General features: G+C 30.3%; 51 protein-coding genes and 1 pseudogene (1 of these 52 running past the window's edge). 24 read left to right on the forward strand and 28 right to left on the reverse strand.

Translation table 11 applies throughout. The annotated features are described in order from the left end of the window. The 5 genes from L0U77_RS03675 to dnaK form a co-directional block, all read right to left on the reverse strand. The coding region (locus L0U77_RS03675) for a choice-of-anchor Q domain-containing protein (RefSeq protein WP_233900761.1) at positions 1-2,998 on the reverse strand (2,998 nt) is incomplete at its 3' end. 360 nt (positions 2,999-3,358) lie between these two features. Beyond that, positions 3,359-4,096, reverse strand: a complete 738-nt coding sequence (locus L0U77_RS03680) for a LytR/AlgR family response regulator transcription factor (protein ID WP_233897451.1) — start codon at positions 4,094-4,096, stop codon at positions 3,359-3,361. 14 nt (positions 4,097-4,110) lie between these two features. Next, a complete protein-coding gene (locus tag L0U77_RS03685; protein ID WP_233897450.1) occupies positions 4,111-5,166 on the reverse strand; it encodes a sensor histidine kinase in 1,056 nt (351 codons plus the stop codon). 178 nt (positions 5,167-5,344) lie between these two features. Then, entirely contained in the window at positions 5,345-6,583 is a 1,239-nt protein-coding gene (locus L0U77_RS03690; RefSeq protein ID WP_233897449.1) for a sensor histidine kinase, read from the reverse strand. A gap of 240 nt (positions 6,584-6,823) precedes the next feature. After that, positions 6,824-8,713, reverse strand: a complete 1,890-nt coding sequence (dnaK, locus tag L0U77_RS03695; RefSeq protein WP_233900762.1) for a molecular chaperone DnaK — start codon at positions 8,711-8,713, stop codon at positions 6,824-6,826. Positions 8,714-9,148: 435 nt separating this feature from the next. Here dnaK and pyrE point away from each other — a divergent pair, with 435 nt between their 5' ends. Beyond that, entirely contained in the window at positions 9,149-9,799 is a 651-nt protein-coding gene (gene pyrE / locus L0U77_RS03700) for an orotate phosphoribosyltransferase (protein ID WP_193699774.1), read from the forward strand. 18 nt (positions 9,800-9,817) lie between these two features. Further along, positions 9,818-10,207, forward strand: coding sequence for an orotate phosphoribosyltransferase (locus L0U77_RS03705; RefSeq protein WP_101916563.1), 390 nt, complete (start codon positions 9,818-9,820; stop codon positions 10,205-10,207). Positions 10,208-10,212: 5 nt separating this feature from the next. Here the strand turns inward: L0U77_RS03705 and L0U77_RS03710 are convergent, their stop codons facing one another. Beyond that, complete coding sequence (locus L0U77_RS03710; RefSeq protein ID WP_233898716.1) at positions 10,213-10,974, reverse strand: biotin--[acetyl-CoA-carboxylase] ligase; 762 nt, start codon at positions 10,972-10,974, stop codon at positions 10,213-10,215. Between the two features lie 86 nt (positions 10,975-11,060). Here L0U77_RS03710 and rsfS point away from each other — a divergent pair, with 86 nt between their 5' ends. From rsfS to L0U77_RS03760, 10 genes are all read left to right on the forward strand, one after another. After that, positions 11,061-11,429: a ribosome silencing factor gene (rsfS, locus tag L0U77_RS03715; protein ID WP_101916565.1), complete on the forward strand. Its 369-nt coding sequence runs from the start codon at positions 11,061-11,063 to the stop codon at positions 11,427-11,429. Positions 11,430-11,454: 25 nt separating this feature from the next. After that, a complete protein-coding gene (gene ftsH, locus L0U77_RS03720) occupies positions 11,455-13,407 on the forward strand; it encodes an ATP-dependent zinc metalloprotease FtsH (RefSeq protein ID WP_233883466.1) in 1,953 nt (650 codons plus the stop codon). 45 nt (positions 13,408-13,452) lie between these two features. After that, positions 13,453-14,043: a hypothetical protein gene (locus L0U77_RS03725; RefSeq protein ID WP_101916567.1), complete on the forward strand. Its 591-nt coding sequence runs from the start codon at positions 13,453-13,455 to the stop codon at positions 14,041-14,043. 16 nt (positions 14,044-14,059) lie between these two features. Then, positions 14,060-14,863 (forward strand): phosphatidate cytidylyltransferase, encoded by an 804-nt coding sequence (locus L0U77_RS03730; protein ID WP_233897446.1) that lies wholly within the window; start codon positions 14,060-14,062, stop codon positions 14,861-14,863. Positions 14,864-14,880: 17 nt separating this feature from the next. Further along, positions 14,881-15,138, forward strand: a complete 258-nt coding sequence (locus L0U77_RS03735; protein ID WP_101916569.1) for an acyl-CoA-binding protein — start codon at positions 14,881-14,883, stop codon at positions 15,136-15,138. A 5-nt stretch (positions 15,139-15,143) separates the two neighbouring features. Beyond that, positions 15,144-15,785, forward strand: coding sequence for a YceI family protein (locus L0U77_RS03740; RefSeq protein ID WP_233897445.1), 642 nt, complete (start codon positions 15,144-15,146; stop codon positions 15,783-15,785). A 170-nt stretch (positions 15,786-15,955) separates the two neighbouring features. Next, the gene (locus L0U77_RS03745) at positions 15,956-16,639 is read left to right on the forward strand and encodes a TetR/AcrR family transcriptional regulator (protein WP_101916571.1); all 684 of its coding nucleotides are present in this window, start codon (positions 15,956-15,958) and stop codon (positions 16,637-16,639) included. Beyond that, positions 16,629-18,290, forward strand: a complete 1,662-nt coding sequence (locus tag L0U77_RS03750; protein WP_233897444.1) for a peptidase domain-containing ABC transporter — start codon at positions 16,629-16,631, stop codon at positions 18,288-18,290. The genes L0U77_RS03745 and L0U77_RS03750 overlap by 11 nt, the downstream gene beginning before the upstream one ends. 13 nt (positions 18,291-18,303) lie before the next feature. Then, the gene (locus L0U77_RS03755) at positions 18,304-19,659 is read left to right on the forward strand and encodes an HlyD family secretion protein (protein ID WP_233897443.1); all 1,356 of its coding nucleotides are present in this window, start codon (positions 18,304-18,306) and stop codon (positions 19,657-19,659) included. A gap of 56 nt (positions 19,660-19,715) precedes the next feature. Next, positions 19,716-21,074 carry a TolC family protein gene (locus L0U77_RS03760; RefSeq protein WP_233900763.1) on the forward strand — a complete coding sequence of 453 codons (1,359 nt, stop codon included), beginning with the start codon at positions 19,716-19,718 and terminating at the stop codon, positions 21,072-21,074. A gap of 94 nt (positions 21,075-21,168) precedes the next feature. On the opposite strand, the gene L0U77_RS03765 is transcribed toward L0U77_RS03760, so the two are convergent. The 8 genes from L0U77_RS03765 to L0U77_RS03800 form a co-directional block, all read right to left on the reverse strand. Continuing rightward, complete coding sequence (locus L0U77_RS03765; protein WP_101916575.1) at positions 21,169-22,254, reverse strand: amidohydrolase family protein; 1,086 nt, start codon at positions 22,252-22,254, stop codon at positions 21,169-21,171. Between the two features lie 30 nt (positions 22,255-22,284). After that, a complete protein-coding gene (locus L0U77_RS03770) occupies positions 22,285-22,818 on the reverse strand; it encodes a 3-hydroxyanthranilate 3,4-dioxygenase (protein WP_233900764.1) in 534 nt (177 codons plus the stop codon). Between the two features lie 155 nt (positions 22,819-22,973). Next, positions 22,974-23,189 (reverse strand): DUF6500 family protein, encoded by a 216-nt coding sequence (locus L0U77_RS03775; protein ID WP_233897440.1) that lies wholly within the window; start codon positions 23,187-23,189, stop codon positions 22,974-22,976. Between the two features lie 118 nt (positions 23,190-23,307). Next, positions 23,308-24,702, reverse strand: a complete 1,395-nt coding sequence (locus L0U77_RS03780; RefSeq protein ID WP_233897439.1) for an FAD-dependent oxidoreductase — start codon at positions 24,700-24,702, stop codon at positions 23,308-23,310. Between the two features lie 91 nt (positions 24,703-24,793). After that, positions 24,794-26,074, reverse strand: a complete 1,281-nt coding sequence (gene kynU, locus L0U77_RS03785) for a kynureninase (RefSeq protein ID WP_233898722.1) — start codon at positions 26,072-26,074, stop codon at positions 24,794-24,796. 89 nt (positions 26,075-26,163) lie between these two features. Then, positions 26,164-26,799 (reverse strand): PAS domain-containing protein, encoded by a 636-nt coding sequence (locus L0U77_RS03790; protein ID WP_233900765.1) that lies wholly within the window; start codon positions 26,797-26,799, stop codon positions 26,164-26,166. 220 nt (positions 26,800-27,019) lie between these two features. Beyond that, positions 27,020-28,909 (reverse strand): phosphoglycerate dehydrogenase, encoded by a 1,890-nt coding sequence (gene serA / locus L0U77_RS03795; protein ID WP_233900766.1) that lies wholly within the window; start codon positions 28,907-28,909, stop codon positions 27,020-27,022. 106 nt (positions 28,910-29,015) lie between these two features. Further along, positions 29,016-29,840 (reverse strand): hypothetical protein, encoded by an 825-nt coding sequence (locus L0U77_RS03800; RefSeq protein ID WP_233900767.1) that lies wholly within the window; start codon positions 29,838-29,840, stop codon positions 29,016-29,018. A gap of 130 nt (positions 29,841-29,970) precedes the next feature. Between L0U77_RS03800 and gcvP the strand changes: the two genes are divergently transcribed. Further along, the gene (gene gcvP, locus L0U77_RS03805) at positions 29,971-32,826 is read left to right on the forward strand and encodes an aminomethyl-transferring glycine dehydrogenase (protein ID WP_233900768.1); all 2,856 of its coding nucleotides are present in this window, start codon (positions 29,971-29,973) and stop codon (positions 32,824-32,826) included. A 197-nt stretch (positions 32,827-33,023) separates the two neighbouring features. After that, positions 33,024-34,304, forward strand: coding sequence for an esterase-like activity of phytase family protein (locus L0U77_RS03810; protein ID WP_233900769.1), 1,281 nt, complete (start codon positions 33,024-33,026; stop codon positions 34,302-34,304). A gap of 78 nt (positions 34,305-34,382) precedes the next feature. Here the strand turns inward: L0U77_RS03810 and L0U77_RS03815 are convergent, their stop codons facing one another. From L0U77_RS03815 to L0U77_RS03825, 3 genes are all read right to left on the reverse strand, one after another. Continuing rightward, positions 34,383-35,474 (reverse strand): class I SAM-dependent methyltransferase, encoded by a 1,092-nt coding sequence (locus L0U77_RS03815; RefSeq protein WP_233900770.1) that lies wholly within the window; start codon positions 35,472-35,474, stop codon positions 34,383-34,385. 66 nt (positions 35,475-35,540) lie between these two features. Then, a complete protein-coding gene (locus L0U77_RS03820) occupies positions 35,541-37,130 on the reverse strand; it encodes an FMN-binding glutamate synthase family protein (RefSeq protein ID WP_233900771.1) in 1,590 nt (529 codons plus the stop codon). Positions 37,131-37,228: 98 nt separating this feature from the next. Continuing rightward, complete coding sequence (locus tag L0U77_RS03825; protein WP_101915121.1) at positions 37,229-37,480, reverse strand: type B 50S ribosomal protein L31; 252 nt, start codon at positions 37,478-37,480, stop codon at positions 37,229-37,231. Positions 37,481-37,685: 205 nt separating this feature from the next. Between L0U77_RS03825 and L0U77_RS03830 the strand changes: the two genes are divergently transcribed. Further along, positions 37,686-38,726: a glutaminyl-peptide cyclotransferase gene (locus L0U77_RS03830; RefSeq protein WP_101916587.1), complete on the forward strand. Its 1,041-nt coding sequence runs from the start codon at positions 37,686-37,688 to the stop codon at positions 38,724-38,726. A gap of 72 nt (positions 38,727-38,798) precedes the next feature. Further along, positions 38,799-40,307: a hypothetical protein gene (locus L0U77_RS03835; RefSeq protein ID WP_233883492.1), complete on the forward strand. Its 1,509-nt coding sequence runs from the start codon at positions 38,799-38,801 to the stop codon at positions 40,305-40,307. Positions 40,308-40,429: 122 nt separating this feature from the next. Here the strand turns inward: L0U77_RS03835 and gap are convergent, their stop codons facing one another. Together gap and pfkA are read right to left on the reverse strand one after the other, a co-directional pair. Next, on the reverse strand, positions 40,430-41,422 hold the full coding sequence (gene gap, locus L0U77_RS03840) for a type I glyceraldehyde-3-phosphate dehydrogenase (RefSeq protein WP_233897429.1): 993 nt from the start codon (positions 41,420-41,422) through the stop codon (positions 40,430-40,432). A gap of 77 nt (positions 41,423-41,499) precedes the next feature. Beyond that, complete coding sequence (pfkA, locus tag L0U77_RS03845; RefSeq protein ID WP_233900826.1) at positions 41,500-42,483, reverse strand: 6-phosphofructokinase; 984 nt, start codon at positions 42,481-42,483, stop codon at positions 41,500-41,502. A 126-nt stretch (positions 42,484-42,609) separates the two neighbouring features. Here pfkA and L0U77_RS03850 point away from each other — a divergent pair, with 126 nt between their 5' ends. Both L0U77_RS03850 and L0U77_RS03855 read left to right on the forward strand, forming a co-directional pair. Continuing rightward, positions 42,610-44,340, forward strand: coding sequence for a sodium:solute symporter family protein (locus L0U77_RS03850; protein WP_233900772.1), 1,731 nt, complete (start codon positions 42,610-42,612; stop codon positions 44,338-44,340). 29 nt (positions 44,341-44,369) lie between these two features. Continuing rightward, on the forward strand, positions 44,370-45,251 hold the full coding sequence (locus L0U77_RS03855) for a mechanosensitive ion channel family protein (RefSeq protein WP_101916592.1): 882 nt from the start codon (positions 44,370-44,372) through the stop codon (positions 45,249-45,251). A gap of 52 nt (positions 45,252-45,303) precedes the next feature. On the opposite strand, the gene L0U77_RS03860 is transcribed toward L0U77_RS03855, so the two are convergent. Together L0U77_RS03860 and L0U77_RS03865 are read right to left on the reverse strand one after the other, a co-directional pair. After that, on the reverse strand, positions 45,304-46,575 hold the full coding sequence (locus L0U77_RS03860; protein WP_101916593.1) for an MgtC/SapB family protein: 1,272 nt from the start codon (positions 46,573-46,575) through the stop codon (positions 45,304-45,306). A 115-nt stretch (positions 46,576-46,690) separates the two neighbouring features. Then, positions 46,691-48,061 carry a tetratricopeptide repeat protein gene (locus L0U77_RS03865; RefSeq protein WP_233900773.1) on the reverse strand — a complete coding sequence of 457 codons (1,371 nt, stop codon included), beginning with the start codon at positions 48,059-48,061 and terminating at the stop codon, positions 46,691-46,693. Between the two features lie 203 nt (positions 48,062-48,264). Here L0U77_RS03865 and L0U77_RS03870 point away from each other — a divergent pair, with 203 nt between their 5' ends. Continuing rightward, entirely contained in the window at positions 48,265-48,606 is a 342-nt protein-coding gene (locus L0U77_RS03870) for a DUF2853 family protein (protein WP_101916595.1), read from the forward strand. 129 nt (positions 48,607-48,735) lie between these two features. Further along, positions 48,736-50,160 (forward strand): L-serine ammonia-lyase, encoded by a 1,425-nt coding sequence (locus L0U77_RS03875; RefSeq protein ID WP_233897426.1) that lies wholly within the window; start codon positions 48,736-48,738, stop codon positions 50,158-50,160. Positions 50,161-50,217: 57 nt separating this feature from the next. On the opposite strand, the gene L0U77_RS03880 is transcribed toward L0U77_RS03875, so the two are convergent. The 3 genes from L0U77_RS03880 to L0U77_RS03890 all read right to left on the reverse strand — a co-directional run bounded on the left by L0U77_RS03880 (position 50,218) and on the right by L0U77_RS03890 (position 52,763). Beyond that, positions 50,218-50,859, reverse strand: a complete 642-nt coding sequence (locus L0U77_RS03880; RefSeq protein ID WP_233897425.1) for a SanA/YdcF family protein — start codon at positions 50,857-50,859, stop codon at positions 50,218-50,220. Positions 50,860-50,917: 58 nt separating this feature from the next. After that, the gene (yaaA, locus tag L0U77_RS03885) at positions 50,918-51,676 is read right to left on the reverse strand and encodes a peroxide stress protein YaaA (RefSeq protein WP_101916598.1); all 759 of its coding nucleotides are present in this window, start codon (positions 51,674-51,676) and stop codon (positions 50,918-50,920) included. Positions 51,677-51,986: 310 nt separating this feature from the next. Continuing rightward, a complete protein-coding gene (locus L0U77_RS03890) occupies positions 51,987-52,763 on the reverse strand; it encodes an MBL fold metallo-hydrolase (RefSeq protein ID WP_233883499.1) in 777 nt (258 codons plus the stop codon). Between the two features lie 81 nt (positions 52,764-52,844). Between L0U77_RS03890 and L0U77_RS03895 the strand changes: the two genes are divergently transcribed. The 4 genes and pseudogenes from L0U77_RS03895 (at position 52,845) to L0U77_RS03910 (ending at position 56,091) form a co-directional block, all read left to right on the forward strand. Then, on the forward strand, positions 52,845-54,287 hold the full coding sequence (locus tag L0U77_RS03895) for a TonB-dependent receptor (protein ID WP_233861404.1): 1,443 nt from the start codon (positions 52,845-52,847) through the stop codon (positions 54,285-54,287). Between the two features lie 223 nt (positions 54,288-54,510). After that, positions 54,511-55,059, forward strand: a pseudogene (locus L0U77_RS03900) (RNA polymerase sigma factor). A gap of 33 nt (positions 55,060-55,092) precedes the next feature. Next, positions 55,093-55,623 (forward strand): hypothetical protein, encoded by a 531-nt coding sequence (locus tag L0U77_RS03905; protein WP_233883505.1) that lies wholly within the window; start codon positions 55,093-55,095, stop codon positions 55,621-55,623. Between the two features lie 6 nt (positions 55,624-55,629). Further along, positions 55,630-56,091, forward strand: a complete 462-nt coding sequence (locus L0U77_RS03910; RefSeq protein ID WP_101916603.1) for a sensor of ECF-type sigma factor — start codon at positions 55,630-55,632, stop codon at positions 56,089-56,091. 70 nt (positions 56,092-56,161) lie between these two features. On the opposite strand, the gene L0U77_RS03915 is transcribed toward L0U77_RS03910, so the two are convergent. From L0U77_RS03915 to kdsB, 4 genes are all read right to left on the reverse strand, one after another. After that, positions 56,162-56,365 (reverse strand): hypothetical protein, encoded by a 204-nt coding sequence (locus L0U77_RS03915; RefSeq protein ID WP_101916604.1) that lies wholly within the window; start codon positions 56,363-56,365, stop codon positions 56,162-56,164. A gap of 138 nt (positions 56,366-56,503) precedes the next feature. Beyond that, entirely contained in the window at positions 56,504-56,770 is a 267-nt protein-coding gene (locus tag L0U77_RS03920) for a hypothetical protein (RefSeq protein ID WP_101916605.1), read from the reverse strand. A gap of 90 nt (positions 56,771-56,860) precedes the next feature. After that, complete coding sequence (locus L0U77_RS03925; RefSeq protein WP_101916606.1) at positions 56,861-57,547, reverse strand: HAD family hydrolase; 687 nt, start codon at positions 57,545-57,547, stop codon at positions 56,861-56,863. Beyond that, positions 57,540-57,671: the final stretch of a 3-deoxy-manno-octulosonate cytidylyltransferase gene (gene kdsB, locus L0U77_RS03930; protein ID WP_233900774.1), read on the reverse strand. 603 nt of this gene lie beyond the right edge of the window; the window shows 132 of its 735 coding nt (coding positions 604-735); the start codon falls outside the window, past its right edge — the gene reads right to left on this strand; it ends in the stop codon at positions 57,540-57,542. Before kdsB ends, L0U77_RS03925 begins: the two co-directional genes overlap by 8 nt.

The raw sequence follows: 57,671 nt of genomic DNA on the forward strand, positions 1-57,671 counted from the left end.
CAGCATTCGTACTTTTTAAATTTGATGAATTTTCAGATAAAATACTATTTGCTCCACTATTAGCATTAAGATATGCCGTGTATGGATTCGAAATCATTTCAAATGTATTATTTGCGTTTCCTGTTGCGGTATATTGAACATTATCAGTAGTTATTGTTCCTCTAAAATCAACTGTTCCTGCCGTAGTTTTTTTGATGGAATACGCTTTTGCAGTATCAAAACTCCCCCACGATAAGGTATTTTTATAATATGTCCAAGGAGCTGTATTTCCATTTTCATAAATTCCTAATCCTTTATGATTCGGGTTTACCGTTCCGCTTACCAATGAACTATTTGTTACAAAAGATGCAACATCTTGCCCAACAACTGGCGAACCTACTAAGTTCCATTTGTCAGAAACATAACTTTTATAGGTTGCTTTTCCTGTTACAGTATTGATAACTTTCAAACTTCCATAACTATTTACATCTGATTCAATAGTTAAATTATCATTTGTAATAATATTTTCAGCCGTTAAATTTGCCGATGGCGAAATTGTTAAACTTGCTGAATTTTCAATAGTAATATCTTTAGCATTCGCACTATTTGAAATTACAGGATAATTTGTTGCTCCATTAAAAACAAACGCATTTAAAGTATTTGTTGGAACGCCATTGCTCCAGTTACTTGCGGTATTCCAAGAAGTATCTGTTGCTCCTATCCAATTAGTTTGTGGTAATGGTGGTACTGAACCAAATTCATATGCTCCCATATCTACGGTTGTGTTATGTATTCTTTGGTTTCCTACTAAATCGGTGGTTGTACCTGCTGGTATTTTAGCGTTATCACCAGTATCTTTTGCTGGTGAACCTGCTTGTAAAGTAAAATCTGTGGCACTTGTAAATAACGGATTTGCATTACTTACGTTTGTTTTATTTGCAGTAGCTATTACTGAAAAACCGTCTGAATCAATACTGTTAAAAACATTTACTGTGTTCATCGTATAGTTTAACCCAGAAACTGATTTTGAAGTTATACCACCAATAGTCGTATTACCCCAAAAAATACAATTAGACATTTCAACAGATATAGGAGAGCCTGCAGATTCTTCTTTAGTTACCCCTATGGTTGCTCTATTAAAGTTATTTAATCCACTAGAAGTACCTAAATCTGAATTATTTACATAAGTGTTATTTATCAGTTTAATACTTGTTGTATTGTTACCATAAGAAAAAGCAACTCCTCTAAACATACCTGCACTACCTGCTGATCCATTATTTCCAGTTCCTATGTTTTTTGAAATATTCCCTTTAAAAAGAGAATTACTTATGATTGCAGAATATGCATATCTTCCTCTTTTACTGTAAGAAAGAGCTGCGCCTCCTTTTGCTAAATTATTTTCAAAAATACATCTATCTATAATTAATTTATCTCCAGTTCTATATGCTTCATAAAACAAACCAGCACCGTAACCTGCAACATTATTTTTTATAATAGAGTTTTTTAAAATTAACCCTTTTGTATATCCTCCAGCAGGTAACGATATTCCAGTACCAGTACTATTTCCAGATGAGTTTCCACCAGAAATTGTAAAACCATCTATTACGGCATCATATCCATTTATTTTTACAACATTCAATGAGTTATCACTTCTTGTTGTATTACCAAAAGTTATATTAGCATCATCATTAGCCATTAAATCTCCAGATAAAATAGTTTCATTTGTTGTATTTACACCTACTAAATTTCGTTCTGATAATAAACTTTCTGTTCCTTTAAAACCTCCATAAATCGTTACATTTTTTTTACTTATTTCAAAGTTTATTAATTTATCACTAGCATCAGGAATATAAGTACCTTTTGCGACCCAAACTTCATCGGCATCTTTTACCTTCAATAATGCGTCTTGTAAATCTGTATAAGCATTAATCCATGATGAACCATCATTAGCTCCAGTAGCATCAGCCTTCACATAATAACGCCCATCTGTTCTAAATTCTTTTTCTAAAGACCAATTAGAACTTGGAGCATAAACAGAAGTACATTTAGTTCTATAATAAACATTGTAAAAACTAGAACTACTTAGGTTTAATATATTATAACTTCCTGTTGTTACATCATTAATAATAGTATAATTAGCAAAAGGCTCATTTTTTAATCCATAAGCTATATCGTAAGTTCCAGCATCTGTCCAAGTAACATCTGCAGAATCTTCTGTAATATTAGTTATAGAAAGATTTGTAATATCTGGTGAAAAACAAAAACCATAACCTCCCAATTGAGCTAATTGGGTTACTTCTGTTTGAGTTAGAATTTTATCATAAAAAAATAAATCATCTAAATCATCTAAATATTTATTTGTAGTTGATAAATTATTGTTTTTATTATTTGCAACCTTAAATGGTGTATTCGCATTAACTCCTCCCGAACCGTACATTCTATAATGGTTTCTACCTACGACTACTGTTTCTTTAACAGTATCAGTAAATACATCTATATGAAAATCAAATTTTTTATTATCTGATGCTTTTACATATTTAATATTCACAACTATATGATGCCAATTATTATCTGATATAGGCTTACTAAATAATTCATCAAAATCCCAATTAATAAAAGGTGTTCCCAAATCATAATATTGATTTCTACCAGAAACGCCTATTTTACCATCTTTTAAATAAACATTAAAACCTATATTATCTTTTTGTTCAAAAATAATTCTTGAATTTGAGTCATTAGTACTTGTTTTTACCCAAAAACTTAAAGCTATCTGAGAACCAAAAGAAAATTTATTAGCTGTTAAATAGTCTCCATTTAAACTAATGGCATTATTTACGGTATTAAACCTGTCATTAATCTTTGTTAATGCAGTTCCTGTTTGCAAAAAATTGTTTCCATTTGCAGCATCTGTTAGCCCCCCTTCTGTAAACTGATACATTGCTTGTAGACTATTTATCGGTATTTGTGCAAATGTTACACTACTTATTAAAAGCAATAATAGTAATATATTTTTTTTCATGATAAATTTATTTTTAAATTTAAAACGAAAATAAAATGACTATTTAACCTCTCTACTTAAAAGTTTCCGAACGCTACAATATTGTTTCCGAACAAATTTTCAATCCTCTTAGAGAACCTAATATTATAATAATTGACACTTTTTTTTCATAGTTATTAGAGCTTGTTTTTTTACTCTTACTTACAAAGCCACCTTATCAAGTGCTAAAAAGTTTCTCGTAGCTTATGAATTGTAAAAACTAAAGGATAATAATTCATTTTCAGATTATCGTATTCGATTATGGGCATTTGCTATTCTTTTTAGTTTCCGAAAAATGATATAACAAGTATTTACATCTTTAAAAAATTGATTCTAAAATTATTAATGCATCAATTTTTCGAAATTTTCTTTATAGGTTTTACCAACAGAAATTATTTTATCAGTAAAAGTAAGAAGTTGTTTTTCTTTTTTTGAATAGCTATTTATATGATTAATATTTACCATCCAAGAACGATGTACTCTTGTAAAAAAATCTTTATCACTTAATAAATTTTCATAATAATTTAATTTTTTAGCAACCATAAATTCCTTGCCATTTGTAGTATAAATTACGCTGTACATTCTATCTGCTTGAATACAAATAATGTCAATAATATTTACAATTACATAATCTGTTTTATAAGGTATCGCTATTATTGTAAGTTGTTTTTTATTTTGTTGTAATAATTCAACTCTGGTATTTAATTGCTTATTTTGAATATTTATGGCTACTTTTTCAACAGCTTTTTGCAACAAATCAACCGCGATTGGTTTTAATAAATAATCTATTGCGGTTACTTGAAATGCTTTAATAGCATAAGTATCGTAAGCGGTTACAAAAATTACGTGAAAGTTGATTTCATTAAATTCTTCTAATAATTGAAAACCATTTTTTTGAGGCATTTCAATATCTAAAAACACGATTTGAGGTTGGTATTTTTGTATTATTTGTACTGCATCATCAACATTAGAAGCTTCTGAAATTACTTCTACTTGCTTACAAAAAGCACCTAGTAAATAGCGTAAATTTTCTCTTGCGTTAATCTCATCATCAACAAGTACGGCTTTTATTTTTCTCATTTTATCATATATTTTTAATCTATATACGGTATTTTTAATATGACTTTAGTTCCTTCTTCAATTTTTACATATTTAAAACCAATATCTGTTTTATAATAGTCTTTTAATAGCAATAATCTATCTTGTATTGCTTTTGTTGAAAATGATTCTTCTTTATTATTTAAGGTATTTATTTCTATAGAAGCTTTAATTCCAATGCCATTATCTACAATTTCACATTCAAAAACTTCTTTTTGAGAAAAAGAAATCGTTACTTTTTTTATTCCTGATGTTTTGTGTAACAAACCATGTTTTATAGAATTTTCAACAAAAGGCTGAATTATCATCGAAGGTATTTTAATGTCTTTAATATTTTGATATCCTATTAAAACATATTCAAAATCATCTCGAAAACGCAATTTTTCTAACTCTAAATATTTTGTTAATAAGGATAATTCCTCATCAAAATACACAAAACTTTTTTCACTCATATTTAAGTTTTCTCTAATTAGCGATGCAAATTTTGTTAGATAATTATAGGCTTCATGTTTGTTTCCTTTTAATACTAAATTTTGAATTGAATTCATCGCATTAAACATAAAATGCGGATTCATTTGTGCTTTTAACGATTTTAACTGTAAATATGCTAATTCATTCTTTTTTTTCTCTTCTAATTGTTTGTAGGCTTCTTTTAACTTTACTTCATTTTTTTGATTTAATAATTGTGAATAGTTAAGTATCACATAAGATCCTATAAAAACAGCAAGTAATAGAATCGGATTTAACATATCAGAAGGATATATACTTGGTATTAATTTATAAGGAATATAATATAAGAGCCAGCACAATATCATTATTGAGATTGTTATTTGCTTTTTATCAATTAAAATAAGAGCGACTAATGGATATATAAAATAAAAATTTTCCATCATTCGAGATGGTTCTATATAATTTGCAAAAATAAAAGTTACCGTTATAAGTACTATTATAAACAATACTCTAGCATAAATATATTTTCTATTTTTTTGCAATAGATAAACTGCAATAATTGCTAAAAACGAAAAAAAATGTACTACAATGCTTTTGTTCATTTTATTTGAAAAAAACGGATCAAAAAACATAAAAGTACAGATTAAAATTCCCCATGTTAAACAAAATACATTTAACAGTTTTATTTTTTTATGTTCGTTTTCATTATTGTTGTAAACCCCAATATTTACAACGAATTTATATGCTTTTTTCAAAAAAAATAGTATCATTTTATTTCAATTATTTATACGACATTTTAAGTACTACTTTAGTTTTTAAATTTTCTTCGATGTATTTAAAGTGTATTTTTATATTATAAAAATCTTTTAATAAAGCGACTCTTTTTTCTATTATTGCTGTTAAAGATAGTTCTAAATTCATTTTATCTTTCTCTTTCATTTCAACGGATTTTGCAATTCCTATTCCGTTATCAATTATGGTACAAACTAGCATTTTGTTTTCATGATGAAACGTAATTTTTAACTCTCTCAATTCATTTATTTGATGCAAAAGTCTGTATCGAATAGCTTCTTCAACAAAAGGCTGAATAATTTGTGATGGAATTTCAATATTTTTATTGTTTTCTAAATTTTCAATAGTATAATTAAAACTATCGCCAAAACGCAATTTTTCAAGTTCTAAATATTTGTTTAAAATGACTAATTCAATATCTAAACTTGTAAAATTTTTATTGCTGATTTTTAAATTTTCACGCATTAAAACAGCATATCTTGTTAAATAATCATACGCATCTTCTTTATTACCTTTTAAAATTAAATTTTGAATTGCATTTAAAGTATTAAACATAAAATGCGGATTCATTTGTGCTTTTAATGTTTGTAATCTTAAAAGAGCCAGTTCATTTTCTTTTTGTTTTTCGAGTTTAGCGTAAGCTTTTTCTAATTTTATTTTACGTTTTCGTAGTTTCTTTTCTTGTTTTTTATTTAATTGTTCGGAATAGTTTAAAATAACAAAAGTTCCTAAAAAAATACAGAATACCAATACGGGCAAAATCATATTTTTAGGATACATATTTAAAAAAAGATTCGGGATAAAATACAATCCGAAGCAAAGAAGTAAAAACAACATATTAATCCATTTTTTTTCAATGAATAAAATACCGACCAAAGGATATAGAAAATAAAAATTTTCAATCAACATTAAAGGTGTTGTAAAGTTGGCGAATATAAATGTGATGGAAATTATAGCAATTATAAAAACAATTCGAGCTATATGATAATTTTGTAAAAATTGTAAATAAAAAATACCTGTGATAATAACATACGAAATTCCATGTAAAATCAAACTTCCATATAATTCTCTTTCAAAAATCAAATCAAAAATGGTGATAATGACAATCATTACCGACCAGGTAATACAAAAAGCGTTTAAGAGTCTTATTTTTTTAGCTTCAACCGATTTTTTTTGAGGAACACCTATATTTAATAAATAAGAGTATGTGTTTAAAATTTTATTCATGAAGCTATTTTTTTTAAATATCGTTTTTTTATTTCAAAACAATTCTATTTACTTTACGAATACTACAATCTAGTTTCCGAACGTTTTATTTTGATTTTATTGAACGTTTTTTTTCATAAATATATCATAGTTAATAAGTTCTTAACTATAAAACACAAAAAAACGCAATCAAATTAATGATTGCGTTTTAATATAAAAAGTGTCAAAATATAAAGTATAAAATATACTTAAAAGTTAAAATTACTTAACTTCTTCGAAATCTACATCTTCTACATTATCAGCTTGTGCATCAGTTTTTGGCTGTGCTTCTTGCTGAGCTCCTGCTGCACCTTTATCAGCATACATCTCTTCAGATGCCGCTTTCCAAGCTTCGTTAATTGTTGCCATAGCAGCATCAATTTGTGCTAAATCTTGTAATTGGTGTGCTGTTTGTAATTCAACTAAAGCGCTTTCAATTGGTGCTTTTTTATCATCTGATAATTTATCACCAAATTCTTTTAATTGCTTTTCAGTTTGAAAAATCATAGAATCAGCTTCGTTGATTTTTTCAGCAGTTTCTTTTGCTTTTGCATCGGAATCAGCATTTGCTTCTGCTTCTGCTTTCATTTTTTCGATTTCTTCTTCTGATAATCCTGAAGAAGCTTCGATTTTAATATCTTGTGTTTTTCCTGTTGCTTTATCTGAAGCAGATACTTTGATAATTCCGTTTGCATCAATATCGAAAGTTACTTCAATTTGAGGAACACCTCTTTGTGCTGGTGGAATATCTGTTAATTGGAAACGACCGATAGTATTGTTATCAGCAGCCATTGCTCTTTCCCCTTGTAAAACGTGAATATCTACAGATGGTTGGTTATCAGCAGCAGTAGAAAATACTTGTGATTTTTTTGTTGGAATAGTCGTATTTGCATCAATTAATTTGGTGAATACGTTCCCCATTGTTTCAATTCCTAAAGATAAAGGCGTAACATCTAATAATAATACGTCTTTTACATCTCCTGTTAAAACTCCCCCTTGAATAGCCGCTCCTAAAGAAACAACTTCATCAGGATTTACGCCTTTACTTGGTGATTTTTTAAAGAAATTTTGAACAGCTTCTTGAATTGCAGGAATACGAGTAGAACCTCCAACTAATACAACTTCGTCAATTTCGTCGATAGTTAAATCGGCATTTTTTAAAGCAGTAGCACAAGGCTCAATAGTTCTTTTGATTAAATCATCAATTAAAGCTTCAAATTTAGCTCTGGTTAATGTTCTAACTAAATGCTTAGGTCCTGAAGCAGTAGCAGTAATATAAGGTAAGTTAATTTCTGATGAAGTTGTGCTAGATAATTCAATCTTCGCTTTTTCAGCAGCTTCTTTTAAACGTTGTAAAGACATTGGATCTTTACGTAAGTCCATATCTTCCTCAGCTTTAAATTCTTCAGCTAACCAGTTGATAATTCTTTCATCAACATCATCTCCTCCTAAATGCGTATCACCATCAGTAGCTAATACTTCGAAAACACCGTCTCCTAATTCTAAGATAGAAACATCATGTGTTCCACCACCAAAATCAAAAACAACGATTTTTTTATCGTCATGAGATTTATCTAAACCATACGCTAAAGCAGCTGCAGTTGGTTCGTTGATAATTCTTCTAACTTTTAAACCAGCAATTTCACCAGCTTCTTTTGTAGCCTGACGTTGTGCATCGTTAAAGTATGCTGGTACCGTAATTACAGCTTCAGAAACATCTGTTCCTAAATAGTCTTCCGCTGTTTTTTTCATTTTCTGTAAAACCATGGCAGAAATTTCTTGAGGCGTATATAAACGACCGTCAATATCTACACGTGGAGTATCATTATCACCTTTTACAACGCTATAAGGTACTCTTGCTGCTTCTTTTGAAGATTCAGAGAACTTATTTCCCATAAAACGTTTAATAGAATAAACTGTTTTTGTAGGGTTCGTTACCGCTTGTCTTTTTGCTGGATCACCAACTTTACGCTCTCCACCTTCGATAAATGCAACGATAGATGGTGTCGTTCTTTTTCCTTCTGAATTAGGGATAACAACTGGTTCATTTCCTTCCATTACAGAAACACATGAATTTGTGGTTCCTAAATCAATTCCTATAATTTTACTCATAATACTTATTTATCTTAAATTTTTAATTCAATTTTACAGGTTGTATTAGTCAAAGTGTGTGCCAACAAGCTATAACTTTTATTTTGGCAGAAAATTTATCGTATTAGCCACATTACGAACTGTAATAAATGACATTATGTCATTATTTTTGATTTATTTTCTCAACTTATTTTTGATGTAGCTTCTTATTTCTTGATTATGGTATAATTATCTTCTGATGATTTTTTAAGATTATTGCTATAATTTTAGATGTTTCTAATTTACAAAAATGCTTTTAATTTCAACTAATTATGGATGTTAATAAATTATTATCTCTTTAAATAAGAGATTGTAAGAATGTATTTTAACAAAAATAACGGCTAATTTTTAATTTATTTTTAGTGTCGTTGTAAAAAAATTTAGTTATCATTAACAAAAAAATTATACATTTGTGTTATGGATTTGAACAAAGATACAGCAAAAAGAACAGCAGAACTTCTGCTACAAATAAAGGCGATTAAATTAAGCCCAAAAGCACCATTTACTTGGGCTTCTGGTTGGAAATCACCAATTTATTGCGATAACAGAATTACGTTATCTTACGTACCTGTTAGAAATTTTTTAAAAGAGCAAATAGCTAAATTAGTTATCGAAAAGCACGGCAAGCCAGATGTTATTGCAGGTGTTGCTACTGGTGCGATTGCCATTGGTATTTTGGTTGCTCAAGAATTAGGTGTTCCTTTTATATATGTTCGTCCTGAGCCTAAAAAACATGGACGTAAAAATCAAATTGAAGGACATTTAGAAAGTGGACAAAACGTAGTGGTTATTGAAGATTTAATCAGCACAGGAACGAGCAGTTTAAATGCAGTGAAAGCATTAAAAGAAGCCAATGCAACCGTTAAAGGTATGATTGCTATTTTTTCGTATGGATTTGCTATTGCTGATGAAAACTTCAAAAATAACAACGTATCACTTACCACATTGAGTAACTATAAATATTTACTCGAACAAGCATTGGATAGTAAATATATCACCAGTGAAGAGCGAACAATGCTGGAAGAATGGAGAGCTGCTCCTAGCGAGTGGAAACAAAATGAAAAATAAGACCAAATATAAAGGAATATGACTATTGAAGGAAACAAAGTAATTGTAAAAAAATCTACTAAAGAAATTTTTGATTTTCTATTAAAATTAGAAAACTTTGAGCAACTAATGCCAGAAAATACTCAAAAATTTGAAGTTGATGGTGATAGTTTTATTTTCGGATTAAAAGGAATGCCAGAAATAAGATTGGTCATGAAAGAAAAAACCGAATATTCAAACATTACTTTAGGAGCTGCAAGTAGCAAATTACCGTTTACTTTATCTTCTGATATTTGTGAAATTTCTGAAAATGAAAGTGAGGTTGTTTTAAATTTCAATGGTGATTTCAATCCGATGATGGCAATGATGGTTAAAAAACCATTAACAAAATTTATTGATACCTTAACAGAAAATATTTCAAAATTATAAACTAATTAAGCAAATGAAACTTCTTTAATTCCAAATTCTTGAATCGTTTCGTTTTCTAATTCAATTTGAAGGTTTCCTATTTTCGAAACTCCGATAATTTTACCCATAAATAAAGTGTTCTGAGTTGTTTTAAACATACTCGGAACATTTTTTTTGTACAAAACACTCAAATAGTCATTTTCTAAAAGTTGATATTCTTTTTGATGTAAGATTTCTAACTTTTTCGCTAGACTTACTAAGATTTTATCTAATAAGAAATCAAGATCAATATTGTTATCAATATCAGGATTAATAACTTGTTTTTTAGCTAACATTTTTTTGATAGATGACGCATTTGGTAAATCTTTAGGGAATTTATTTTGATTCACATTAACACCAATTCCTATTATAGCGGTATTAATTTTATCGGTAATTAAAGAATTTTCAATTAAAATACCTGCTATTTTTTTGTTTTCTGACAAAATGTCGTTCGGCCATTTTATTGTCAATCTTGATAGATTAAACGTATTAATCGCCTGATAAACGGCTAAAGAAACAGCATAATTTAAATACTTATAATCGGCTACAAGAAAATCATCAAACTTAGTGTAAACACTGAAAGTAAGTGCTTTACCTGCTTGTGAATTCCAGCGAGTATTCCGTTGCCCTCTCCCTGCGGTTTGCTTTTTTGCAACAACGACCGTAAGATTATCAAGCGCTACTTTTGATGCCATATCCTTCAAAAAAGAATTGGTAGAATCAATGGCATTAAGTTTGATTATTTTCATATAAGTTTTGTGAATAAAACAAGTGCTAATATTAAGCATAATACTCGCAAAAATATAATAACTTTGCTAAAAATATAATTTTTTTGATGACTAAAAAACAAGCAAGCACAGACGATTTAATTGCTGTGATTATAAAAGGGATTGAAGAGGTAAAAGGAGAACACATCCAATTACTAGATTTAAGAGAAATAGAAAACACTGTTTGCGATTATTTTATAATCTGCTCAGGAAATTCAAACACACAAGTAAGTGCAATTTCTGGTTCTGTACAGAAAATGGTAAGTAAAGAACTTAAAGATAAACCTTGGCATATTGAAGGACAAACAAATTCTGAATGGGTTTTAATGGATTATGTACACGTTGTTGTTCATGTTTTTCAAAAACAAATACGTGATTATTATGATATTGAAAGTCTTTGGGGTGATGCTAAAATTACAGAAATTAATACATTATAGTTCTTAATAGTTTAGACCATTGTTTATGAGTGATAAGAAAAAAAATGCTCCAAAATTTACGTTTAATTCATTTTGGATATACGTTCCGATATTAGTAATCCTATTAGGATTGAGTTTTTTAAATTCGAATAATTTAGGAACTCGTAATATTTCAAAAAACGAGTTTAATAAAATATTACAACAAAACGATATTCAAAAAATCGTTATTGAAAATAATAATGTCGCTCAAATTTTCTTAAAAGCGGAAGCTGAAAAAAAAGAAGCACATAAAAAAATAACAACGTCTCCTTTTTATAGAAAAGGAGCGCCGTTATACACCTATAATTTTGGAGATTTACAAAATTTCGAAAATGAAATCAAAAAAGAAAAAGCCGATAAAAATCTCGATTTTGATAGAAAAAATGTAGAAGCAACAAGTTTAATAACCACCTTGTTTGATTTCTTACCTTTTATTTTATTGATTGGTATTTGGATTTTCTTTATGAAAAAAATGTCTGGTGGTGGCGCTGGAGGTGCTGGTGGCGGTAGTCAAATTTTTAACATTGGTAAATCAAAAGCAAAACTTTTTGACGAAAACACCAAAGTAAAAACAAGCTTTAAAGATGTCGCTGGTTTGGAAGGTGCTAAAGAAGAAATTCAAGAAATTGTAGACTTCTTAAAAACTCCTGAAAAATACACTAAATTAGGAGGGAAAATTCCTAAAGGAGCCTTATTAGTAGGACCTCCTGGAACAGGAAAAACATTATTAGCAAAAGCCGTAGCTGGTGAAGCTGGTGTTCCTTTCTTCTCTTTATCTGGTTCTGATTTTGTTGAAATGTTCGTAGGTGTTGGAGCTTCTCGTGTAAGAGATTTATTTAAAAAAGCACAAGAAAAATCACCATCAATTATATTTATTGATGAAATTGATGCTATTGGTCGTGCTAGAGGAAAAAATAATATGACTGGCGGAAATGATGAACGTGAAAACACGTTAAATCAGCTTTTAACAGAAATGGATGGTTTTGGAACTGATACTAATGTTATTGTTTTAGCAGCCACAAACCGTGCCGATGTATTAGATAGTGCCTTAATGCGTGCAGGTCGTTTTGACCGTCAAATTTATGTAGATTTACCAGATTTACACGAACGTAGAGAGATTTTTGAAGTACATATCAAACCCTTAAAATTAGCTAAAAATGCTGATTTGGAATTATTAGCACAACAAACTCCTGGTTTTTCTGGAGCTGATATTGCAAATTTATGTAACGAAGCTGCTTTAATTGCCGCTAGAAACAATAAAGAAGCTATTGAACATCAAGATTTCTTAGATGCCGTTGATAGAATTGTTGGTGGTTTAGAAAAGAAAAATAAAGTAATCACTCCTAAAGAAAAAGAAGTTATTGCTTTTCATGAAGCAGGTCATGCTACCGTTAGCTGGATGTTAGAACATGCAGCTCCCTTAGTAAAAGTAACTATCGTTCCTCGTGGGCAATCGTTAGGTGCTGCTTGGTATCTTCCTGAAGAACGAAAAATTGTGCAAACAGATCAAATGCTAGACGAAATGTGTGCTACCATGGGTGGTAGAGCTGCTGAAAAATTAATCTTTAATAAAATTTCAACAGGAGCTTTAAGTGATTTGGAAAAAGTAACCAAACAAGCACGTGCAATGGTTACCGTGTATGGTTTAAATGAAAGAGTCGGTAATATTACCTATTATGATTCATCTGGAAATGACTCTTTTGTAAAACCTTATAGTGATGATACCGCTAAAGTTATTGATGAAGAAATCTCTAAAATGATTGAAATTCAATATCAAAGAGCCATCGATCTTTTAACGCAACACAAAGATAAACTTAGCCAATTAGCAGCACTTTTACTTGAAAAAGAAGTAATGTTTAAAGCCGATTTAGAAAAAATATTTGGCGAAAGACCTTTTGAAATTAAAGAAACTAAGGAAATAAAAGAAAATAAAGAAAGTAGAGATCTGAAAGATCTTTAATCAATTTTTAAAAATTATTTTTATTTGAATTATCTGATGAATTAGATGAATTTTTTTAAGAAAATATATAACTCATTTAAAAAACCATCTAGCGATGAATTAACCAACCAACAGGAAGTTAATTTGTCGCTAGATGATTCCTTTGTGCATAATTTTATCAATAAAGGTGGTAAATTTTTGTATTGTACTTCTATCGATGAAGTATCTATGAATTTAATTCAAATTTTACAAGAAAATAATTGGTACACAATTAGCTGTTCCGATTTTAATTTACTGAAAATAACCCAAAAAATAGGAATCAATACTCAGGAAAAAACAGCCAAAACAGTTCCCTTTTTCACAACCTGCGAACATTTAATAGCAAGTAATGGTGATATTTTATTTTCTTCAAATCAGTTAGGTAGTGAAAAATTACCTTCTCACTCAGAAGATTTTATTGTGTATGCCACCACTAGCCAATTAGCAAAAAATATGAGCGAGGGATTAACGGGTATCAAAACACAATTTAGCGGAAATATCCCTACAAATATTTGCTCAACAACAAATTATAAAATAGAAGTTGAAGACGGAAGTTTTTTAAGTTATGGTAACAGTAACTCCAAAAATTTATACCTACTTCTCTTTGAAGATTTATAAAGAACACTTATAAACTATGCGAAACATTATAGTAAGAAGTATTTCAGGACTTGTGTATGCGATAATTTTTATTGCTGCAATCCTTTTTTCAGCAGAATCTTATATCGCATTAATCGCTATTTTTTCGACCATCTGCGTTTTTGAATTCTCAAGAATACTGCAGTTAAAAAACATACTTCCTTATCTGATTTTAGCCTTATTCATATATGCGTCTGTCGTTAAAATACCTTCGGATTTCAATGGCTTTTTAATAGGATTTTCTTTTGCCAGTTTGCTAGGACTACTCTATTATTTAATCAGTACAAAAGTTATCAAAACAAATAATAGCCTCCAAAAAATATTTTTACATCTAATTTATTTAATACTGCCTTTTTATTTTTTAATAAAATTACCTTTTATCGAAAATACCTATCATCCAACTATTATTATTTATATTATTTTGATGATTTGGACTAATGATAGCTTTGCTTTTATCGTTGGTAAAAATTTCGGAAAACATAAATTATTTGAATCAGTATCGCCTAAAAAAACAATTGAAGGTTTTATTGGCGGATTATTATTTGCCGTTTTAGCAGGTTTTTTAATTGGAAAATTTGGAGAATATCCCAATTCTTTTTCAATTTTAAATTGGATACTAATCGCAATTATTGTGGCTGTTTTTGGTTCGCTCGGCGATTTAGTCGAATCAAAATTTAAACGACAAGCAAACGTAAAAGATAGCGGGAAAATAATGCCTGGACACGGTGGATTATTAGATCGACTTGATAGTTTGTTTTTTCTTGCGCCCTTCGTATATTTATACCTACATTATATTATATAATTATATACCTTATTTTTATGGTAAATGATTTAGACCGTCAATTTGAAAAAGCTTATAAAAAAGCCTCTGATTTTAAAGGTAAATTGCCTCCTGATACCATGCTTCGATTGTATAGTTACTACAAACAAGCAATAAAAGGGGATAAATTCACCTATGATTCTAATGACAATTTAAGAAATGCTTTTAAATTCAATGCTTGGATTCAACTAAAAGGAATGAACGAAAAACAAGCAAAACAAGAATATATTAATTTAGTTAATTCAATTATAAAATAATTATCATGAAAAAAATCATTTATTCTTTATTCGTATTTGTTGCAATTACTAATTTTGCTTCTTGTAAACCTGATGCTACATCAAAAAAAGAAAACTCAGTTAACGAAAACAACACTGAAAAAAAAGCTAAAAAAACTGCCTTTTCTTTACAAGATGCCGATTCCAAAATAAACTGGACAGCCTACAAAACAACCGAAAAAAAACCCGTTACTGGTGTGTTTCAAAAAGTAGATATCACCAAAAATGGTACTGGTAATACCGTGAAAGAAGCCATCAATAATGCCGAATTTTCAATTCCTGTAAGCAGTATTTTTACCAAAGAAACTAGCAGAGATTTTAAAATTAAAAAATTCTTTTTCGCAGTTATGGATAATACCAAATTACTTTCTGGAAAATTAATTCTTGAAAATGATTCGATTGGATATGCAGATATCACAATGAATACTGTAACTAAAAAACTTCCTTTTACGTATACTATCAACCAAAAAACCTTTAACTTAAAGGGAACTTTAAAAATCTCGGATTGGAATGCTCAAAAAGCATTAGCTTCTTTAAATGAAGCTTGTAAAGATTTACATAAAGGAGATGATGGCGTTTCTAAAACTTGGGACGATGTAGCAATAAACATCACTTCTACCTTTAAATAATCTTGACTAAATTTCAATAAAAAAAGAATTTAAAATAGCACACTAAAAAGCCTTGGATTTATTATCTAAGGCTTTTTTTTCATCAGAAAATATAAAATCATAAAAAATAAGTACAAAAACACCTAAACATAATAGTATTACTATTATATTTGCGAATATAATTTTCACTTATGAAGAATTTTCTATCAAATATTAAAATTGAAATCCCTGTAGGAATCTATATTAAAGATCCTGAAACATCCGATTTAGGAAAAAGAATTATAGAAAATAGTATCAAATTAATCGAAGAAATCGGTTTTGAAAGCTTCAATTTTAAAAAATTAGGCACTTTAATCGGCTCGAACGAAAGTTCTATTTATAGATATTTCGAAAGCAAACACAAATTACTCGTCTATTTAACTTCGTGGTATTGGGGATGGATACAATATCAATTAGTTATAGAAACGTATAGCATTCATAATCCTGAAGAAAAATTAATAAAAGCCATTCAAATACTCACCAAAACAACCGAACAAGACAATAATTTTACCCATATTAATGAAGTTTTATTAAACTCAATTGTGATTAATGAAAACTCCAAATCATATTCGACAAAAGAAGTTGATGCCGAAAATAAAGAAGGTTTTTTTAAATTATATAAAGAAGTTGTAAAACGCTTAGCTGCTATAATAATCAATTATAATAGCACTTATAAACACCCACTAACCCTAGCAAGTACAGTGATTGAAGGCGCATTGCATCAACAATTTATAAAACAACATTTTAAATCGCTGACCAATTGTAATGACACTATTTCTCCCACTTCTTTTTTTATTGATGTAACGCTTAATATCCTTTCAAATAATGGAAAATAAAACCTTAACTCCTTGGCAACGGTTTTTAGGGCTCTTAACTTTAGAGAAAAAAGATATTTTACAAATATCTTACTACGCTGTTTTTGAAGGAATTGTAGCTTTATCGCTTCCTTTAGGGATACAAGCAATTATCAATTTACTACAAGCGGCTGAAATTTCGGCTTCTTGGGTAGTGCTTGTAATACTCGTTACGGGTGGTGTCGCTTTTAGTGGTGTTTTAAAATTCATGCAAATTAGAATTATTGAAACCATACAACAACGAATTTTTACAAGAGCTTCCTTAGAACTTAGTTATCGATTTCCTAAAATAAAAATGAGCGAATTACGAAATTATTATCCGCCTGAATTAGCCAATCGTTTTTTTGATACGCTAACGATTCAAAAAGGGATTTCAAAAATTTTAATTGATGTTCCATCGGCTTTTTTACAGATAATTTTTGCACTAGTACTACTCTCTTTTTATCATACCTTTTTTATTTTATTCGGATTTTTATTACTCTTATTGATTTATCTTGTATTTAAATATACTGCTAAAATTGGCTTAGAAACAAGCTTAAATGAATCTAAAAATAAGTATAAAGTAGCGCATTGGTTGCAAGAAATCGCAAGAACAATTATCAGTTTTAAAGTAGCAGGAAAAACAACACTTGCCCTAGATAAAAGCGATGATTTGGTTAGTGATTATTTAAAATCAAGAGACAGTCATTTTAAAATATTAATCATTCAATATATTCAAATGATTAGTTTTAAAGTGATTGTTACCGCTGGTTTATTATTGATGGGCGGTTTTTTAGTCTTAAATCAAAAAATGAATATTGGACAATTTGTTGCCTCTGAAATAATTATTTTATTGATAATAAGTTCTGTGGAAAAATTAATTTTAGGCTTAGAATCCTTTTATGATGTGCTTACTTCTATCGAAAAATTAGGGCAAGTTATCGATAAACCCATCGAGAATCAACAAGGAAGTACTGTCAGCGACACCAAACCTTTCAAAATTGAAATTCAAAATATTTCATACACCATTTTTGAGAAAGAAAAACCCATCTTAAAAGATATTTCATTCCATATCGAACCCAATGATAGAATCTTAATTCAAGGAGAAAGTGGCGCTGGAAAATCGAGCTTAATACAGCTTATCGCAGGAATTACAACCCCTACCGCTGGAAATATTTTCGTGAATGATTTATCCATAAAAAGCCTACAAATTAATAATTATAGAGCCTATTTAGGAATGTCATTATCCGAAGAAAATCCGTTTGAAGGAAGCATCCGAGAAAATGTAACTTTTGGAGATACCGCAATTTCAGATGATGAAATTTATACTGTTTTCGAAATTGTTGGATTAACCGATTTTTTAAAATATCAAGAAAATGGCTTAGAAACCCAACTAAAACCTGAAGGAAAACATATTGGCTATACCATTTCTAAAAAAATTATTCTAGCAAGAGCGATTATCAAAAAACCAAAACTTTTAATTTTAGAAGATCCTTTAGATCAATTAGAAAAAAAAGAAGCCAATAAAATTATCGATTTTATTACAAATCCTTCCCAAAAATGGAGCTTAATTATTGTAAGCAGTAACGACAAATGGGAAGAAAAATGTACTAAAAAAATTACACTGCATAAAGGTAAAATCATTAATAAATAAAGCAACAGAGATAATGTTACATATATCAAATAATACTGTTTCTAATCAAATTGATTTGAGTAATTTTAAATCAGGAAAAAAAATATTTAAAAAAGAACATCACAAATTATTTAGAAAGTTTTTACTATTCTTTTTTATAGTACTATTTATCACGCTATTTTTACCTTGGACTCAAAATGTTTCTAGTACAGGTAATGTTACGACGTTAAAACCGAATCAGCGTCCGCAAACCTTGCAATCTCAAATTCCTGGAAGAATTGAACAGTGGTTTGTGCAAGAAGGTGATTTTGTAAAAAAAGGCGATACTATTTTAAGAATATCCGAAGTAAAAAGTGATTATTTCGATGCAAAACTTGCTGAAAGAACAGGAAATCAATTAAATTCTAAAAGTCTTTCTGGAAAATCATATCAAAATAAAATAAGTGCTTTAAAAAGGCAAATTTCAGCGATAAGAAACGAACAAAAATTAAAATCGGAACAAGCAAAAAACAAATTACAACAAGCTTACTTAAAAGTTAAAACCGATAGTATTGACTTAGAAACCGTTATTTTAAAGCAAAAAATAGCAAAAATTCAATATGAAAGAACTTTTACCCTACAACAAGAAGGTTTAAAAGCCACTAAAGATGTGGAAGAAAAAAGTGCAAAACTTCAAGAATTTTCAGCTAAAGTTATTTCTCAAAAAAATAAACTGTTAACTTCTAAAAATAATAGTATCAATGCACAATTAGCTATTTCGGGAATAATCGCGACTTATACCGATAAATTATCCAAAGCACAAAGTAGTTTATATAGTGCTGAATCTGGCGCGTATGAAACTGAAGTACAAGTATCAAAACTACAAACAAATTTAGCTAATTATAACAAACGAAGTTCTTTATTATACATTACCGCTCCGCTTGATGGGTATATAAATAAAGCAATAAAATCGGGAATTGGAGAAACTTTTAAAGAAGGTGAACAGTTAATAAACATTATGCCTGCTGTATACGATTTGGCAGTAGAAATGTATATAAAACCCATCGATTTACCGTTGATACATACTCACGAAAAAGTACGTGTTCAGTTTGATGGTTGGCCAGCAATTGTTTTTAGTGGCTGGCCTAATATGTCATCAGGAACTTATGAAGCTAAAATTATTACAGTCGAAAATTTTATTAGCAGTAATGGAAAATATAGAGCCTTGATTGTTCCTGATAACGATGAACAACCATGGCCAAAAGCCATTAGAGTTGGTTCGGGAGCAAAAACAATTGCACTGTTAGAAAATGTGCCTATTTGGTATGAATTATGGCGACAAATTAATAGTTTTCCACCTAATTTCTATCAGCCAAACACAAAAGAAACCGATTCTAAGAAAAAGAAATAATGAAAAATATATCCTTTTTATATCTATTTATAAGTTTCGTTTCCTTTTCTCAAAACATGCCTAACAACACTATTTCTTTAGAGGAAAGTCTAGGATATGTTAAAAAATATCATCCTATTATAAAGCAGGCAAAACTTATTGTTAATACAAATCAAGCAAAATTATTAAAAGCCAGAGGTGGTTTTGATCCTAAAATTGAAGTTGATTACAGCAATAAAAACTTTAAAAATACCGAGTATTATAAAACATTAGTTTCATCTTTTAAAATTCCTACTTGGTATGGAATTGAGCTAAAAGCTAGTTATGAAAATAATTCAGGAAAGTATTTAAATCCTCAATATAAAACACCTAAAAATGGCTTATATAATGTAGGTGTTTCTGTTTCGTTGGCTAAAAATTTATTTATCAATAAAAGAATGGCTACCTTAAAAAAAGCCAAAATTTACACCAAACAAAGTAAATTAGAACAACAATTATTAGTTAATACTATTTTGTTTGATGCTATTTCGGCATACTTAAATTGGACACAATATTATCAACAATATAGCGTGTTTCAAAATTATTATGCCAATGCAACGATAAGACACCATAATGTTATTAAAAATTTTAAAGCAGGTGATAAAGCCGCTGTAGATACTTTAGAAACAAGTATCAACTTAGAAAATAGAAAATTAGATTTAGAAAAAGCACGTATTAAACACTTAAAATCAAAAGTAGCTTTTTCGAATTATTTGTGGATTAATAATAATATTCCAATGGAATTAAAAAACAACATGATTCCTGATATCGCAACATTTTCTAAGATTGATAAATTATTAAAAATAGTCGAAAATGATTTCAATAAAATAGATGAAAATGATTTAGAACAACATCCGAAGTTAAAATTATTAGCCTTAAAAAAGAATAATTTACAGATAAATAAACGATTAAAAACAAATAATTTATTGCCAAAAATAGATTTTCAGTATAATTTATTATCATCAGAAGTACATAATTTTGATGATTTTAGTACTTTTAACGTTTCAAGTTACAAAAACTCGTTGCAAGTTAGTGTGCCGTTATTTTTAAGAAAAGCTAGAGGAGATTTAAAAATTGCAAAAATAAAATTACAAGATTTAGATTTTGAAATTTCAGCAACAAAAATAATTTTGCAAAATAAGATTAAAGCGACCAAACAAGAAATTGTATCGTATCAAAAACAACACAATATCTTAAAAAACCTGGTAAATAATTATAAAACAATCGTTAAAAGCGAAGAGCGAAAATTTTCGTTAGGTGAAAGCTCCTTATTTTTAATTAATTACAGAGAAGTTAAATTAATTGAAACGAATTTAAAAGCAATCAAAAATGAATATGAATACGCTAAAACAAAAAGTAAGCTACTTAAATTATTAGGGAAATTAACGAATATCTAAAAGATAATTTATATAAAAATCGCTTTATTACAAGTTCATATTTCTTGTTATAAAGCGATTTTTTTTTCAAGATATTATAAAATAGTTTGAAAAATTAGCCTAAAATCTTTGTAATTAAATCTTGTTTTGCTTTTTCATCATCACCAAATAACCAACGTAACGTGTTGTCTTCCCAAATTTCGTTATATTGTTTTTGATTGATAATATCTCTATCCATCGCTAAATCTAATAATTTCCCTGGATACGAAGATTGCGCATCATTTTCCATTTCTCCTAACGGATACGGGTCATCCAAGCCCATAATAATTTGATTAGAACCTTGTCTGTCAATCATTAATTTTAACGAATCGGTATCATGCACGAGCGTATCAAAGAAAATATTTGGATGCCCAACCGCTTTTCTAGGATGCGTTTTTCCTTCAAATAAATCAGGACGACCATCAAAACCTTGAATTCTACGCCCTAAATTCATTTGTGCCAATTGTCCGCCGTGTGCAAAACAGGTTCTGATATTTTTAAAACGCTCCTGCATTCCGTTTAAGGTATAAAAATGATACGCATCACCACATTGTGCCAACATCCAAATTAAATGAAAACGCCAATTGGTATTTTCTAATTTTATCATTTTATCGCCATCATACGGATGAATTTCAATGGCTAATTTATACTTATCGGCAAGTTCAAAAATACGGTCATTTTCTTTATCAAAAACACAACGCCACTGCCCTATCGAATCCATAAAATGCGTTGGTAAGCATAAAACTTTTAAACCTAATTCTTCCACACAACGTTCCATTTCATACAAAGCACCGTAAATAAAACCTGGATGCACCACAAAACCACAGGTGAATTTATCAGGATGATCGTGTTGTACTTTTGCGTTAAAATCATTCTGAAAACGCAAAGCTTTTTTCATTTCTTCCAAACGCAATCCGTTACCATATAATTGCGATAAATTTAAAACCACCGCATGGTCAAGCTTATTTTTTTCCATCCAACGTAATTTCTCATCTAAGAAAAAACTAGAATCTGTTACAGGTCGTTTCCAACCTTTTTGTAACATATGTTTACGCTCATCATCGACCCAAAAAATTTCTTTTTCCTTCATAAAATCAGGAATTTGTTCTGGATAAGGCAATAAATGAGAATGTCCGTTTATGCGTAGTTTACGTTTTTCCATCTTTTATTTAATATTTTTTTAAAAAAATTCTTAAATATTCTTAATTTTATTCGGAGGATTCATAATTGTTCCACAATTAGTACAGGTACATTTTTGAATATCAGAATAATAATTATCAAAAATAACAGGCATATCAGTTTCAATATTTTTCAAGGCAAATTCCTCTCGGTATAACTGATTTCCACAATTTTCGCAATACCATTCTAAGGCATCTAACATTCCTTTTGAACGAGGATATTCAATCACTAAACCAACAGTATTTTCGGTACGTTGAGGCGAATGCGGCACTTTAGCAGGCAACAGATAAATATCGCCTTCCTTAATTTCGACATCAATCATTTTTCCATTTTGGTCGATAATTTTCAAAATCATATCGCCTTCTATCTGATGAAAAAATTCAGGAGTTTCATTATAATGATAATCCTTTCTATTATTCGGACCTCCAACAACCATTACAATATATTCGCCATTATCCCACACTTGTTTATTTCCAACAGGCGGTTTTAATAAATGACGGTTTTCATCAATCCACTTTTTAAAATTTAAAGGCTGTACTAAATTCATATGTATATATTTTGGGCGTTCCCTAAAGGTCGGGCTTTCCGCTATATCTTTTTATAAAAGAAAAATTTTATAAAAAGGATGCCGCTGCAATCCCTAACGCAAATTTCGTTTTTATGTATAATTTTGAATAAACCAACAATCAGAAAAACAACTAATTATTCATTTTCAATCATTGCTTTAATTTTGATAGCTTTTTCAAAATGATTTAATTGATGCGTTTGAATCCACCAAGTTGCCACCTGCATTAACAACTTCGGATTCTCATTTTTATTTTTAAAAAACGCGTAAAAAGATAATCCTACATTTGCACCTTTTTTAGCAATTTTATCATCACAAACTTCAATAATTTTTTGTTTTATTTCGTATGTCATTTTTAGTCTGTTATTTATTTAGAAACTGTTAAATTTTATGGTAAAAATCACTCTACTACAGCTATCGCGAGTATCTTGCTCGTGACCAGACTTATACTTTACAGGTTTTAAAAAACTATCACAAACCAGCAACCTCATCTTCTTTTAAAATTTCGTTCGTTTCTTCTTGTACTTTTTTAAGAAGATTACGTAAATTATCTGTTTGTTTAAAATCAGCATCTGCTACCAAATTTAACAAGGCTTTATCTTGGGCGCGTCCTTTTTTCATGGCTACTGCATACGGAATATCGTCTTTAAAAGTAACCATCGAATATTTCGAAAAATATTCCTCAGGAAATTCCTTTTCCAACGCCATTTCCAATATTCTTTTCTCTTTAAATAACGGATTCGCTACATGATTTTTCATTTCCTGAAAATTATCAAGCGCCAAATCGGCAATAGCATCGGTATCTTGTTTTCTTGCTTTTTCGTAAGTTTTAAACACCGTTTCCCAATCGCCTAAATCTTCTTCTAAAACAGCATCAAAAATGGTAATATCTTCAAAAGAAGCATTCATTCCTTGCCCGTAAAAGGGTACAATTGCGTGTGCTGCATCTCCTAATAAAATCGTTTTATTTTGATAATGCCAAGGAGAACATTTTACCGTTCCCAATGCTCCTGTCGGATTATTTAAAAATTCTTCTTTAATATTCGGAATTAATTTTAACGCATCAGGAAATTGTGTTTCAAAAAAGGCAGTTATTTTTTCTTCGGATATTAAATTATTGAAATTATATTTTCCTTCATTATAACTTAAAAACAGCGTAACTGTAAAACTGCCATCCATATTTGGCAATGCAATTAACATATATGCCCCACGAGGCCAAATATGCAAATGCGCATTACTTATTTGATGATTTCCTTGTTTATCCGCAGGAATTTCTAACTCTTTATATCCGTGTGATAAATAATTTTGTGAATAACTAAACAGAAATTTATGCGCTAAATAATAGCTTTTACGTAAAACAGAACCCGCGCCATCAGTACCAAAAATCACCTCAGCATTTACCGAAAATTCTTCTTTTGTATGATAATCTTTAAAGTTTGCTATTGTATTTTCTATATCTACAGATGTACATTTTTTATTAAAATGAATGCTTACATTTTCGTGTTTTTCGGCTTCTGTTAATAAAATAGCGTTTAAATCGCCACGAGAAATGGAGTTGATACACTCATTATCTCTACCCGAATAATTTGATGAAAATGTATTTCCTTCAATATCATGAATCAATCTTCCGTACATAGGAATACAAATTTCACGAGCTTTTTCGGCAACACCTGCTAAACGCAAGGCTTTAAATCCACGGTCTGATAATGCTAAGTTTATAGAACGACCCGCTGAAATATCAACAGTTCTTAAATCTGGTCTACTTTCATAAACAGCAACCTTAAACCCTCTTTGTGCCAATCGTAAAGCTAATAAGCTTCCGCATAAACCTGCACCTATTATTAATATATTGTCTTTTTTATTCATTTTTATGCTTCTTTTTATTTTCCGCTTCGTCATTCTGAATTTATTTCAGAATCGCATCCATATCCAGTGTTATTTCTTCAATATTTTTTAATTATTTTGATAACAATCCTTTTAAAATACCTACCATTTTATAAACATCTTCAAAAGAATTATACATTGGCGTTGGTGCGCAACGGATAACATCAGGTTCACGCCAATCGGTAATAATATTATTTTCGGTTAGTTTTTTATGCAGACTTTTATCAGCATTTTTAACTTGAATAGATAATTGACAGCCTCTTTCTTTTGGATTTGAAGGCGTAATAATTTTAATATCCTCAGAATTTAACTCTTCAATTAAATTATTGATTAAAAACTCAAAATATCCAGTTAATTTTTCTGATTTTTCTCGTAAAGCCTCCATTCCTACCTCAGCAAACATATCTAAAGAAGCTTTAATGGCTGCCATTGATAATATTGGAGGATTCGATAATTGCCAACCCTCAGCACCAGCCATTACATCAAAAGGTTGACGCATATTAAAGCGGGTTTCTTTATTATGATTCCACCAACCTGCAAAACGAGGTAACTCTTTATTAGTGGCGTGTTTTTCGTGGACAAATAATCCGCCTAAACTTCCCGGTCCTGAATTTAAGTATTTATAAGTACACCAAGCGGCAAAATCTACGCCTGAATCGTGTAATTCAGGGGAAATATTTCCTGCGCCGTGTGCTAAATCAATTCCGACAAAACACTCTTTTGAATGTCCTATTTCAGCAATTCGCTTTAAATCTAAATATTGTCCTGTGTAATAATTTACACCGCCAATTAATAATAATGCGATTTCATCGCCTTGTTCAGCAATAATTGTTTCTAAATCTTCAATATTTAATAATTCTTCGCCTTTTCTTGGCTTCCATTCAATTAAACCATCTTCGGCATCAAAACCATGAAAATTTAATTGCGATTGTACGGCGTATCTATCCGAAGGAAAAGCGTCAGATTCTATTACAATTTTATATTTCTTTTTCGTAGGCTGATAAAAAGACACCATCAGCAAATGCAAATTAGTTGTTAAAGTATTCATAACAACAACTTCTATAGGTTTTGCACCGACTATTTTCGCCATATTTTCGGTTAAAAACTCATGATACGGCAACCAAGGAGTTTCTCCTTCAAAATGACCTTCTACGCCATATTTTGCCCAATCGTCTAATTCATTTTGAATATATTTTTGAGTTTGTTTTGGCTGTAATCCGAGGGAATTTCCTGTAAAATATAACCAATCGTTCCCGTTTTTATCTTTCGGAATATGAAATTGATTGCGTAAATGTGCTAATGTATCTTCTTTATCTTGTTGTTTTGCGTAGTCTAATGTGTTTTGATACTTCATCTAAATAGAAAAAAATGATTGTTTTCCAAAGATAAAACAATCATTTTTCATTTATTAAGTAGCATATATTTATTTTAAGTTAAAATTCCTTAAAAAGGTCTTTTTTCAGCAAAGAAAAACCAGTTAAAAAATGCACCAACTTTTTTCTCTAATGGTTTGCCATTTTTTTCTTTTGATAAATCCATACTTCCTGAAACTAAACTTTCTATATAATGATCGTAATCTAGTTCTTTCGTATCTAAAAAACCATTTAAAAATTTCCGAGAAGCTTCCATTCCCTTTACATCTTCAATGTCTTTTAGTTTTTTGTATAAAGGAATTACTTCTTCAATCGCTTTTTTGGGCGCTAACCTTCGAACTCCTTTATAACTTAACACCTCATCTTTGGCATCTTTTTTAACGGTAAAATCGGTTACGACCCAATAATATTTTCCTGATTTCGCCATATTTTTAACTACGGCAATCATATTTTTACCTTCTTGTAAACGCTCCCACATCATCTTAAAAATAACTCTAGGCATATCAGGATGTCGAACAATATTATGTCCTGAACCGACTAATTCACATTCTTCATATCCTGATGAAGTTACAAAATCTTCATTACAATATTCAATGACTCCTTTTTTATCGGTAATACTAATAAGAATGGTATCATCTTGTAATTTCACTTCTCTATCAACAGGAGTTGGTGAGCGTAATTTTGGTTTTCTTGATATTTCGCTCATTTTTCCTAATTTTTTTGGTGACAAATATAAAACTGGACAAACACAAAATTTATGATATATATCATAAATTAAAAACCTTAAGATACTGTTTTTCAATATAAAAAAATAATATATTATTCAATAATATAAATTTAAGACTAAGCAATAGTTTAACAAAATTGTGAATTCAAGTAACTTATAATAAATTCGAGTTCTTTTGACTAAAATTTAAAATAGGCATTTAATATAAAATTCGAAATTTGATAGTTCCTTTTATTTTTCGCAATTTTTCGATAACTTCTTCATCATATATTTTATTTACATCGGTAATTACATAGCCTACTTTTTCATCTGTTGATAAATATTGTCCTGTAATATTCAAATCATATTTTGCCAAAACTTTGTTGATTTTCGCCATTACGCCCGACACATTTTTATGAATATGCAAAAAACGGTGCGCATTATTTTGACGTGGCAATCGTATATTAGGGAAATTTACGGCATCTACGGTATTTCCAGAATTTATATATGCCATTATTTTACTTGGTACAAAATCGGCAATATCTTTTTGAGCTTCCTCGGTGCTTCCACCAATATGAGGCGTTAAAATTACATTATTTAAGCCTTTTAATTCGGTATAAAAATCACCATTTTTTCGAGGTTCTTCAGGATAAACATCAATCGCTGTTCCTGCAATTTTCCCTGATTTCAAACCAGCGACTAACGCCTGAATATCCACGACAAAACCTCTTGATAAATTCACTAAATGAACGCCATCTTTCATTTGAGCAATTTCTGCTTCACCGATATAATTTTTATTGGCTATGTTATCATCAACATGCAAGGTTATCACATCTGAAATATTTAATAATTCTTTTAACGTACTTATTCTTTTTGCATTTCCTAAGGCTAAGGTATCTTCAACATCATAATAATACACGTCCATTCCGAGTGCTTCCGCTAAAACAGACAATTGTTTTCCGATATTTCCATAGCCTACAATTCCTAATTTCTTACCACGAACTTCTTTAGAACCTTGGGCAGTTTTATTCCATTGTCCGTTGTGAAGTTCTGTACTTCGTTGAAAAACGCTACGCATTAACATAATAATTTCACCAATTGCCAATTCAACAACCGAACGAGTATTGCTGTAAGGCGCGTTAAAAACGACTACGCCATTTTCTTTACAAGCTTCTAAATCAATTTGTTTTGTTCCGATACAAAATGCCGAAACGACCATTAATTTTTCTGCCGATTCGATTACTTTTTTAGTAACCTGCGTTTTCGAGCGGATTCCTAAAACGTGCACATCTTTTAACTTTTCAATTAATTCTTCTTCGGATAAACTTTTTGAAAGCGTTTCCACGGAAAAACCATCGGCTGTTAATTTTGTAAAAGCGTCCGAATGTACGTTTTCTAATAATAAAATTTTAATTCTGTTCTTTGGATATGATATATTTCTTGGCAAATCGTTTAGGTATAAAAATTCATCTAAATTAGGCGTAATATGATCGGCATTTTCAATTGTTTTTACTCTTGATACATTTTCAGTATAGGCAAAAAAAGTATCGGCAACGCCTGCTTTTTTGGTTACCGCATCGCTATAACCGTCACCGATTACTTGTATTTCTCCTGATAAATTTAAGTTTTGCAAACACTCAATTTTCCCATTGTGTTTCGATAACGGATTTTGAGTATCAAAACCTATAATTACATCATTTTGATCAAACTCAAAAGTATTGGCAAAAACTCTTTCGGGAGGAATATTATATGGAGCAACAATCGGAATTATAAATTCTTTAAAACCTGCGGATATTACATAAATATCATCAGAAAAATCTTTAAAAAAAGCTTTATTATCAGCAATTGAACGAGAAACTTTTTGTTCTAATTCTTTTATCAATAAAGGCAAATCTGATTTTGTAGCTTTTAATAAATCAATGCGTTTTTGTAAGGATTCGGTAAAGGATATTTCGCCGTCAATTCCTTGAGTTGTTATTGCTATAATTTCAGCAATAATGGCTTCTTTCTTCGGATTTCCTAGTAAGCTGATTTCTGCTAAAACATCTAATGCTTCTACTTTTGTGAGCGTACTATCAAAATCGAAAACAAAACTTCTTTTTGGTGTCATAGCATTTTATTTAAGGGTTGATACCCAAAAATACAAAGGATATTAAACAAGCAAGCACTATTTAAAAAAGATTTTTATTTTTTATTAAAATTGAAAGATTATGAAACTAAAAAAACAGTAAAATTAGCCACCAAATTATAGGAATTGACTCCACAAAAAATGAGGCATAATATTTCGATTGTTTTTCCGAAGAACGCATCAATAAAATTAAAACAACAGTAAAAACCAGTAAAAAAATCATTTTAAAATCAGGATTTGGTGTTATGATAAATTCAAGAAATAAACAAAGTATCAATAAAAAATAACCTAATTTTTTGGTTTTTTTAACGCCTATTTTCTTCGGAATTGTTTGCAAAGAAATTGCATCATATTGAACATCTCGAATATCAAAAGGTAAAATTAAAACTAGAACAAACAAAAAACGTTGTATTGCTATTAAATAAAGTGTTCTTGAAAATTCACCCTGAATATCAAAAATGGGTAAAAAAACAGTAGCTCCCACCCAAACTAAAGCAACAATTCCTATTTTTAAATAGCCGACACTTCGCAAATTTTTCTGAAATCCGCTTAAAAAAGGAACGGCATATAAAAACGTTAATATTCCCAAAGGAATCAATAACAACAACGTATTTACCCTTAATTTACTTGCATAAAAACACATCAGCAAAAAAGAACACAACGAAAAAAGTTGAATTATTTTTAAAGATATTGGTAAACCTCGATGCTGTAATTTGGCAACACCCGAATATTTCACAAAATTATACCCTGTAATTGTTGCGAAAAAAAGAAAAAAATACAAAGAGTCATTAAATAATTTATGAAAAGATAAATCAGTATAAAATACTGTTATTCGAGCAAAAGAATATACCGCTAAACTCACGTGAATACTCGAATTTATGTAAAAATCAAGCAATTTTTTTATAAAATTCATAACACAAAAATAGTTTTTATGTTCAAATAGGATACATTTAGTTAATAAAATATCAATTTTATACCAAAAATATACCGAAAAAATTAGTCTTTTTTGTTATTTTTGAGCTACTAAAAATAAACAACACAGGATGAACACAAATTCATTTCAATTAAGACATATTGGTCCTAATTCAAAAGGTCAAGAGAAAATGTTAGAAACTATCAACGCTGATAGTATAGATCAATTAATTTTTGAAACTATTCCTGATGATATTCGCCTTAAAGACGAGTTAGATTTAGATCCTGCAATGAGCGAATATGAATATTTAAATCATATTAACGAATTAGGTGCTAAAAATAGCGTTTTTAAAAGTTACATCGGTTTAGGATATAACGAAGCAATTGTGCCGAGCGTTATTCAACGTAATATTTTAGAAAACCCAAGCTGGTACACTGCCTACACGCCTTATCAAGCAGAAATTGCACAAGGACGTTTAGAGGCTTTGTTAAATTTTCAAACGATGGTTTGCGATTTAACAGGTATGGAACTTGCAAACGCTTCTTTATTAGACGAATCAACTGCTGCTGCTGAAGCAATGGCGTTATTATTTGACGTACGTGAACGTACTCAGAAAAAAGCGAACGTATGTAAATTTTTCGTTTCTGAAGATATTTTACCGCAAACATTGGCTGTTTTACAAACACGTTCAACGCCTATCGGAATTGAATTAGTTGTTGGAAACCATGAAGAATTTGATTTTTCAGAAGAATTTTTCGGAGCTATTGTTCAATATCCAGGAAAATACGGACAAGTTTGTGATTATACTGATTTCGTTGCCAACTGTACTGATAAAAATATTAAAGTAGCCGTAGCTGCCGATATTTTATCATTAGTAAAATTAAAAGCCCCTGCTGAATTTGGAGCTTCTGTAGTCGTAGGAACTACACAACGTTTTGGAATCCCGTTAGGTTATGGAGGTCCTCACGCTGGTTATTTCGCTACCAAAGAAGCCTACAAACGTAGTCTTCCTGGTCGTGTAATTGGTATCACTAAAGATGCTGATGGTGGTCGTGCCTTACGTATGGCTTTACAAACTCGTGAACAACATATTAAACGTGAAAAAGCGACTTCTAATATTTGTACTGCACAAGTTTTATTAGCGGTAATGGCAGGAATGTATGCTGTATATCATGGAAAAGATGGATTGCAATATATTGCTGACACTACACATGCTTCGGCAAATACTGTAGCAACTGCTTTAGAAAAACTAGGTTTCAAACAAAAAAATAAGGCATATTTCGATACTATTTTAATAGAAGCAGAAACGGCTGTTTTACGTCCTGTCGCTGAAGCAAATAATATCAACTTTAATTATATTGATGCTAATAACGTTTCTATTTCGATAAACGAAACCGTTAGTTTAAAAGAAATCAATGCAATTATTGCTTGTTTTGCAACAGCTTTTAACATCAAAAATAGCCCAGTTACAGCGCTTACTCCTGTTGATGTTATCACCGAAAATACTCAAAGAAATACTTCTTTCTTAGAAAATGACGTGTTTAATACGTATCAATCAGAAACTGAAATGATGCGTTATATTAAAAAATTAGAACGTAAAGATTTAGCCTTAAATCATTCGATGATTTCTTTAGGGTCTTGTACCATGAAGTTAAATGCAGCTTCGGAAATGCTTCCTTTAAGTAATCCACAATGGGGAAATATTCATCCATTTGTGCCGTTAAACCAAGCAGAAGGATATCAAACAGTATTAAAAAACCTAGAAGAACAATTAAACGTTATTACTGGTTTTGCAGGAACTTCTTTACAACCAAATTCTGGAGCACAAGGAGAATTTACTGGATTAATGGTAATTCGTGAATATCATAAAGCAAATGATGATGCTCATAGAAATATTTGTTTAATTCCAGCATCGGCACACGGAACAAACCCAGCATCAGCAATAATGGCTGGTATGAAAGTGGTGGTTACCAAAACCGATGAAAAAGGAAATATCGATGTTGAAGATTTACGTGCAAAAGCCGAAAAACATAAAGATAATTTAGCTGCTTTAATGGTAACCTATCCATCAACACATGGAGTGTACGAAAGAGCGATTAAAGAAATTACCCAAGTTATTCATGATAATGGTGGGCAAGTTTATATGGACGGTGCCAATATGAATGCACAAGTTGGATTAACAAATCCAGCAACTATTGGAGCTGATGTTTGTCACTTAAATCTACATAAAACATTCGCTATTCCTCACGGAGGTGGTGGACCTGGTGTTGGACCAATTTGTGTAGCACCACAATTAGTACCATTTTTACCAAGTAATCCATTAATCCAAACTGGAGGAGAAAATGCCATTACCGCAGTTTCTGCAGCTCCTTGGGGTTCTGCTTTAGTCTGTTTAATTTCTTATGGATACATAACGATGTTAGGTGCTAAAGGAGTAACAGATTCTACAAAAAATGCTATTTTAAATGCCAATTATATTAAAGAGCGTTTACATGGTCATTACGAAACGTTATATTCAGGAGAAATGAATAGAGCTGCACACGAAATGATTATCGATTGTAGAGATTTTAAACAAAACGGAATCGAAGTGGTTGATATCGCAAAACGTTTGATGGATTACGGTTTTCACGCACCAACAGTTTCTTTCCCTGTAGGTGGAACTATGATGATTGAACCTACGGAATCTGAAAATGTTGCTGAATTAGACCGTTTCTGTGATGCTATGATTGCTATCAGAAAAGAAATTGAAAGTGCTACCAAAGAAGAGCCTAACAATACACTGAAAAATGCACCACATACACAAGAAATGCTAACTTCAGACCAATGGACATTACCATATTCTAGAAAACAAGCAGCATTTCCATTAGCATATATTGCTGATAATAAGTTTTGGCCATCTGTTCGTAGAGTTGATGACGCTTATGGAGATAGAAATTTAATCTGTTCTTGTAATCCTATTGAAGATTATATGGACGAAGAAGCTTAAAATTTCATCAAAAAAATATCAATAAAAATAAAAAACCTCACTAAATCAGTGAGGTTTTTTTAGCTTTATTATTTAGCAATATACTATTATTAAAAAGTAATTAAATCAAAAATAATTAATATTCAAATAACCTATTAAAAACACATACCTCAACTCTCTACTATAGTTTTGCTTACTCAAAATAAACCAAACTAAAAATGAAAACTAATATTAGTAAAACAGCATTGTGTGTTTTTGCTGCCATAGCAATTTCATCTTGTAATAATGATGACGCTAAAGAATATCAAATCCCTGAACTAACAAACTTAGGTGCTAAATTACCCTATAATGTTTTAAAAACAGTTGATAATGTAGAAATTAGAAATGGAGGTTTTGGTTCTGCAGCAACTGCTCATCCAAGCAATCAAGGAGAATTTTATGCTTTAACTGATAGAGGTGCAAATTTAAAAACTAAAGGCGGAAAAATATTCCCAACTCCTGATTATACACCACGAATAGGTCATTTTAAACTCAATGATAATGGTAAAGTTGAAATGATTAAAGAAATTCTATTTAAAGACCCAACAGGAACAGTTATCAGTGGACGACCAAATCCTGAAGGCTATGGAACTACAGGAGAAATTCCTTATGATTTAAAAAAGAATATTTTAAAAACCGATAGATACGGGCTAGATAGTGAAGGTTTAGTTGCTCTAAAAGATGGAACATTTTGGGTATCTGATGAATACGGACCGCATATCGTTCATTTCGATGCTACTGGTAAAGAACTAGAACGAATCAGTCCTGTAAATGTAAAAACTGGAAAACGAAAGTTACCCGCAGTTTTTGAAAGACGCTGGGCAAACCGAGGTATGGAAGGTTTAGCAATTACTCCTGATCAAAAAACATTAGTTGGTATAATGCAATCTACCTTATACAATCCATCAAAAGCAAAAGTTGCCGATTTTACAATCACCAGAATTGTAACTTTTAATTTAGAAACAGCCAAAACAAAACAATATTTATTAAAACAAGAAAAAGCAAAAAATTCAAATTCTGAAATAGTCGCATTAAATAATACCGAGTTTTTAATCGTTGAGCGTGATGGTTTATTTACAGGAAATAACGCTACTGCTCAAAAACATATTTATAGAATAGATATTAGCAATGCAACAGACGTTTCTGGAGATGATTTTAATGCTTTAGACGGTATGCTTGTAAATGGTAAAACAATAGAGGAAAATACTTGGGAAGAATTATCAAAAGCAAATATAAAACCTGTTACTAAAAGTTTAGCAGTAGATTTAGTGCAAAAATTAGGTGATTATCCTCATGAAAAATTAGAAGGAATTTGGTTAATTAACCCTACTACTATTGGTGTTTTAAATGATGATGATTTTGCAGTTACTGGAACAGATAAATTAAATCAAAAATATTTACCATCTAATAAAACAAAAAAAGATATTGATGGTAACACATTATACATTGTTAATTTCTAACAACATAGAATAAATTTCAATTAAAAAATGCTTCAAATTAAATTAATTTGAAGCATTTTTTATTATTTCTTAGTTTTCTTACTTTTTACATTCGATAATTTGAAACTTTTTATTTTGATTAAGAATCGTAACTTCTTTAAAAAGTTTCTGTAAATGTGTCGTGTAATTTAAATGTGTATTAGCAACTAACACGAAACGTCCACTTGTTTTTAAACAGTTTGCAACACCTTTAAAAAGTGATATCGCAACTTCAATATTATTTTCATATTCAAAATGAAAAGGCGGATTCGAAACAACTAAATCAAAACTTTCTTTTGCTAAATCATCTAAATTATCAGCACATAAAAAATGTGTATTTTCTGCCCTTACATTTAACTTAGAAGATTCAATTGCAACATTAAAATCATCGACTAAAGTAAGTGTTGCGTTCGGATTTTGCTCCAAAACTTCACAAGCAATAATGCCATTTCCTGATGCAACATCTAACACCTTTACCTCTGTTGATTTCACTTGTAAAGTATCTAGTAAAAATTGCGTACCAATATCAATTTTAGTCGCCGAAAATACCCCGTAATATTGTTGTATTTCTTTACTTTTCCAAGTGATTTGATGTATCATTTTTGTTAAAGAACTATCTTTTTTAGGATTCTTTAAAATTAACAATCGTGCTTTTTTCCATGCTTTTGTTTGCGAAACATCTTCAAAATATGTTGTTGCTATTTTCAAATAAGAAGCTGTAAAATTTTTGGTCATAAACCCACAAACAACGGTTGTTTCTGTATCTGAAGCCTTATAAATCTGCTGTAGAAACAAAGTAAACAATCCTAAAGATTTTGGAATTTTTAACAATACCAACGATGCTTTTTCTAAAGTATCGAAAGGTGTTTTATAAACAACATCTGTAGCTAATGAATTTAATGCTAAGTTATTATAAATTGCTTTTTGCTGACTTGCATACGTCCAAATAGTGGTAATTTTTTTATCATTTAAAAAACAATTAAAAAACCCAAATCTATCGTTATAAGTATGAATATCAGTTGTTTTAAAATCAGAAATATGCTTTAAAATTAACAATTCTGCATTACTCCAAGCGCGTAAAGAATGATCTTCTGTTTTCGGATAACGCACTAACTCATACGCTTTAGCATCAATTTCTACTGTTGTTTCCAATAAATTTAATATTATTTTTTGTTTGATTTTTTAAATTAACTACAGAAATTTAACAAGATATAAACACTATACGGTTGTTAAAACTTCCTTATTTTCTTTAGCTTTAGCAATTGTATCTTCCTGAAAAATAGTGTTTTCATTATAATCTTCTAACTGATAAATATCAGCAAAAGATTTTATCGTTTCTTTATCTCTTCTAAAAATATGTGTTGCATTAACATCGGAAATTGATTCTTTTCCCATAGCACCAACCATTTCTTTAACTGCTTCAATAGTGTTTTCATGGTAGTTTTTAACACGAACATTTTTATCGCCAACAACTAAGGCTTTTACTAAATCTTTATTCTGTGTTGCCACACCAACAGGACAAGTATCTAAATTACATTCACGTGCCTGAATACAGCCTAAACTCAGCATAAAACTACGTGCCATTCCAATAACATCGGCACCTAAAGCTTTGTATTTCAAGATATCAAAAGCATCGATTGCTTTACCACTTGCTATTATTTTTACTTGCTCTTTTAGTTGATATTTTTTTAATGTTTTATTGATAAAAACCAATCCATCTAACAAAGGCGTTCCTATATAATTTGAAAATTCCAAAGGTGCAGAACCTGTACCTCCTTCACCTCCATCAACAGAAATAAAATCAGGATAATTATTAGCATCAGCAAATGCTTTTATCATATTTTCTATCTCCTGATTATCACCAACACAAAGTTTAATTCCTACAGGTTTTCCTTCGGATAAATCTCTTAATTTTTGAATAAAAACAATCATTTCATCAAAATTAGAAAAAGCAGAATGACCTGGAGGCGAATCTACACGTGTAAACGGCTCAACAGAACGAATTGCTGCAATTTCTTTGGTATTTTTTTTCGCAGGTAAAATTCCTCCATGCCCTGGTTTTGCACCTTGTGAAAATTTAATTTCAATCATTTTTACTTCTGGTAGAATAGCGTTTCTATTAAAAACAGCATCATCAAAAACACGTTTTCCGTCTACGCTTTTTCCTGCTCCAAAATAACCTGTTCCTACTTGAAAAATTAAATCACCACCTTGTAAATGATACGGTGAAATTCCTCCTTCTCCAGTATTATGGGCAAAATTTGCCATTTTAGCTCCTTGATTTAACGCCATAACGGCATTTTTACTCAATGAACCAAAAGACATCGCAGAAATATTAACGATAGAAGCACTGTATTTTTGAAAACATTTATCAGAACCAATAAGTACTCTATCTCCCTGAACATCGTGGTGATTTTTTGGAAACATCGAGTGTTTTACAAATTCATATCCTTTTTTATACACATTATGTTGTGTACCAAAAGGAATCGTTTCAATTTGTTTTTTTGAACGCTGATAAACAATACTTCTTTTTTCTCTGTTTATAGGTGTTCCGTTTAAATTGTCTTCAATAAAATACTGTTGTATTTTTTCACGCTCCTCTTCAAAAACCCAACGCAAACGCGAAATAATAGGAAATGCACGCATTAAAGAATGCTTTTTTTGAATAAAAGCATCATATATTGCCAATAGAGTTACCGCCGAAGCAATGCTTAATAAAATGTAATTGCCAACATCAGGCATAAAATAAACTAAAACTCCACAAAGAATGTTTATAAAAATTACAATGGCTAAAATAGTATTTCTCATTTTCTTTTAAATTAATATGCAAAAATACGTGTTTTTTTGCACAAAAAAAGCCCTAACAAATAAATGTTAGGGCTTTAAAATATGCTATAAACTTGAAATTATTTTTTAAACTTCGAGTATTTGTTTTTAAACTTATCAATACGACCTGCAGTATCAATTAATTTAGACTTACCTGTGTAAAAAGGGTGAGAAGTTCTTGAAATTTCTAATTTGATTAATGGATACTCTGTTCCTTCTACGTCTAAAGTTTCTTTAGTATTAGCAGTTGAACGTGTTAAAAATACATCTCCGTTAGACATATCTTTAAAAGCTACCATTCTATAATTTTCTGGATGTATTCCTTTACGCATCTTAAATGACTTTTAAATATTGTTTTATTTTTTTCTCAAACATTATTAACAAGTGTAAAAATGGTAAAGTTTTACACTAAAAATATTTTAACTGTTTGAAGTGGCAAATTTAACGATATTTTTTTATTTTCAAACAAATAAATTGTTTTAATTTGTAGTATCATTCAATAAAGTACGAATAAACAACAAAAACAACCTATAAAAGATGCGTATTTACACCTATTTTGCCTTGGCTTTATCAGTAATTGCGGTTACTTCTTGTAACTCATCAGAATATAAATTTAAGTTAGATACTTCTAAAAAAACTACTTTAGGACAAAAAGCAAGTATCAAATTTGAGCAAGTCGCAGGTCAAAAAATAGATTCTGTACAATTATTCATCAATAAAAAACGGGTAAATAAAACCCAAACAAACATCGAAATTAATACCGCTGATTTTGGCGTAGGAAAACACTCCGTTACTGCACTAGCTTTTTATCCTCATAAATCAACAAAAATTACCAATAGTATTGAAGTTTTAGCCAAAAATGCGCCTAATGTATATTCCTATAAAATTGTAAATACGTATCCACACGATAAAAATGCATACACGCAAGGTTTGGAATTTAAAAATGGTTTTTTATACGAAACTACAGGGCGAAGAGGTGAATCTTCTTTGCGAAAAGTTGCTTTAAAAACAGGAGAAGTTCTTCAAAAAATCGATTTAGATAAAAAATATTTTGGTGAAGGAATGACTATTTTTAATCAAAAAATTTATTGGCTGACTTGGCAAGCTCGCAAAGGTTTTATCTATGATTTGGAAACTTTTAAGCAACTTGGCGAATTTAAATATGAAAATAGCAATCAAGGTTGGGGATTAACCCACAATAATACAGAATTAATAAAATCGGACGGAACTAATAAAATTTGGTTTTTAAATACTGATAATCAGCAAGAAAAAAGAAGCATTCAAGTATATACCAACAAATATTCAGTAGATAATTTGAATGAAATTGAACTAATAAATGGGAAAATTTACGCCAATAAATGGCAACAAAACTCTATTTTAATTATCAATCCTGAAACAGGTGTTGTCGAAGGCGTAGCGAATTTAAACGGCTTAAGAGATATTGTTGCAAAAAATCAAACACTAGATCCAAACGATGATGTTTTAAACGGAATTGCTTTTGATACAGAAAATAATCGCTTGTTTGTTACTGGAAAACATTGGGACAAATTATTTGAAATCGAGCTGATTAAACAATAATATTTTGGAAATATTATTGTTTAATTATTTATATTGCTGTTTTTATTCTGAATATTTTTATTGTAAATATGTATGAAAAATACGTTTCTTTTTTTAGTGTTAATTTCAATAATTACGATTAGTTTATCTTGTCGAAAAGATTTTAATACGGTGGCTAATTTTGGAAAATTGGAATTTTCTAGCGATACTATTTTTTTAGACACGATTTTTTCAAAAATTGGCTCGGCAACCTACAATTTAAAAGTGTATAATCGGAGTAATAAAGCCATTACAATTCCTGAAATAAAGTTAGAAAATGGAAATACGTCTAAATATCGACTAAATGTTGATGGAGAATCAGGTAAAAACTTTAGTAATATTGATATTTTAGCCAAAGATAGTCTGTTTATTTTTGTAGAAACGACAGTAGATGTTAGCACAGTTATCAATCCATTATACACCGATAAAATTTTATTTGATAACGGAAATCAGCAACAAAATGTAAATTTAGTAACCTTAATACAAGATGCTCATTTATTGTTTCCGCCTAAAAAAAATACCGCTATAATTCCTGCGGTACGAAACATTACTTTTGATAATGAAAACATCAAAATACAGGCACGTTTTTTAACGGATTCGGAGTTAAATTTCACCGCTGAAAAACCCTATGTTATTTATGGATATATGGCTGTTCCAGCGGGAAAAACATTACATATTGACGCAGGTTCAAACATTTATTTTCATAAAAATTCTGGGTTACTTATTGGTGATAACGCAAGTTTAAAAATCAACGGAACACTCGATAAAAAAGTCACTTTTCAAGGCGATAGATTAGCACATATGTATAATGAAATCCCTGGACAATGGGGCTGTATTTGGCTTGGTGCTGGAAGTTTGAAAAATGAGATTCATCACGCAATTATAAAAAATGGAAGCATTGGTCTTTTAGTCGATGCCGTTGCGAATGAAAATCCTGCATTACAGCTTGAAAATACCGAAATTTATAATCATTCTAATTATGGAATTTTAGCCAGAAACACGCATCTTAAAGCAGCAAATTTAGTTATTGGTAATGCTGGAAAATCTTCATTAGCTTGTATTGCTGGCGGAAATTATAGCTTTACACATAGTACATTTGCCAATTATTGGAATAATAGTTTACGTCAAAACCCGACGGTTTTAATTAGCAATTATCAAGAAGTCATTCAAAAAAACCAGCAAGAAAATCAGGAAAAAAAAACAGATTTATATAATTTATATTCGGCTAATTTTGTCAATTGTATTATCGAAGGAAATGGCAGTCGTGAATTTATTACCGATAAAAAAGGAGACTATATTTTTAAATATGCCGTTGAAAATTCAATGCTTCGATTCTATAATTTTGATACTTCTGTAAATTCATCAAGCAATTATAAAAATATTATTTTAAACGGCACGCCTGATTTTAAAGCAATGTATTCAAATAATTTCAGTATCGGAGAATATTCTGATGCCATTCATAAAGCTAAAAAAACAGCGATTTCTAAGGATATTTTAGGCGTTTCAAGAAATACAACTCCTGATATTGGTGCGTATCAACATATCATATTTGATGAAAAATAAACTTATGTATTAAAAAGTTAAAAAGCCTGTTTCATGTAAATTTATACAAACTTCATGAAAACAGGCTTTTTTAAAATACTATTTTTAGATACTTATTTTTAACTTTATAAAAAATTTAAATTTTATAAAGAAGCGGAATATTCTAATAAATCAACAATTTTAGTGGCGTATCCGAATTCATTATCATACCAAGAAATGATTTTAAAAAATTGTTCATTCAGTTCCATACTTGCCGATGCGTCAATTACTGATATTCTCGGTTCTGACACAAAATCTTGAGAAACTACAGCATCTTCGGTATATCCGATAATTCCTTTAAATTCATTTTCTGATGCTTTTTTGAAAGTTTCCATAATTTCTTTTAGCGACGTTTTTTGAGCAGTTTTAAACGTCAAATCGATTAGAGAAACATCTGCTACAGGAACTCGAATTGCCATTGCGGTTAATTTTCCTTTCATCTCTGGAATTACTTTTACCAACGCACTTCCTGCGCCTGTGGATGTTGGAATAATATTATTTATTGCCGAACGTCCTCTTCGCCATTTTTTATTAAAACCATCAACGGCATTTTGTGTAGCAGTTGCGGCGTGAACCGTGGTCATAATTCCTTCGGTTAAACCATAGGTATCATTAATGATTTTAACTACGGGCGCTAAACAGTTTGTAGTACAAGAAGCGTTTGAAAATACAAGCTCATCGGCTTTTAAATTCTGATGATTTACGCCCATTACGTACATATTTGCATCTTTAGAAGGTGCTGAAATAATTACTTTTTTTGCACCTCCTTTTATATGTAAACTTGCTTTATCTTTATCGGTAAATAAACCTGTTGCTTCCAAAATATAGTCTGCTCCTACTTCATCCCATTTTAAATTCTCAGGATTTTTATCCCCAGTAATTCTGATAACTTGTTCATTTACGACTAGATTTCCATCTTTTACGCTTACTTCGCCCTCAAAACGACCGTGTACAGAATCATATTTTAACAAATAAGCCAAATACTCGACATCTAACAAATCATTAATGGCAACAACTTGCACATTTTTTCTTTTCATCGCAGTTCGGAATGCTAACCTCCCTATTCTACCAAATCCGTTAATTCCTACTTTTATCATTATTTAACTATTTAATATCTATTTTTTTTATCTTTTGTCTTAAATTTTTTGCTTAAATTTTCAATTTAGATTTCTTATTATGTCGTCATAATATCAGAAACTCTTAAAAGTTCCATATTGATGGTATTATGTCCTTTTATTGCTTTTTCTAAATTGGTGGTCGCTACTTTATTATTTTGCAATCCGACCATAAAATTCGTTTTTCCATCGAGTAATAATTCTACGGCTTTTACGCCTAACCTGCTGGCTAAAACTCGATCAAAACAACTTGGCGAACCGCCTCTTTGCATGTGTCCTAAAACCGATACACGCACTTCATATTCGGGCATATTTTGCTCGACATAATTGGCTAATTCAAACACATTTTTACCTGTTTTATCTCCTTCGGATACCACAACAATACTAGAAGATTTTCCTGTTCTTCGGCTTTTCTTTAAGGATTCGAGCATTCGTTCTAATCCTAAATTTTCTTCAGGAATTAAAATTTCTTCTGCTCCTGCTCCAACACCTGCATTTAAGGCGATAAACCCTGCATCTCTTCCCATAACTTCGACAAAAAACAAGCGATTATGTGAAGAAGCGGTATCTCTAATTTTATCAATTGCTTCCACGGCGGTATTTAAGGCGGTATCATAACCGATGGTATGACTTGTTCCAAAAATATCATTATCAATTGTTCCAGGGATTCCGATAATTGGAAAATTAAATTCTTTACCAAAAAGAACCGCTCCTGTAAAAGAGCCATCACCACCGATAACAATTAGGGCATCGACCTTGTTTTCTAATAATTTCTGATGCGCTTTTTTGCGTCCTTCTTTGGTTCTAAAATCATTGGAACGAGCTGTTTTTAGAATTGTTCCTCCTTTATTGATAATATTATTGACACTTCTAGCGGTAAAAGGCACTAAATCTCCTTCTATCAAACCTTGATATCCTCTATAAATTCCCATACATTCTGCACGATAATATGCACAGGTTCTTACAACTGACCTAATTGCAGCATTCATTCCTGGAGCATCTCCTCCAGAGGTCATCACGGCTATTTTTTTTATTTTTCCCATAAAGCTAGTTTCAAATTTACTCATTTTTGCGGATTTTTGATGATTTTTAGTAATTTTATTGAAATTTAACGTATCATATTATTTAACTACATTTAGCCCTTTCAAAAATGATTTTAAAAACATACAATGACATTAACCACGCTTGATTACACAATTATTATCGGATTTTTCATTATTTCATTACTGATAGGTATTTGGGCATCAAAATCCGCAGGAAAAAGCAGTGCTGATTTCTTTTTATCAGGAAGAAATATGCCTTGGTGGTTGTTGGGAGTTTCGATGGTTGCTACGACTTTCGCCGCCGATACACCTGGGTTAGTTACCGAATTAGTTCGTAAAAATGGTGTTTCAGGAAATTGGGTTTGGTGGGCAATGTTGCTCACAGGAATGTTGACCGTATTTTTTTATGCGAAATTATGGCGAAAATCAGGAATTACTACCGATTTAGAATTTTATGAATTGCGCTATTCGGGTAAAATGGCAGGGTTTTTAAGAGGATTTCGAGCCATTTATTTAGGCGTAATTTTTAATATAATCACCATGGCAGGAGTTTGTTTGGCGGGTGCAAAAATCGCCAATATTTTATTGGGAATTTCACAAGCAGAAATGTTACTTTATTCGTCTATTATTGTGGTTGTTTATTCCTCTTTAGGCGGATTAAAAGGCGTTTTACTTACCGATTTTGTACAATTTATACTTGCGATGATTGGTTCAGTTTGGGCAACAGTTTATATTGTAAATATGCCTGAAATAAACGGTTTATCGAATTTATTAAGCCACCCGAATGTCAGTGGAAAATTAAATATGTTGCCTGATTTTTCAAATACAGAATCATTAATTACCTTGTTTATCATTCCGTTTGCGGTGCAATGGTGGAGTACTTGGTATCCAGGCGCAGAGCCTGGTGGCGGTGGATATATCGCTCAAAGAATGCTCGCCGCTAAAGATGAAAAAAATGCAACGTGGGCAACTTTATTTTTCAATTTCGCACACTATGCCTTGCGTCCTTGGCCGTGGATTATTGTCGGATTAGCTTCATTAATAATTTTCCCAAGTTTAGAAAGTATGAATCAGGCATTTCCTAATTTATCCGAAGAAATGCAAGGACACGATGTAGGTTATGCCGCTATGATGACCTATTTACCCGCAGGTTTATTAGGAATTGTTTTAACGTCTTTAATTGCCGCTTTTATGAGTACGATTTCTACCCAATTAAATTGGGGAAGTTCCTATGTTGTCAATGATTTTTACAGCCGTTTTATCAATAAAAACGCATCCGAAAAACAAAAAGTAGTCGTTGGTCGAATTTCCACCGTCGTTTTAATGATCTGTGCCGCTTTATTTTCATTTTATTTGCAATCGGCAAAAGATGTGTTCGATTTATTATTGCAAATCGGCGCGGGAACTGGTTTGTTATTTATTTTAAGATGGTTTTGGAGCAGAATTAATCCGTATAGCGAAATTGCAGCAATGGTAATTTCATTCGTAATTGCAGGTTTCTTTTTTATCAATAGAAAATTAGAAAATCCATTTTTTGAAATCGCAGGATATTGGGAATTAATTATTGGCGTTGTAATCACCACTTTTGGATGGATTTTAACCACACTTTTAACAAAACCAACCGATGCAAAAACCATCAAAAAATTTGAAGATTTAATCTTTGAAGGCGAAGATAAATTCAAAAACATTGGCGTAAAAATTGTCGGTTTTATTACAGGAACAATCGGTGTTTATAGTTTCTTATTTGCCACAGGAAATTGGATTTATGGCAAAACAATTCTAGCATCTGTATTAACAATAATAACCTTACTTTGTGTTTTTATATTACTGAAAATTTGGAAACGTATTTCGTCATAAAAACATCAAAAAAACTTAACTAAAAATAAATGAAACCAGATTTAAAGAAAATTTTCTCAGACTATTTTACCGAAATAGCAACCCTACTTCCTAACGTTATAACCGCAATTATCATTTTAATAATTGCTGTTTTTATCGCTAGAATAACCACTAAAATCATCGAAAAAACAACCGAAGAAAAATGGAAAGACAAACTATTAGCTAACTTTTTTTCTCAAGGAATAAAATGGGCTATTTATTTATTTGGAATCCTATCCGCCTTTAGCGTAATGGGATTTGCCAATATTGCAAGCACCATTTTCGCAGGAGCTGGTGTAGGGGCTATTATTTTTGGTTTTGCCTTTAAAGATATTGGCGAAAATTTTATTTCAGGAATCATTTTAGCCGTAAAACCGCCTTTTGATATTGGAGATATTATTGAAGTTCAAGGAAATAAAGGAACTGTTAAACAACTCAATTTGCGAATGACACACTTACGTAATTCTGATGGAAAAGATATTTATGTTCCTAATTCTTATCTGCTAAAAAATGCGCTAGTTAATTATACAAAAGATGGACTTTTAAGAGTTAATTTCAGCATCGGTATTGCTCCTGAATGCGATATCGAAACCACTAGAAAACTTATTTTAAACTATTTAACAAATCAAAAAGATGTTTTAAAAACACCCGAATTTAAAGTTACCGTGCAAGAATTAGCCGAATATACAACCAATATTCAAGTGCATTTTTGGATTGATTTATTAAAAAATAAAGAACTTGCAGAACATTATCTTGGAAATACCATCCGAGGAAAAATATTAACAGAAATAAAAGAAATTTTAGACCAAAATAATATCGAAATGCCTTCGCAAGTAATTGAACATAAAATGTATCAAAAAAATACCATTCAAGTTACAAAGACAAACATCTAAAAAATAAGCAATTTACCTATTAAAAGCTGTGCCTTCTGAACAAAGCACAGCTTTACAAATTATTGATTATAATATTGAAAATCCCTATTAAAATAACACTTCCAAAGGCATAACCAACGTATTTTCCTGCGGATGTTGCTCCTTTGAAATACGTAATTCCTAATTTCACCAACATATTACTCAATGTTGCCACAATTATTACTGAAGATGCCAATGATAATTTATCATTATTTAATGAAAATTTTGCCATACTAATTGTAATTGCATCGGTATCAGCTAATCCTGCAATAAATGCCGAATAATACAATCCTGCTTCCCCGAAGAATTGATTACTGTAAAAAACAGCAAAAAGAATCAGCAAATAAATAACACCAAACCCAAGGGCATTTAAAAAATTTAAAGGATTCCCCAATTTAATATTCGTATTCGGATGATGATTATCTTTTCGAATTAAAATAAAAGTTGCCACCACACACACCAACGTTAAAAGCGTAAAAGGAATGACAATATGTTTAAAAATCTGATGATTAAAAAGATACGAAACAAAGGCTAACCTTGGAAACATAATCGCTGAAGCAATGATAATACCAGCACTATATTTTTTTGATAATTCAGGTGTTTCTTTACTTCTTGATGCATAATTCCAAGCAACAGCAGTACTCGAGATAAGTCCGCCGAGAATTGCCGTTATAATAATTCCTTTTTTAGATCCTACAAATTTTACCAGAAAATAACCAATAAAATTTATAAACGATACAATAACAACAATCGCTCCTATTTCAAAAAGATTGATTAAATTATTTGGTCCAAAATTTTTATTCGGTAAAAAAGGAAGTATCAATAATGCCATTATTGAAAACTTAATAAAAGCAAAAAGTTCTTCGGAAGTAATATTGCTAATAACAGCTCTAAACTTAGTTTTTAAAGACAATAATGTAACGATAATCACCGCAGTAGAAACGGCTTCTCGATACAAGGTTACCGAAACCATTACACCTAAAATACAGGTTGCCATTAATGCTAAATTAGTGGTAAGTCCTTGCCCATATTCTTCTTTTTCTGGTGAAAAATGATACAAAGCTAAGAATAAAATAAAACATCCCAAGCTAATAATCACCAACCACGGCGAAAATTCAGAGGCTAAACTTCCTAACGAAAAACCAATAATACTAACAATCGGAAAGGTTCGAATTCCTGCAAAACCTTTTTCTTGAATTCTATCAAATTCTCTTTCCAATCCGATGATAAGTCCTAAACCTGTGGCAATTAAAATACCAAGCATATAAGGACCTAAAAACTCTATAAAACCGTACGATGTTTCCATATTTGAAGTAAAAATCAGCATAAAAAAATGCCTAAATTAAAGTTTCCAAATATAGAAATCATTTTATAAAAAACAGTGAAAAGAAGTATCCTAAAATAGCCAAAAGCCTTGAAATTTATTTCAAGGCTTTTTTATAACATGCTATAATTTCTTGTACTTTTTCACTTTGGTAAACCGTTGGATATAAAAAACTTATAAGCTGACGCGCTTCATAATCAATAGCTAACGCATTTTTTAAATGTGTTAAACCATAGGCTTGCTTATCTAAAATCATAAATAAACCACACAAACGATACTCGATTTCAGCAAAATTAGTATATGTTTTTTTGGCTTTAATAAGTATTTTTAATGCCTGATCAAACTCACCTAAAAATAATAAAACATCTGCTAAATCGGTATAAAGCACCATTTCATCATCCCCCAATTCGATACAAGTATAAAATGCCGTTACTGCTTCTTCATAAAAATTTAATTTCAAATTTATGCTTGCACATTTCTTCCAATAAGAAACATTTTCTGCGTCAATTTCGATGGCTTTTTTTACGTAATACAATGCTTTTTGAAAATCTTCTGCATCAAAATAAACGTTTGTTAACAATATCCACGCTTTATCAAATGAAGCATCTTCTTTTACCGCTTTCTTATAAAAATTAATCGCCGTCATAGGATTGTTTAATTGTTGATAACAACCTCCTATTTTCATGTATATAAACGCCGTAGGATCATCTAATTCTAAGGCTATCTTATAATTTTTAACGGCTTCTTCGTACCTGTTTAAATCTTCTAAAGTTTGTGCTTTTTCTAAATATCCACCAATAAATTCTTGATCGATTAATACCGAATAATCAAAAGATCTTAAGGCTTCTTTATGCATTCCAATTTCAGAATATTGTCTTCCTAATTGATGCCAAGCCACTTCACAATACGGGTTTTTATTGATATAGTTATTCAGAAATTGTATGGCTTCAATGTGGCTTTCCTCCATGTCGAAACAATACACGATATTATATAATGATGAAAAATCTTCGTAATCAACTTCTAAACATTTTTCAAAATTTAAACGGGCATTTTCATAATCATCTAAATATAAAAATTCCATTCCTAACATCGACCAAATATCAGCAGGATCTTCCACGAATTTTAACGAATCATGCAATACCACAATAGCTTGTTCATGCTTTTCTTCTTTGGATAAAATCAATGCTTTTTGAATAAAAACCTCATCATTATAAGGAACTAATGCTTCAATATCTTTTAGCATTTTAGATGCCTGTACTAACTCATCTTCAAGCACTAAAATTTCAACTTTCATTAATTTTAATTGAATAGAAGATGGATGCTGTTCCAAACCTAATACAACCGCTTTTTTAGCCAAAGAATACTTCGAGATGGTTAAATAATGTTCAATAATAGTTTCAAACTCAACGGCATCAAAAAAATAGACATCGTTGGTTTTTAACATAGATTCAAATTTTGATATCGACATAAAATCTTTATTTGATTATAGTTAAATATACTATATTAGAATCAATAATCAACAATTATTTAGTTTATTTTTTAAATTTTTATAAACAAGAATCGATAACAAATCAATAAGAAATCAAGTAATTTCTTTAAAAGAAAACAAAATATTCGTTATATTTGGAAGGATGTTTTTAAACAACATTAATTATAACTAAAAAAAAAATCATGAGTAAATTTGACGAAAAAGTAGAATTGTACAAGAAATTTATGGATGATAGAAATCTTCCCGTAAATCTTGAGTTATTAACCGCTGTAACCAAAGGCTTAGGACCTTCGATTTACAAAAAAGATGCAGAAACAGTATCTGGTAGCGATCCTAAAGAATTATTAACAGTTAAAAATAATTTTTTAATCAAGAAATTAGGTTTAGCTGATTCACCAGCATTAGACAAAGCAATTGATGAAGTGATGGAAGAAATAGGACGTTCAGAACGAAGTAAATATCGTGCCGTAGTTTACTATTTATTAGCAAAGAAATTCAACAAAGAAGACGTGTACGGATTATAAACCTCACTACAAATCTTACATTTTTTATAAAAAGTGATTAACTTTTATAAAAAATCATAAATAAAAGTCTTGTATTAATTTTAATACAAGACTTTTTCTATTTTAGCCACCAACAAATAAATTAAATTTATGTCGCAGTTTATTAGTGTTTTTGATATGCTTAAAATTGGCGTAGGTCCTTCTAGCTCACACACTTTAGGTCCTTGGAGAGGCGCGCAACAATGGATTGAAAAATTAAAAGAAACTGATATTTTTGATGTTATTGATGGCATCAAAATAGATTTATACGGTTCTTTATCGCTTACAGGAATAGGACACGCTACCGATTTGGCCGTTTTATTAGGGTTAAGCGGTACCGATCCAGAATACATTCCTGTAGAGGATATTGAAACTATCATCAATAAAATAAAAGAAACCAATAAATTACACTTTAATGCAGAAAAAAATATTAATTTTTCTGTTGAAAATGTTGTTTTTAATAAAGATTTTTTACCCTTTCATTCCAACGGATTTATTTTTAGAGGTTTTTGTAAAGGAAAAGAAATTTCTACAGAAACCTATTATTCTATCGGAGGTGGTTTTGTGATTCAGGAAGAATTAGAAATTCCTTTAGAAACAGAAATAAACAAGAAAAATTTTCCGTATCCAATAAATAGAGCTACCGAATTGGAGTATTATTGCGAAAAAGAAGACAAAACTATTTCTGAGATTGTATATCAAAATGAACTGGTTTTAAAAACTGCTTCAGAGATTGATTTCGAGTTAAAACGTGTGTGGGATACCATGCTTGAATGTATGTATATCGGTTGTCATACGGGCGGTATTTTACCTGGCGGATTAAACGTAAAACGTAGAGCTTTTGGTACGCATCAAAAATTAATAAAAGACGCTACTTACACCAACGAACAAGAATGGATTACTGCTATTAGAAGCACGGAAGTCAAATTTCGTGAAATCTTGAAATGGGTAAGCTGTTTGGCATTATCGGTAAACGAAGTAAATGCGGCATTAGGAAGAGTTGTAACCGCTCCAACTAATGGAAGTGCGGGAGTAATTCCTGCGGTTTTAATGTATTATTTAGTGATTGAAAATCATGATGCCGATTTTGAACACATAAAAAAATTCTTATTAGTTGCGGGAGAAATCGGAAGTATTTTCAAGAAAAATGCGACTATTTCAGCAGCAATGGGCGGTTGTCAGGCAGAAATAGGCGTTTCATCAGCAATGGCGGCGGCGGCACTTACCGAACTTTTAGGCGGAACTCCTGCACAATGTTTAGTGGCAGCGGAAATCGCCATGGAACATCACTTAGGATTAACCTGCGATCCTATTGGCGGTTTGGTGCAAATCCCGTGTATTGAACGTAATGCAATGGGCGCAATTAAGGCAATTAATGCCGCTGAATTAGCTTTAGAAACGAATCCAAAAGAATCGTTAGTTCCGTTGGATAAAGTAATCGATACCATGTGGCAAACCGCAAAAGATATGCATCGAAACTATAAAGAAACATCCGAAGGAGGTTTAGCAATTACTGTCGGTTTAGCGGATTGTTAAAATAATAATTGAAATAAATTAAATCATTATCATCTAATTACTTAATAATGATTTAATTTATTTAATCGTTATTTTTTTTCCTAAAAATTTCGGTTGCACATTACATAAAATATCAACAAAAACTTTTACTCGGGCTAAATATTCTCTTAATCGAACTTTTAGCCCATATTTTCCAGAAACATCTTTAGCATTAAATCCGATTGCTTTTACTCCAAAATGATTAGCTAAATAAAGAGCTCTTTCATTATGAAATTTTTGAGAAATAATAGTAATATCGGTTTGCCCAAAGACCTCTTTTACTCTTACTACAGAATCTAAAGTTCGAAAACCTGCGTAATCTAAAAAGATTTTATCCTCAGGAATCCCCGCTTTTATCAAATCATTTTTAAAAGTAGTTGGTTCGTCATATGTTTTGGAACTGTTATCGCCACTTATCACGATAAACGTTATTTTTTGTGCTTTATATAATGATACTACTGCCCTAATCCGAAAGGTATAATATAGATTTACACGTCCATTTGTTAAATATTTTCCCGTCCCTAAAACAAGCCCAACCTTACGCTTTGGAATTTCTTTTGTACTTGTATAAGTATTATTTTTCGCATTATTTTCTACTAAAAAATTACAGACAAAAATGAGACCGAGTATAAAAACCGTTAATAAAGCGATTATTTTGAGTATTTTAACGAGATTATACATTATTAAAATAAATTAATTTTTAAGGTTTTTTAAATTTCTGATATAAGAAACAAGATATTTATCTTGTAAAATACAACTCCGTTTCTGTGGACATTTCTTCTGAAAAAGCATAGTTATCAACATTAAAAGCTTTTAATTCATTGATTGTTTTCACATCATTTTCGATGATATAACGCACCATTAAACCGCGTGCTTTTTTAGCAAAAGTCATGATAGTTTTATATTCACCATTTTTAAAATCTTTAAAAACAGGCGTTATCATCGGAACTTTTAATAGTTTTTTTGGTAAGGCTTTAAAATATTCTAAACTCGCTAAATTGACTAATAACTCTCCCTCTTCTAATTCATCATTTAACGAATTGACTAAGCTATCATTCCAAAATTTATATAAGTTTTCGGTTTCGCCGACTTTCAATTTCGTTCCCATTTCCAAACGATATGGCTGTATTAAATCCAACGGTTTTAACAAACCGTACAATCCTGATAAAATTCGAAGATTGTTTTGTAAGGTTGGTATTTTTTCTTCGGATAAAGAATTTACATCAATCCCTTTAAAAACGGCTCCTGTAAAAGAATAAATTGCCTGTTTTGCATTTTCTAAATTGAAAGGCGGTTGCCAATCTTGGTTTCTTTGATAATTTAAGATTGCTAAAGCATCCGAAATTTTCATTAAATCGCTTAATTTCTGTGAAGAAAGTGTTTTTAATTGCTGATTTAATTTTGTTGATTGTTCTAAAAAACGTGGTTGCGAATATAATTTTGTAGAAGCTTTTGTTTCAAAATCTAAGGACTTTGCTGGCGATATAATTATTTTCATTCAAAAAAGTTTTTTAAGTAGTTTCTGATCTAATTTTGATGTAAAAATAAGACGCTATTTTAAAAGATAAAATTAATTATGATACTTTAAATCAATATGAATATTAGAAAAATAAATATTAGATCCTGTTTAAATTTCATCTGAAAAAAATATATAACAGAAAAATAAAGAATCGAATCCGTCAAACTGAATTTATTTCAGTTTCACATCCTGATTTGCCGTAATTCTCCTGTTGATGCGATGCTGAAATAAATTCAGCATGACGAGAATTTAGTTTTAATTTAATTTTTAAAAAGACTCTAAATAAATATTAAATTTTTAAACCATCATAGGCTAAAAAAACATTTTCTGGTAATTCTTTTTCAACCTCTTCATGCAAACCTAACAATTCGCTAATATGTGTTAAATACGCTTTTTTAGGTTTTATTTCGTCAATAAAAGCCAGCGATTCTTCCAAATTAAAATGTGTTGCATGCACTTCTTTTCGCAAGGATGTAACAATTAACACCTCTAAATTTGTTAACTTTTTTTTCTCTTCTTCTGAAATCGTTTTAATATCCGTAAGATACGCTATATTATTAAATCGATAACCCAAAATAGGCAATCGCCCGTGCATTAATTCTATTGGCGTTACTTTTACGGCATCTAAATAAAAACTATTATGATGCGAAATAACAGTACTGAAAACCGCTGGCGCACTTGGATATCTATTTTCGGTAGTAAAAATATAGTCGTATCTTTTCTTCAAAACGCCTAAAACTCGCTTACTCGTATAGATAGGAACTTCGCCCATTTGGAAACAATACGGACGTATTTCATCTAATCCTGCAATATGATCGGCGTGTTCGTGTGTGAATAAAATACCGTTTATTGAAGTTACTTTTTCACGCATCATTTGTTGGCGAAAATCAGGACCGCAATCTATTACATAATTAATGTTATCCCAAGAAATAACGATGGAAGAACGTAAACGTTTATCTCGAAAATCGTTAGACAATGCCACAGGATGTGTGCTGTTAATCATCGGAACACCCGTAGAAGTTCCTGTACCTAAAAAGGTTACTTTTAATTGTATATTTTTCTTCATTGTTAACACAAAAATAAGACAAAAATTACCTGATAACTGCTATTTTAAGTACATTTGTTGCAATCACATAAAATTAGAAAAATGGCCATCACACTAAAAGGAGATAAGAAAATAAGTACCGTACCGACAACCAATAGTAAAGCGTTAAAAATCAACTTAAATGCCCATATTTATGGAACGTTCGCAGAAATTGGTGCGGGACAAGAAACTGTTCGTAATTTTTTTAGAGCTGGTGGAGCTTCAGGGACTATCGCTAAAGCAATGAGTGCCTATGATAAAGATTTTTCAGATGCTATTTATGGTATTGAAAATGACAATCGTTATGTAACCGAAAAACGATTGAAAAAAATGCTAAAACATGAAATGGATTTAATTGAAGACCGTCTTGACCGTCAAAAACATCCTGATAAATTGTTTTTTAGCTATGCAAATACCGTTGCAACAATCAATTTTTCTAAAAAATTTAAAGGACACGGATGGGTTGGTATTCGTTTTCAATTAGATCCTCTGGAAGATTATAATGAAATAATTTTACACCTACGTTTTAAAGAAACAGATGCACGTCAGCAACAAGAAACCTTAGGCGTTTTAGGCGTTAATTTAATTTATGGTGCGTATTATTTAAATGATAATCCAAAGGAATTATTAAAATCTTTTTACGATAATATTGATAGCGATCGCTTAGAAATTGATATGATTAATTTCTCGGGACCTCGTTTTACCTATGTTGATAATCGTTTAATGAGTTTACAATTAGTTAAAAACGGAATGACAAATGCCGTAATGTTCGGTCCTGATGGAAATAACTTATTGCCCGCTCAAGTTTTATATAAAAAGAATATTTTAGCCTTACGTGGAAGTTATCGTCCTGTAACCAAAGTAAATATGGATATGTTTGAACGTGCTAAAAAATTATTTTTAGCCGAAAAGAAAGTAAATCCTGATAAAACACAAATTATCTTCGAAATTACCCTTAGTAATCTTCGCTCAGAAGGTGAAATTAATGAACGAGACTTTTTAGATAGAGCCGAATTACTCTGCGCCTTAGGACAAAATGTAATGATTACCAATTATCAAGAATACTTTAGATTGGTTGATTATTTTGGTGAATTTACCAAAGAACGAATGGGATTAGCAATGGGCGTTCAAAATCTTGTTCAAATTTTTGATGAAAAATATTATCGAAACCTTAGTGGTGGAATTTTAGAGGCTTCTGGTAAACTTTTTTATAGAGATTTAAAAGTATATATGTATCCGTATAAAGATGAAGAAACAGGCGATTTTATCAATAGTGAAAACCTAAAAGTTCATCCGAGAATGAAAGAATTATATAAGTTTTTCAAAAATAACGGAAGGCTTGTCGATATTAAAAATATTGATCAAAATAGTTTACATATCTTTTCTCGAAGAGTCTTAAAAATGATTAAAAATAACGAAGAAGGTTGGGAAAAAATGCTTCCTGAAGGAGTTTCGAAAACCATTAAAGAGAAACGTTTATTTGGATGCTCTAGAAAACGAATTTAATAAATTAAAATGGTATCGAGAATTTGAATTATTTTTTGTTGATAAATTTTGATTGATTTTAATTGATTTTGAAGCTTAAAAAGTTCTCGATACTATTTTTTTGAAGGAAAAAAGCACTCAAACTGACAGTTTAATTAATAAATTATACTCGCTATTTTAAACCTTTTACTTTTTTTAAAGTCTAAGCACTACATTTAAACATGATAAATTTAGTGGTCAATTAATGCCAATTAACGAGCAAAAACTTATAGCCGAGTTACAAAACCCCAAAACTAAAGAACTGGCTTTTAAACAATTAATATCACTCTATAAAGAGCGATTGTATTGGCATATTCGAAAAATTGTAATTTCGCACACCGATACCGATGATGTTTTACAAAATACTTTTATCAAGATTTTTAAAAATATTGACGGCTTTAAAAAACAAAGTAAACTCTATTCTTGGATGTACAGAATAGCTACCAATGAAGCTATTACTTTTATCAATAAAAGAGCTTCACAAAAAAATGTAGCTATTGCCGAATATCAACAACAATTAGTTTCTTCTTTAGATAGCGATACTTGATTTACAGGCAATGAAATTGAGCAAATCCTACAAAAAGCAATTGCAACTCTGCCCGAAAAACAACAATTAGTTTTTAATATGAAATATTTTGACACCTTAAAATATCATGAAATTTCAGAAATTTTAGGAACTTCTGTAGGTGCTTTAAAAGCGTCCTATCATATTGCGGTAAAAAAAATTGAGCAATTTATTAAAAACAACCATTAAACCTTTTACAGATATTAAAGTCTTAGCATTGAGATGGATAAAGAATTAAAACATACCTTGGATTTTAAAAATCAAAAGATAAGTAATAAAGCAGGTTTTTCTATTCCTGAAAATTATTTTCAGACAATTGATGCGACTATTTTAAATAAAATAAATCAGAAAAAAGTTACAGAAATTAAAAAAGTTAAAAATAATAAAGATGAAATAGAAGAAAATAATAAGGTAGAAAAAAATAAAGATAATAAGATTATTTATTTATCTCAAAATTTATATAAAAAAACACCCTCATTTATTACACTAATTGCAGCAGCATCAGTAGTAGTATTTATTGGATTTTACTATCTAAATACTACAAAAGCCCATTATTCTTTAGACGATATCACTCCCGCAGATATTAGTTTTTGGTATGAAAACGGATACGGTACGACCAATAATAATGAATTAGCTATAATGTTAGAAAGCTCAACAATTGATGAACGTGATATTTTATCTTCTATAAATGATGAAAATTTAGAAGATTACTTAAATATGAGTAATGACGCTACTTTTTTAAATGAAAATTAATAAAAAATGAAAAAAAACATTCTTTTAGTTTTTCTGATATTCTTCGGATTTTTTTCAGGAAAAGCACAATCAAAAAAGGGGAATTATGAAAAAATTCGTACGTATAAAATCGCCTATTTAACCGAAAAATTAAATTTAACAGACGCCGAAACCAAAAAATTTTGGCCAATTTATCATCAATATGACCAAAAAATGAGATTGCTTCGTAAAGAAAAACGTTTTATTTTCAAGAAAAAACTATTAAATACAGGGCAAATTGATGAAATTTCAGAAAAAGAATCCAAAGAAATTTTAGAAAAAATACAACGTATCAATAAACAAGAATACGAGATGAGGACATTGTTTTATCATCAAATTTCAAAAGTAATATCATTTAAAAAGATTTTGCGTTTACAAGTTTCTGAACATAATTTCAATCGAAAATTAATGAGAAAACTTAAAAATAAAAATCATAAAAAAAGAAGCTAAAACAGCTTCTTTTTTTTTATAATCTTATATACTTATAGGTTACGTATTCTGTAAGTAATCTATAATTGTTTTATAGTTGTTTTTTAACTAACGCTAAACTAACATATAAATTCGGTTTATTTGCGGTATATTCTTTTAACCAAATTGTTAATTCATTAATTTCGTAAGGTAACAAACTATTTAATGCCTTTTCTAATTCTCTACAAAATAAGCCTGTATTAAAACTTACTTTCTCTAATACAGTCTTTCTATACTCATACATTGCTCTTGCCATGTTATTAACGGGGGTTTAATTATAGTATTAATTCCAGGTAATTTACAACATTTTTTCAGGTATAAAATGTTAAATTTTTACAAAAAAAACCGATACTTATTACAAGTATCGGTTTTTAATTATTTAACATACAGTTAACTATAAGCTATTTACTTTTTCTATTAAAGCGTTTGCTTTTTGTTCTAATTCTGTACTTATTGCTTTAAAGTGTGCTTTTTTATTTTCAACTTTTTTAGCATTTATTTTTGAAATTAATTCGTCATACGTTTCAAAAACTTCTTCTACAATTGCTTCTGACTTTTCTGCATCTACCTCAGGATTTAATTGAGTAGATAATCTACAGATATCAATAATATCTCCTAAAGTATAGTCAATATCTTTTTTTAAATTTTTAATGCTTGCCATAATAATTATTATTTTTTTTGCAAAATTACTTGATTTAATCTTATTATTATTGTTATTGTCGTTATTTATTAAATTTTATGGATAACTCTTTTATAACAGTGGCAAAATATCGGTAATTTTGGAAACTGTTTTATAGCTATCATTTTTTTGTTGATTACTAACTTGTTCGTGAATCCAGGTAGTATGAAACGGCACGTGAATTGCGGAAGCGCCAATCTCCAGCAATGGTAAAACATCTGATTTCAAGGAATTTCCAATCATCAATAATTCTGATGGATGAATTTCTAAACGTTTTATCAATTTTAGATAATCGGCTATTTTTTTATCGCTCATCACTTCGGTATGATGAAAATATTGTAAGATTCCTGATTTTTCTAATTTTCGTTCTTGGTCTAATAAATCGCCTTTTGTGGCTACGATTATTTTATATTTTCCTTGTAATTCTTGAAGTATTTCTACGACTCCGTCTAACAAATCGATTGGTTCTTCGAGCATTTCTTTACCAATTTCTAAAATTCTTTCAATTATTTTTTGATTGATTTTATAGTTTGATAATTCCACGGCAGTTTCGATCATCGAGAGTACGAATCCTTTAATTCCGTATCCATAAATTGCAAGATTATCGATATGTTTTTTATAGAGTTCTTGATGAATTTTATTTTCAGTTTCGTATCCCGATAGGAGTTTTGCAAATTCTTTTTCGGCGTTTCTAAAAAAGGTTTCATTTACCCAAAGTGTATCATCGGCATCAAAAGCGATTACTTTAATTTTAGTCATTTTCGAGGATTTTTTTAGCTTTTTCTAAATCTTCGGGCGTATCAATCCCGATACTTTCCACAGAAGTTTCAATCATTTTTATTTTTTTCCCAACTTCTAAATAACGGATACATTCTATTTTTTC

It is taken from the genome of Tenacibaculum piscium (genome assembly GCF_021390715.1).
GTDB lineage: Bacteria > Bacteroidota > Bacteroidia > Flavobacteriales > Flavobacteriaceae > Polaribacter > Polaribacter piscius.

What these genes read in the sequence shown, in the direction of transcription:
- L0U77_RS03680 (WP_233897451.1), bottom strand. Translation starts at nt 4,096, where the DNA reads ATGAGAAAAATAAAAGCCGTACTTGTTGATGATGAGATTAACGCAAGA.
- L0U77_RS03685 (WP_233897450.1), bottom strand. Translation starts at nt 5,166, where the DNA reads ATGAACAAAAGCATTGTAGTACATTTTTTTTCGTTTTTAGCAATTATT.
- L0U77_RS03690 (WP_233897449.1), bottom strand. Translation starts at nt 6,583, where the DNA reads ATGAATAAAATTTTAAACACATACTCTTATTTATTAAATATAGGTGTT.
- dnaK (WP_233900762.1), bottom strand. Translation starts at nt 8,713, where the DNA reads ATGAGTAAAATTATAGGAATTGATTTAGGAACCACAAATTCATGTGTT.
- pyrE (WP_193699774.1), top strand. Translation starts at nt 9,149, where the DNA reads ATGGATTTGAACAAAGATACAGCAAAAAGAACAGCAGAACTTCTGCTA.
- L0U77_RS03705 (WP_101916563.1), top strand. Translation starts at nt 9,818, where the DNA reads ATGACTATTGAAGGAAACAAAGTAATTGTAAAAAAATCTACTAAAGAA.
- L0U77_RS03710 (WP_233898716.1), bottom strand. Translation starts at nt 10,974, where the DNA reads ATGAAAATAATCAAACTTAATGCCATTGATTCTACCAATTCTTTTTTG.
- rsfS (WP_101916565.1), top strand. Translation starts at nt 11,061, where the DNA reads ATGACTAAAAAACAAGCAAGCACAGACGATTTAATTGCTGTGATTATA.
- ftsH (WP_233883466.1), top strand. Translation starts at nt 11,455, where the DNA reads ATGAGTGATAAGAAAAAAAATGCTCCAAAATTTACGTTTAATTCATTT.
- L0U77_RS03725 (WP_101916567.1), top strand. Translation starts at nt 13,453, where the DNA reads ATGAATTTTTTTAAGAAAATATATAACTCATTTAAAAAACCATCTAGC.
- L0U77_RS03730 (WP_233897446.1), top strand. Translation starts at nt 14,060, where the DNA reads ATGCGAAACATTATAGTAAGAAGTATTTCAGGACTTGTGTATGCGATA.
- L0U77_RS03735 (WP_101916569.1), top strand. Translation starts at nt 14,881, where the DNA reads ATGGTAAATGATTTAGACCGTCAATTTGAAAAAGCTTATAAAAAAGCC.
- L0U77_RS03740 (WP_233897445.1), top strand. Translation starts at nt 15,144, where the DNA reads ATGAAAAAAATCATTTATTCTTTATTCGTATTTGTTGCAATTACTAAT.
- L0U77_RS03745 (WP_101916571.1), top strand. Translation starts at nt 15,956, where the DNA reads ATGAAGAATTTTCTATCAAATATTAAAATTGAAATCCCTGTAGGAATC.
- L0U77_RS03750 (WP_233897444.1), top strand. Translation starts at nt 16,629, where the DNA reads ATGGAAAATAAAACCTTAACTCCTTGGCAACGGTTTTTAGGGCTCTTA.
- L0U77_RS03755 (WP_233897443.1), top strand. Translation starts at nt 18,304, where the DNA reads ATGTTACATATATCAAATAATACTGTTTCTAATCAAATTGATTTGAGT.
- L0U77_RS03760 (WP_233900763.1), top strand. Translation starts at nt 19,716, where the DNA reads ATGCCTAACAACACTATTTCTTTAGAGGAAAGTCTAGGATATGTTAAA.
- L0U77_RS03765 (WP_101916575.1), bottom strand. Translation starts at nt 22,254, where the DNA reads ATGGAAAAACGTAAACTACGCATAAACGGACATTCTCATTTATTGCCT.
- L0U77_RS03770 (WP_233900764.1), bottom strand. Translation starts at nt 22,818, where the DNA reads ATGAATTTAGTACAGCCTTTAAATTTTAAAAAGTGGATTGATGAAAAC.
- L0U77_RS03775 (WP_233897440.1), bottom strand. Translation starts at nt 23,189, where the DNA reads ATGACATACGAAATAAAACAAAAAATTATTGAAGTTTGTGATGATAAA.
- L0U77_RS03780 (WP_233897439.1), bottom strand. Translation starts at nt 24,702, where the DNA reads ATGAATAAAAAAGACAATATATTAATAATAGGTGCAGGTTTATGCGGA.
- kynU (WP_233898722.1), bottom strand. Translation starts at nt 26,074, where the DNA reads ATGAAGTATCAAAACACATTAGACTACGCAAAACAACAAGATAAAGAA.
- L0U77_RS03790 (WP_233900765.1), bottom strand. Translation starts at nt 26,799, where the DNA reads ATGAGCGAAATATCAAGAAAACCAAAATTACGCTCACCAACTCCTGTT.
- serA (WP_233900766.1), bottom strand. Translation starts at nt 28,909, where the DNA reads ATGACACCAAAAAGAAGTTTTGTTTTCGATTTTGATAGTACGCTCACA.
- L0U77_RS03800 (WP_233900767.1), bottom strand. Translation starts at nt 29,840, where the DNA reads ATGAATTTTATAAAAAAATTGCTTGATTTTTACATAAATTCGAGTATT.
- gcvP (WP_233900768.1), top strand. Translation starts at nt 29,971, where the DNA reads ATGAACACAAATTCATTTCAATTAAGACATATTGGTCCTAATTCAAAA.
- L0U77_RS03810 (WP_233900769.1), top strand. Translation starts at nt 33,024, where the DNA reads ATGAAAACTAATATTAGTAAAACAGCATTGTGTGTTTTTGCTGCCATA.
- L0U77_RS03820 (WP_233900771.1), bottom strand. Translation starts at nt 37,130, where the DNA reads ATGAGAAATACTATTTTAGCCATTGTAATTTTTATAAACATTCTTTGT.
- L0U77_RS03825 (WP_101915121.1), bottom strand. Translation starts at nt 37,480, where the DNA reads ATGCGTAAAGGAATACATCCAGAAAATTATAGAATGGTAGCTTTTAAA.
- L0U77_RS03830 (WP_101916587.1), top strand. Translation starts at nt 37,686, where the DNA reads ATGCGTATTTACACCTATTTTGCCTTGGCTTTATCAGTAATTGCGGTT.
- L0U77_RS03835 (WP_233883492.1), top strand. Translation starts at nt 38,799, where the DNA reads ATGAAAAATACGTTTCTTTTTTTAGTGTTAATTTCAATAATTACGATT.
- gap (WP_233897429.1), bottom strand. Translation starts at nt 41,422, where the DNA reads ATGATAAAAGTAGGAATTAACGGATTTGGTAGAATAGGGAGGTTAGCA.
- pfkA (WP_233900826.1), bottom strand. Translation starts at nt 42,483, where the DNA reads ATGGGAAAAATAAAAAAAATAGCCGTGATGACCTCTGGAGGAGATGCT.
- L0U77_RS03850 (WP_233900772.1), top strand. Translation starts at nt 42,610, where the DNA reads ATGACATTAACCACGCTTGATTACACAATTATTATCGGATTTTTCATT.
- L0U77_RS03855 (WP_101916592.1), top strand. Translation starts at nt 44,370, where the DNA reads ATGAAACCAGATTTAAAGAAAATTTTCTCAGACTATTTTACCGAAATA.
- L0U77_RS03860 (WP_101916593.1), bottom strand. Translation starts at nt 46,575, where the DNA reads ATGGAAACATCGTACGGTTTTATAGAGTTTTTAGGTCCTTATATGCTT.
- L0U77_RS03865 (WP_233900773.1), bottom strand. Translation starts at nt 48,061, where the DNA reads ATGTCGATATCAAAATTTGAATCTATGTTAAAAACCAACGATGTCTAT.
- L0U77_RS03870 (WP_101916595.1), top strand. Translation starts at nt 48,265, where the DNA reads ATGAGTAAATTTGACGAAAAAGTAGAATTGTACAAGAAATTTATGGAT.
- L0U77_RS03875 (WP_233897426.1), top strand. Translation starts at nt 48,736, where the DNA reads ATGTCGCAGTTTATTAGTGTTTTTGATATGCTTAAAATTGGCGTAGGT.
- L0U77_RS03880 (WP_233897425.1), bottom strand. Translation starts at nt 50,859, where the DNA reads ATGTATAATCTCGTTAAAATACTCAAAATAATCGCTTTATTAACGGTT.
- yaaA (WP_101916598.1), bottom strand. Translation starts at nt 51,676, where the DNA reads ATGAAAATAATTATATCGCCAGCAAAGTCCTTAGATTTTGAAACAAAA.
- L0U77_RS03890 (WP_233883499.1), bottom strand. Translation starts at nt 52,763, where the DNA reads ATGAAGAAAAATATACAATTAAAAGTAACCTTTTTAGGTACAGGAACT.
- L0U77_RS03895 (WP_233861404.1), top strand. Translation starts at nt 52,845, where the DNA reads ATGGCCATCACACTAAAAGGAGATAAGAAAATAAGTACCGTACCGACA.
- L0U77_RS03905 (WP_233883505.1), top strand. Translation starts at nt 55,093, where the DNA reads ATGGATAAAGAATTAAAACATACCTTGGATTTTAAAAATCAAAAGATA.
- L0U77_RS03910 (WP_101916603.1), top strand. Translation starts at nt 55,630, where the DNA reads ATGAAAAAAAACATTCTTTTAGTTTTTCTGATATTCTTCGGATTTTTT.
- L0U77_RS03915 (WP_101916604.1), bottom strand. Translation starts at nt 56,365, where the DNA reads ATGGCAAGAGCAATGTATGAGTATAGAAAGACTGTATTAGAGAAAGTA.
- L0U77_RS03920 (WP_101916605.1), bottom strand. Translation starts at nt 56,770, where the DNA reads ATGGCAAGCATTAAAAATTTAAAAAAAGATATTGACTATACTTTAGGA.
- L0U77_RS03925 (WP_101916606.1), bottom strand. Translation starts at nt 57,547, where the DNA reads ATGACTAAAATTAAAGTAATCGCTTTTGATGCCGATGATACACTTTGG.